The sequence below is a fragment of the Nostoc sp. ChiQUE02 genome, from assembly GCF_034531305.2.
In the GTDB taxonomy this organism is placed as follows: Bacteria; Cyanobacteriota; Cyanobacteriia; order Cyanobacteriales; family Nostocaceae; genus Nostoc.
Map to the genome: position 1 here is coordinate 57,672 of NZ_JAVRBN020000024.1, position 56,756 is coordinate 114,427.

Consider the following 56,756-nt stretch of genomic DNA (forward strand, 5'->3'; position numbering starts at 1 on the left):
GTCGAGATAATTTAGGCGACTGGTCAGTATAGATCCAAGCATAACTTAAAGGTGGTATTTGGGAAATAGAGGCTACTTCTTGGGCATGAATAGGAAGATAGAAATCAATCAGTACTTGGGTTTTCTGGTCTATTTGTACATAGTAGGTAGGATGAGATTGGAGAATTGAGGCGATCGCACTTTGTTGTAAAAAAGTTTTCAAAACAGGATTATAGTCACTTAACAGACCGATGCTACCCATCGCCGCCAAAGCCAGCCAACAGGGAATTAACCAACCTGCAATCCAATAACGCGCTGTGAGAAACTTTTTGTCAAAGTGGTAACGACCAATCCACACCATAGGTAAAATTAACCAACCCAAGCCCATAGCCAAGCCAATACTTGCATACTTGCGGATATCAGAACCACCCCAACTAAGAACGCCAATACTCGCTATCACAAGTAAAACACCTAACCCACCAAAGCTATAACTGAGATTTCGGGGAAGATTCTTCTTTGCAAAAAGGTTTAATACCTTAATTTTACCTTTTTCAAGAGGTAATTTTGGAGTAATTCCTATTTGGTAAATATTGCCTAGCCAGTTTAAACCCACAGATGCAAACAAAGCTATGAACGGATAAAGGCAAAGACTATAGTGAGAGAAACGAGTGCTAAAAAGACTAAGTTCTACAAATAAGACAAGTGGAAAGCCAACTAATATTAACTGGTAACGAGGAATCGGACGACGGACAATCAAAAACAAACCTAAAAGTCCGAAAAAAGTCCAAGGAAATGCTTTTAAAGGAAGATTCCATAAATAAAACAGCCGATCGTTTTGAGAATTATTTTTAGAACCCTGATTCACAACAAAGTTAAGCAACTCTGCAAAACTCTGATTCCCGTAGTGCAGCCAGCTTAACCACAGCCAAACACAGGTAGGTATTAAACCTACGAAAAAGCCTAAATATAAAATTGGGTTAGTAAGATGACGATGACGGCGATGTTCCCAAATTAAATAAGGGAATAGAGCTACAATTGGCAAAAAAATCATAAAGCTTCTGACCAAGAAGCCTAAACCTAAACTTAAACCAGCTATAAAACTCCAAAAATTGCGATATTTAGGATTTAATTCCGTTTTTATTAAAGACAAAATAGCTAAAAGTACCAAGAGAACCATTGGTATATCAGGTGTACTTAAGCGAGAGTATTGCAGCCAGAGAAATTCCACACTTAAAATTGCAGCAGCTAGCCATCCTAATTTTTTGCATAGCATACTTTTGCCGATTTCATACACAAGCCATAAGCTAAAAATGCCAGCAATCATACTAGGAATACGTGCACTAGTATCACTCATCCCAAACAACTCGTAGAAACTGGCAATTATCCAATAAGGGCCAGGGGTTTTATGATGTGCTCTTTCCCAAGGAGTTATCCAATTAGCAGAATCAAACATCAGACGTGCACGCGATGCGTAAAGCGCTTCATCATGTGCCATCAGACTATTGTGTCCAGAAGTAAATAGTAATAAAGGCAGTATCCAAACTAACAAACTAAAATAGGGTAATGATGCTACTAGGCGGATTTGTCGCCAAATATGCCGCAAGAAGTGTAGTTTATATAACATTGAATCGATAAAAATTGAATGCTGCTATTTAGACTCGTTTATGTGTCCTACTGTTATTAAAATATGTTACATAGTCATTATTGAAAAATACTTGAAATTGTCGTAATTTTCCGAAAAAGTCCTCCAAAACAGAGATTTATGCAGTTAAAACCGAATCAACGCCTGAAATTAGATGATACAGACGATAAGCTGTTCTATGCCTATCCTCGCTTCGTTACCCATGTAGATGAAGGATTTATTCAACAGCTAACGGATTTATATCGCGATCGCCTCAAACCCAACACCCGCATTTTTGATATGATGAGCAGCTGGGTGTCTCATCTGCCAGAAGAGATGGAGTTTGACCATGTGGAAGGACACGGACTCAATGGTGAGGAATTAGCACGAAATTCCCGCTTAAATCATTACTTTGTCCAAAATCTTAACGAAAATCCGCAGCTACCTTTACCAGATGAAGATTTTGATGCTGTTCTCAATTGCGTATCTGTGCAGTATGTGCAATATCCAGAAGCAGTATTTTCCGAAATTTACCGCATCCTGAAACCCGGCGGTGTCGCAATTATCAGCTTTTCTAACCGCATGTTTTTTGAAAAGGCAATTCAAGCCTGGCGGGAGGCTTCAGAAGCACAACGAGTAGAATTAGTCAAAGCCTACTTCGCCTCAGTTCCAGGATTTACAACCGCAGAAGTTATAGCTCATAAGTCAACATTACCGAATTTATTACAGTGGTTGGGTGCAGCGGGAGGAGACCCGTTTTATGCCGTTATAGCTTACCGCAATTAAGCCAAATAGTTATGGGATTTCCAGAAATTAAATTATCCAATTTTTAGAGCGATGATGATGATCATATTCTTCCTCCTCTGCTCCCCCTGCTTACACAGCGATGGGACATTTTTTTAGTTGGAAGTCCCTACTATGGGAATCCGCTGTAATGCTGAACATCATGGTCTAAGATAAATCGGTTACAGTCGGACACAAAGCCGAAATCGAAAGTGAGTTTGCCTTCGAGTTGACAGTTTAAGATGGCTTAATCCTTCGTTATCGGCTGTTTTAAAATAGCTTTGCGGTAGCTCAAGTGGCCCAGAACTGAGGCGGTAATCTACAGGAGGCTTTATGACAACCACTAATAACTTGCTTTTCGCATTGAAGCTGTTCTCGGCGCTAGGCTGCGGACTGGTGGCTGGCGTCTTCTTTGCCTTTTCGACTTTTGTGATCAATGCCCTTACACGACTCCAACCGAAGGAGGGTATTGCCGCTATGCAATCCATTAATATCACGGCGATCAATCCGTTGTTCATGTTAGCGCTCTTCGGAACGGCTGCGGCTTGTATGTTTCTAGCGGTTTCCTCGGTGTTAAAGTGGCATCAACATGGTGCTGCCTACTTGCTTGTCGGCAGTCTGATCTATCTCATTGGCACCATTCTAGTGACGATCGCGTTCAATGTGCCACTGAATGATGCGCTGGCGATCGCCAAACCAGACAGCACTGAAGGCGCGAACCTATGGGCTAAATACCTGACCAACTGGACAATCTGGAACCACGTTCGCACAATATCAGCACTGGCGGCAGCAGCAGTGCTGACGATCGCGCTCTGCGATCGAGCGGTGAAATAGGAATGATGAATACGTGTGATAGTCTTATGAGCAGCAAAATAAAACTATATGAGTGTTCAAGCAGCACTAACTTGCAATCCGCTGTAGTTTAAACCCATTGCACAGGATCTAATTGATAGTAACGCTGCAATTGCTTATAAAGTGCCGGATGCTTGGATAACAATTGGTGCGGTTTCTCAAAGAATGTCTCAGTCGCTACGGCAAAAAATTCTGCGGGATTCGTTGCACCATAGCTATCCATTACCGTCTTTGCACCTTGTAGAACATCATTGCAAAGTTGCTGATATGCTTCTGTCATCACCTTCGCCCAAATAGCATAGTCTAAGTTACGTTGCAGTATCGGAACTCCTTCAGCTTTACCATCTTCTTGATCCAACTGATGGGCGAATTCATGAAGCACAACGTTATGTCCATCCCTCCAGTTATTAGTGTCTTGTTTCACTTGTTCCCAAGACACTACCACTTGGTCATTTGTCCATGATTCCCCCAGTCTTGCCACACGCTTTTCTTCAACAACATATTTTCCGATGGAAGTCGTTTCCTGAACAAAATAAGCATTAGGATAGACCAGAATTGAACGAAGTCTAAGGAAGTACTGTCCACGTTCATTTAGTAGGAGTAAACAGGCGACAGCAGCAAGGGTCAGTTTCATTTCCTCCGTCACCTGTAATCCTCTACAGCCAATAAATTGCTTTTCTGCTAAGAATACTTGAATATGTCCCTGAAGTCGTCTGAGTTCATCGGGAGAGAGACACAGATAAATAGGAATATTATTTTCAATAATGGCATTCCACAGTGGAGGAAAAGGACGGTGTTTGAGACGGTTTCTTCGCCTTTTGACGAGAATGGGATTGACTAAAATCCCAGTTATAATCAGCCCAATGATGAGAAAAACAACTATTGTTTGAATCATTGACTTTGAGCAGTTTACATATTTAATACCAATTCTGTGTTGAGATGCGCCAAACCATATGAGTAACTTTAATCCTGGCTCAGGGGAGTAAGTATTCAAAACACTTACTCCCCTACACTTAGCGTTAAATAACTATGACGATCGGTTAGCCTGAACTATGAAAGTTTTTCGCCGTTAAACAAGGCTTCAACTTTCTTATTAGGATAAGTCTTTTTGTTCCATTCTAGGTTAGCGATCGCTTGTTCTCTTGTCCAAGATGGTTCAAAGCCAATACGTACCCCATCCCAAATCAACTCATAGCCGACTTTTTGACCGTTAAACAAACCTTCGATTTTCTTATTGGGATAACCTTTCTTATTGTCCTCCAAATTAGCGATCGCTTGTTCTCTTGTCCAAGATGGTTCAAAGCCAACGCGTACCCCATCCCAAATCAACTCATAGCCGACTTTTTGACCGTTAAACAAACCTTCGATTTTCTTATTGGGATAACCTTTCTTATTGTCCTCCAAGTTAGCGATCGCTTGTTCTCTTGTCCAAGATGGTTCAAAGCCAACGCGTACCCCATCCCAAATCAACTCATAGCCGACTTTTTGACCGTTAAACAAACCTTCGATTTTCTTATTAGGATAAGTTTTTTTGTTCCATTCTAGGGTAGCGATCGCTTGTTCTCTTGTCCAACTGGGTTCTGTACCGACACGTACACCATCCCATAACAATTCAAACTTGCCAATCTCGGCTGGGGCTTTAACAGGAGCTTGAGAGGGATTCGTGGGACTACCTGTACCTGATGGTAAATTCAGAGCAAAATCTTTACTCTTACATTTGCTAACTCCACACGCTTCAGCTTTACCTTCAAAACGCACTGGACTACCCTTAATGCAACCTTTTACCTGAGCATGAGAACCAGCAACACTAATTGTACCGAAAGTTGCACAACCCCCATCACGACCAATGTATTGTTTTTGACTAGTGAGTGGCCCAAACTGTGCATATAATTCGTAGCCTGCGCCTTTCTCTTCCGCACAAACCCCCACATTTGCCACATCTATACAATGACGGTTGCTTGCTGACTCTGCCATTGCAGGTTTCCCAAAAGTCATAGTGAGTAGAGGAAGACTTGTGCTAATGAGTGCAACTACTTGTAACAGGGACTTGTTGAGTTTGGTGTTTTTGATAGTAGACATGATGGAAACTCCTAATTGTTTATCGAGTAAAAATTAATTTGTGTAAACACGCATCCGCCAAGATGATGTGCAGTAATTGCAACCATCGGCGTTAGCAAACGGAAAGATTGAGTCTGACTAAAATTTTTTGGGAGAGCAAAAGTATATTTGACTTTTACTAAACCCTGTTAGACTTATCTCTAGCGATTGAGGTTGGTTGGTTAACTCACCAACCGTTGTCCTCGTTTCGATAGCTTTAAGATATCCGGCAATCAAGGTTGCCCACATCGAATAAATGTCATGTACCTGGCATGACATTTGTCATCGAGAATTAGGTTGGGGCATTGATAAGAGGCAGAGGGGCAGGGAGAAGAGTGCAGAGGAGAGGAATTTTCCCACTGTTCGCTACTTTTCTAACCAAGACATAAACGAATTCGCAACTATAGCTGCTTGGGTGCGATCGCGTAAATTTAGCCGCGCTAAGATATTGCTGATGTGATTTCTCACTGTCCCTTCAGAAAGAAAGACTGCTTGGGCAATTTCGCGGTTACTAGCACCATTGGCAATCATCCTTAAAATTTCTCGTTCTCTCACAGTCAGTTCTGTCATTCCTGGGGGTAACTCCTGCGGCTTGTCTGTTTCGATAACTGACACATTCGCCATCATCTTTTCGACAATTCCCGGCCCAAATTGGGTGTAACCTTTATGAATTGAGCGAATGGCTTCTGCTAATTCCTCCGCAGGTGTATCTTTTAATAAGTAGCCCTTAGCACCAAAGCGCAACGCCTCAGCCACATACTTAGCATCATCAAAGGTGGTGAGGATTAAAATCTTCGTACCGGGAAACTTTTGGCAAATTAGCCTTGTGGCTTCCACTCCATCCATCACCGGCATCCGAATATCCATGAGTACCACATCCGGCGGGAGAAATTGCGCTTGTAAACCCTCTATTAGTTGAATTGCCCTTTCGCCGTTCTCTGCTTCGCCAACAACCTGTAAATCTGGCTTAGTCGTTAACAAGGTTTTCAAACCTCGCCGAACAATCTCTTGATCTTCTGCAATTAATACTCGAATCATGCTACCAGCCTCGGAAATCTTGCGGTAATTCGCCAACCAGCCCCAGGTTGACTGTGAATTTCTAATTGCCCACCTACAGCCGTTGTCCGTTCCCGCATTCCTTGCAGTCCAAAACCGTCAGCAGACATATCAATTGACATTCCTGTGCCATTATCTTGGAGAACTAACAATAAACCTTCAGCAGTAGTGTGAATCTGAATCTGCACATGAGTTGCACTTGCATATTTGCAGATATTTGTCAAGCCTTCTTGGATAATTCTGTAGACGACTGTATTGACTTGATTGGATAAGGGGTAAGATAAATCTATTTGACATTGGGGGAGGATGCCAGTGGTGCGATAGAATTCTTGGGTGAGAGTAGCGATCGCATTTTCCAAAAGCTTCCCTTGCAATGGATCGGAACGAATTTCCGATACCGACTGACGCACAGCTTTCAGGGCATCAGAACCGAGTTTTTTCGCCTCTTTTAAAAATTCGTAGGCTTGTGTTGGGTCAGTTTGCCATAAAGTCAGGGCAGTTTCCATTTGAATGTTGAGTGCTACTAGAGCGTGTCCTAGAGAATCATGAATATCACGGGCGATGCGATTGCGTTCTTCCACCGTCGCCATTGCTTCTATGCGTTGGTTGAGTTCCTTTTCCTGTGCCAAAGCTTTGAGTAACTGTCCTTGCAATCTACAAATCGTTAACTGATTCTCCACCCGCGCCAAAACTTCCTCAACTTGAAATGGCTTAGTAATATAATCTACTCCCCCAGCCGTAAACGCTTTCACCTTATCAAACACTTCATTTAAAGCACTAATAAAAATTACTGGTATTCTTTCAGTCTGGGGATTAGCTTTTAATCGCTGACAAACCTCATAGCCATTCATCCCCGGCATCTGAATATCCAGCAAAATCAGGTCAGGAGGTTGGGCTTGTATCCCCATCAATGCTGTTTGCCCATTAGTCACGCTGCGAACTTCATACCCCTGCTGCATCAACATTGTTGATAACAGGCGCAAATTATCCAATGTGTCATCAACAATCAGGATGTCACCTTTAGGGGAATAATTACTATTCATAGGAGACAGGGGACAGAGGTGTAGGGAAAATACATTTTTTCGTAAACAAATGTCTTGAACTAGGAGACTTCTTGTAAAAGTCTCAATTTTCAACTCTTTACTTTACACCTCTGCGTGAGGCAAAAATCTACACCCAAAAAACATAGTTCAAATTATATACTTTTGAACACACGTACATGAGCCAAGGGGTGAAAATGCTCAGAAAGCTAAAACTGGGAACAAAGTTTACCTTACTACTAACACTAGTATTTCTGGGTGGGATTTGCTTAAGTGGGATGATTCTGGCTTCAGCAATGCAACACTTAGCAGAAGAAGATGTCAGTACTAAGGCAGAAATTTTAGTCCAGACGATGAATTCTGTGAGGAACTACACCGATAACAGCGTCGATCCCCTTTTAGCAAATCAACTACTAACTGCGCCAGCATTTATCCCCGAAACCGTTCCTGGGTATGCAGCCAGACAAGTGTTTGAACAATTTCGCACCCACCCCGAATATAAAAGCTTCCTCTATAAAGAAGCGACACTCAACCCAACAAATCCCCGTGACCAAGCGGATAACTTTGAAATCAACTTGGTGGAACAATTTCGCCAACAACCACAGACGACTAAACTTTCTGGTTATCGGCCTATTTATGGAGAAACCCTGTTTTACATTGCCCAACCGCTAAAAGTAACTCAGCAAAACTGTTTAGTGTGTCATGGCCAGCCAGCATCAGCCCCCAAAAGCATGATTCAAACCTACGGAAGACAAGGCGGGTTTGGTTGGAAGTTGAATGAAATAGTCGCAGCACAAACAATTTATGTCCCAGCTGATGAAGTCTTTATGCGTGTGCGTCATACCCTGACGTTAGTGATGAGTATCGTTGTGGCTGTGTTTGCGTTGGGTGTGTGGTTAATCAATCGGTTTTTGAAGGGGACAGTCATTCAACCACTCAAGCAACTAACTGCGATCGCGCAAAAAGTTGGTGCTGGTACAATCACAGTTGAGCAAGTAGAAGGCTTTGACTCCCCGGAAATTATCAAAGTCGCGCAACGGGCTGACGAACCAGGACAACTAGCACGCACGTTTCAGTACATGGCGCATGAAGTAGCCGCCCGTGAACAAAACCTCACACAAGTAGTCAAACTCCGCACCGCCGAATTAGCAGCAAGTATTAAAGAAGCGGAAACAGCCAGGGCGAAAGCGGAAGCTGCTAACAAAACCAAAAGCCTGTTTCTTTCTAACATGAGTCATGAACTGCGAACTCCCCTAAATGTGATGTCGGGTTTTGTCCAGTTGATGATGCGTAGTGGTTCTCTCAATTCCCAACAGCAAAATTATTTAGATACTATCAGGCGCAGTGGTGAACACCTGCTGACTTTAATTAATGATGTGTTGGAAATGTCCAAAATTGAAGCTGGTCGCACCACTCTGAACGAAACTAACTTTAATCTTGCGGCTCTATTGGACTGGCTACAACAAGTATTTCAATTTAAAGCCCAATCAAAAAATATAGAGCTAATTTTTGCTTTAGCAGCTAATTTACCCCAATATATTTACACAGACGAAAGTAAGTTACGTCAAATTTTAGTTAATCTGTTAGGAAATGCGATTAAGTTCACACCCAAAGGTAAGGTAACGTTGCGGGTGTCAGTAGTGAATCAAGAACCACTTACACTAAATTTCGCGGTAGAAGATACTGGTCTTGGCATTTCACCAGCCGAACTAGAAAACCTATTTGAACCTTTTGTACAAAGCGAGAGCGGTCGCAAATCCCAAGAAGGTACAGGACTAGGATTAGCAATTAGTCGTAGTTTTGTACAGTTGATGGGTGGAGATATTACTGTTAGCAGTCAAGTGGGAGTTGGCTCAATTTTTAAATTCACTATTCAGACTCATGCAGTTGTCACTGCACAAATTGAGATACCAACACCCAGCCAGCAAGTTATGGGATTAATAGCTGGACAACCAACCTATCGAATTCTTGTAGCTGAGGACAAACCAGAAAATCGGCAATTACTAATAGAGTTGTTGACACCTGTAGGCTTTGAAGTGCGTTGTGCCACCAATGGACAAGAAGCAATTAACTTATGGCAAAGTTGGCAGCCGCATTTAATTTGGATGGATATGAGAATGCCTGTACTCAATGGCTATGAAGCGACCAAACAAATCAAAGCATCCGGAAATCCCGCAACAATTGTAATTGCACTAAGTGGCAGTGCTTTTGAAGAAGACCGCCAAACAGCATTATCAACTGGTTGTGATGACTTTGTGCGTAAACCTTTCCGCACAGAAGAAGTTTTTGCAAAAATGGCACTGTATTTAGGAGTACGTTATCTTTATGCAGCCGAATCAATTAGCAGCGCCAACAATCACCGCCTTACACCCCAAGATTTAGCAGTTATGCCAGCTGCATGGATAGCACAATTACGTGACTGTGCAACTAAAGTTCAGAGTCAGCAAATTCTCCAATTAATTAATCAAATTCCCGTATCCCATACCCATTTAGCGAATGGTTTAACGCAGTTAGTAAATAACTTTGATTTTGAGAAAATTTTGGAATTAACAATTTAAAATACTTAGGCAATGCGCTCAGAATTTATAAAAAGTATATTTGCTGGCATACATCACCCCTATTGAATCAGAATTATGCAAGATTGAACTTTGGTGGCAAGGGTTTTTTGAAGCCCTTGCTCAACTTTGTCAATCAGTTTATCAAAAGCCTCTTGATCTGCTGTCAATTGTTCTTGAAGAACTTTCTCTAACTCCGGCTTTATTTGCTCACACATATCCTCGATTTTTTTGTCGCTCAAAAAACTAGAACGAACCCAACTAGGTACATCGACATTTGTTTTGATTACTTCTTGGACACTCTTACGATTTAGCTCCATTCCTGCCGCCATCACCGAAGCCCCATATACTAATGCAATAGGCCAGGTTAAATGTCCAGTTAGTATGAGAGTGATGATGCTAGCTACAGTGCCTCCACCAATTACTACATTGACGATAAAGCCTACTGTTTCAGCCAGGATAGCATCTCCAATTCGTAGCTCTGGGTTAACAAAATTTGGGTCAATGCTATCCTGGAACCTTAAGCTGCTTCTAGGTATCTGAAACTTTCGACAGATTGGATCGGTTTGTGCGGCTAAATCGGGTTGGATTTTATTGCTAAACCAAGAAGCGCATTGATGATTAATTATCTGCACAGCGCGGTCGCTTTTGAGCCACTGTTCTGCCCGACCGATCAAAGATGTTTCCAAATCTGCTAAAGTCCGTATTTTGTTTTTTTGCCAATCTTTTAAACCTGGTTTAACTGCATTGACAATCAAGCCATCTGTCAAAGGCTTAGTTAGTGATTCGATTAACTCCGGGATATGCCTTTCAATCAAACCTTTAAGCTTGTTCGAGGTAAATAGTTTGTTGACTTCTTCTTTAAAAGCAGCAGCACGCAGATCCCATCTTCCTACTCGTGCTAAACCCAGTGCAATGCACCGTTCCGGTTCTGGATCGGGGCGAAGCAGCGTTTCTGGTTCGGGAAACATTTCTTGACAAAGAACGTGCGTAAACTTCATGCGAGATGCACCGCCAGTCATCAGCAGAAGTTTCGGCACGATTCCAAGTTTTTCTAGCTTTTCTTTCGCCTCGGTTAAAGAGTCGCTAAACGATCGCACCCAACTATGATCCCCCAATTCCGGTAAGGGCTGGTTTAAAATTTCCTCCATCATCAATTTATTGACTTGGGGAATAAAATAAATCTGTTCGTTAATTGACTCGAAGCCACGCGCAAAGGATTCAGGATCGCTGTATAGCTGTTCATTAGAAAAGTAATCTTCTTTAGCTTTGCGACAAGCAAGTTCACAACGAGCTTGGTGATGCGGATATTCCTTAAATACTTTTTCGAGTAATGTTTTTTGTTCGTGGTTGGCAAGAGTCCGGGCAAAAATAGCTTTGTCAATTAGAGATGCACCTAAAGTATTACTCCCGAAATCTATGGGTATCTCTTCTAAGCTCTTAACCAGAGTAAAATCTGTGGTTGAAGAACCAATATCGACAATTAGCACCGATGCTACAAGTTTGTCATACTCCAACTTCCCGGCTTCTTTGGCTTGCATGAAAGCAGCCCGCGATTCAGGTACAACATTTAGTTGGGGAATGCCAGCTTCTTGAAGTAGCTTTTGGTATTCGGTGCGATCGCTAACTGACCATCCTGAAGGGCAACCTATGTAAAAATAGCTACCTTCTCCACCTTCAAGTTGTTTGCTTTCTTTCAAAAGGCGGTAGTAAGTTGCCACAAAAGTGCTAATTGTTTCCCGATATTTGGGATCGTTGTTGGGTTTTTGCTTGAAAGAGATTGTCAGTTGGGTAACGCCAGCTTGAATTAATGCTTGTTCGCCGACAAGATAACCGAGTTTAGGATGCCAGCCAAGGGCTGTAATTTGGTTCTTCCTGTTGTTAACCTCCAACATCTGGGGGGGTTCGATGCTTTCCACGATCGCTTTAGCTACAGCCGTTTCACCGTGCCCCAAATCAAAACCGATTGTTTCTAAAATTTCCATACCCATTATTGTCTATTATTCTCTAGAAGCGGAATAAGCTGGCTCAATTACCCTACCGCGCCGAATCAAGCGATCGCCTTTCAACAAAGCCGGAGTTAGAGTCACGTGATCTTTGGTATCGGGGTCGATACTTGGCTCGAAGTCAAAAAATTTGCGATCGCTGTGAGGGTCATTTGGTCGATAAATTTGAGCGTTAATTCCCTGAGACATTAAAATCTGTGGCAGAAGTTTTGCAAGTTCATAAGCCATTTGGGGTTTATCAAGTTTTGATGCGCCCATTAGCCTTTGCAGAAAATTTAATAGCTCTGGCAGTTCTTCTATTGCTAGGTCGCCTTCATGTTTATTCCATTCTTCTACTCTAGCTACTGCTAGGTCGATAGTGTTGAGAGCATCGCCAAGATGATCTAAAAATACTTTGCTATCAACCCGGAGCATAGGTTTGGGTAATTCCAATAGCTCTGAAGACATAGAATTTTGCTGATTCTTTAAGTCGAGTTGAAGCACAACTTCTACTCCTAGAAGTAGAGAGGTTAGCAAGATAGCCATCCATGCACCTGGGGTAGTTTTAGTTAAAGAGAACAACGAACCTAAGATGCCTATATAAATTAGTCCCTTTAGCAGTTTCAGAATTAATCTGCTGGAAAAAAACTTTGTACTTGGGTTAGTAAATTGCTTTTGCTCTGTTGGAGCAACTTGAGAATAGTTAGCCGCAGCAAGAGTGGCGATGGACTGCCGCAGCGTATCTAGGAAAAAAGAAGCCAGACAAACTTGAGCCAGATTAAGTTTTTCAATGTAAATTCTTTCGAGATTATCAAGTCGATTCTGAACCAACTTAACTATCTCCTCAATGTTGGTTGTGTTATCAATATCTGTCTGGAGTTGGTTGCGTTCTTCGCTAAAAAGTGAAGTGATTGTTTTCATTGCGCTCAGTAAGACTTTAACGTTATTAATAGGAGTGAAATGAGCAGACAACTGCTTATTTCAACCTGTAAGGGACTTGCAGTTAAAAAACATCCGATTATAGGGGGGTAAGGCTTTGCGCCACTACAAATTTACAAATAATTTATTTTTTGTCAGTCCCTAATCACATAATGACCGAATATTTCATAATTATGTTACATCGGGGATTTAATTATGAATTATGAATTAGATTGATTGCAAATTACTACCCATCAGAAGGAGGAGCAAAATGTTTATCTGCGTCATTGCAGACTACGGTACGGGAGATCCGGCATTTACAGAAGTCACACAACGTCTGCTGATGGCTTTTCCCCATGCCCAAATTCATTTGCTTTCGGTGCCAGCATTCAGTACATTGGCAACGGGATTCTGGATTGCTCAACTGGGACTCAACCCAGGCCCTAGCGATCGCCTAATTTATCACAACTGTGCCCCTCGTCAGGATGATCCTGAAGCCCGTCGAGACAATGAAGGTGAAGGACTAACTTATGCCCTTTTATCTAATGGTGTAAAAGTAGTGGGTGTGAATGCAGGCTATACCCTCTCCTTTATCAAAGACCATACAAAGGAGTTACGAGTGGTCAACGTTTCTCGTGGTGGATCGCAGTTTCGCTCACGGGATGTGTTTCCTCCGGCTGCGGCTGCCATTATGAGTGAAGATTTTAACCTTCTGGGAAATAATCTTATTCGTGAGCAAATCCCAGATGTTCCACCAGATCGAATTGCCTGGATTGATGGCTACGGCAACATCAAAACAACTATTGGAGCACATACACTTAACTTGCAGCCTCAAACCAAGATCGTAATCCGGATTGGAGATGTGGTCAGTGATGCAGTTTATTCTGATGGCAGTTTTAAGGTATCTGAAGGAACTTTAGCCTTTGCTCCTGGTAGTTCTGGTTGGTCAAGAGGCGATTCAGGAGAACCATTGCGCTTCCTAGAGCTATTTTTGCGAGGAGGGAGTGCTTGGGAGCGCTTTGGTCGTCCCCGTGTGAATCAGCAAGTAACTCGAATTGCCTAGAATCGGGTAGTTGACTTCTGTCTGTGGCTGAGTGCGGGCTGGCTTTATCGAGTTGTCCTGACAAAAAGCGATTAGATTTGTGCCGTGCCGCCATCAACGAAGAGTTCAATGCCAGTGATGTAGCTGCTATCGTCGGAGGCAAGGAAAGAGACTGCTTTAGCGATTTCGTCGGGTGTACCTGGACGACCTAAAGGTGTGGTGGTAGCGGTATCCGCTTTCATTTGCTCAATTTGCTCGTCGCTCATACCGAGTTCAGTTTTGTAGCCAGGTGTGATCACCGTCCCCGGACTGACAACATTGACTCGAATTTGGCGGTCTTTGAGATCGACTGACCAGGTGCGTGCGAACGAGCGCAGAGCAGCCTTGGTGGCAGCATAGACGCTGAAAGCTGGTATGCCCTTGATCGATACCATCGACCCGTTGATGACGATCGACCCACCAGCAGGCATCAGTGGCAGCGCCTTCTGCACGGTGAAAAGCGTACCCTTGACGTTGATGCCAAAATACTTGTCGAAGTGCGCCTCGGTGATTTGTTCGAGCGGCACAAACTCGCCGCCACCTGCGTTAGCAAAGAGGATATCGAGGCGTCCTTTCTGCTCTTTGATCGTGGCGTAAAGGCGATCGAGATCGGCGAGATTCGACACGTCACCTTGAACAGCAGTGACATTTTCGCCGATCTCCTTGACCGCAGCATCGAGTCCGTCTTGACGACGACCTGTAATAAAGACGTACGCCCCCTCTGCAACGAACCGCTTTGCTGTGGCGAGTCCGATGCCACTGTTGCCGCCGGTAACAAGTGCGATTTTTCCTGTGAGTTTCTGTGACATGGTAATGCCTCCCTTGAATGAGTTGAGTATGAGTTTTGATAGTACTTATACTTAAGGGCTGTAGCCACCTTCGACATCAGGCATTGTCCCGATGACGTTGGAAGCGGCAGTACTAGCAGTAAATGATTTATTTACCAATCGGTATAAAAGCAATATCACCTTTTAACTCATGTTGTCAAGTGAGTTTTATACTAGAAGGTATGAAAATAGAAAAATCTAATAGCGATCGCTCTGATCTGCTGTGTCACAACCGTTAACATTGGCATAACAGTCCAAGCTGCGGGCATGGATGAATTGCGAGGGGTTTTCAAGATAGCCTTGCTGGACTGCCCGAAGTCGGACGACACCTATTTGGATCTAATGTGGAAATTGTCAGATATCCATTGATTCATCCGCCAGATGTACAGAATTTATGCTGAATTCTGACTTCTGCTCCTGACTCCTTTCTTATTCAAGCAGTAATTATTACTAATTATTTGTTGAGGCTTTATAGCTTCTTAATAATATTTCAGAAAATATATCGATGTAATTAATATCTGCAATTAGCAAAATGGCAAAGGGAGAATGGTTTGTCAGTTTGAAGTTTCCTTTACTAATTAGGCTGAAAAATCAAACTGAATTTTAAGTTAATGATTTATGGATTATGCTCTTGTCCTTAAATCATCCAATCTCTTATCTCTTGTTCAAGAGTTTTACTAACAATTAGATATCTAAACTTTAGCGGATAATTCCAAGAACATGAATATTCAGAATACAGGCATACTTTTCCTTGACTCCTCCGTTAAGAACTATAAAATATTGCTGAAAAGTGTTGTATCAGGAATTGAGGTAATAGTCCTTGACTCGAACCAAGATGGGGTAGAGAAAATTACTCAAACACTTTTACAACGCCCTAGAGTTGAAAGTGTCCACATTGTTTCTCATGGTTCTCCCGGTTGCCTCTACCTGGGTAATACGCAACTCAGTCTCAGCAGTTTAGAACGCTATACCCAAGAGCTACAAACTTGGTTCTCTCCATCTCTAATACTCTACGGCTGTAACGTCGCCGCTGGGGACGCAGGAGAGGAATTTTTACATAAATTGCACCAATTGACGGGAGCAAATATTGCTGCTTCTACTACACCAACAGGGAATGCGGCGTTGGGAGGAGATTGGAATTTACAGGTTCAAGTCGGCAAAGATTTTCCCATCCCACATCCTATAGCTTTGGTATTCCGACAAGAGACTCTTTCTAGTTATACGGGAATACTTGCTCCTGGAAACCTCGATACTACCTTTGGCGTTGGTGGTAAAGTCATTACAAATATTGGTGGTAGTGACACAGCTTATGCTGTTGCGATTCAAGCGGATGGCAAGATTGTAGTAGTAGGAGAAACCTACAATAGCAATGGTGACTTTGCGGTGGCTCGCTATAATCTAGATGGTAGCCTCGATAGCAGCTTTGAGAATAGCGGCAAGGCGATCGCAGATTTTGCTAACCAAACCGATAGAGCTTACAGCGTTACCATTCAGTCAGATGGCAAAATTTTAATCGGCGGAATTACCTACAATGGCAACCAAGTTGATGCTGGTCTTGTACGCTACAACTCTAATGGCAGCTTAGATAGCAGCTTTGGCAATGGCGGAAAAGTTGTTACAAACTTTGAGGGTAAAAACGAATGGATAAAAAGCGTTGCCGTCCAATCAGACGGCAAAATTATTGTGGGGGGATATCTTACCCAAAATGACCCTTACCTGAATACTGACTTTATCCTGATACGTTACAACTCAGATGGCAGTCTGGATACTAGCTTTGGTAATGGGGGTAGGGTTCTTACTCCCATGAGCGACGGCCAAGACGCTATTGCAAGTATCTTGATTCAGCCAGACGGTAAGGTTGTAGTCACTGGCAGTGGCATGAATAGTAATGGCAGCAATAACTTTATCTTGGCACGTTACAACTCCAATGGCAGTATAGATACTAATTTTGGTAGTAACGGTAAAGTAATCACAGACTTTCCTGGCACAGATGACTTTGCAGATAGTGTTGCTCTCCAATCTGATGGCAAAATTGTTGTGGCCGGATCTACTGGAAACATTGGTGCTAATGGAGATTTTGCTCTAGCACGGTATAACTCTGATGGCACTCTGGACGCTAATTTTGGTAATGGCGGTAAGGTTGTTACAGACTTAGGCAGCAGCCTTGATGTTGGCCAAAGTTTGGCTATTTTGCAGAATGGCAAAATTGTTGTGTCCGGGTTTGCTCAAAACAGCGATCGCCGTGATTTTGCTTTAGCTGTCTACAACTCCAATGGCAGCTTAGATACCAGCTTTGGCAATAGCGGTAAAGTTATAACTCCTGTTAGCAGTAGTTATTTTCAAAACACGGCGGTTGCCGTTCAGTCCGACGGTAAAATTGTGGTTACAGGAAGTGACAACGGGAATTTTGTTGTAACACGTTACGAGGCACCCTCTAGCAATCTTCCTAGTCCTTTGAATTTACCTTATTACCAACTAGCAACAAGCGACTTTCTCCAAGACTGGTCAAATACTAATTTGATTAATACGGATGATGATTGGAGTAATTTACCCAACATTAGGGGTTTTCGAGGTGATGGTTTAGTTAGTAGCACGGGTATTAACCCACAAACAGTACTAGCTGATGCTTCTGCAACTCCTGTTGATGTGAATGCTAATCAAACTAATCCAAGTACTTATACGAATAGTGGAATTGCGGAATTCGCATTGAGCAACCCAACTGTTGCCCTCAGAGGCTCATCAACCGCTACAGCGCCGAATTTAGTTATTTATTTAGATGCTACTGGACGGCAGAATGTTCTACTTTACTTCACCCTACGTGACATAGATACCTCAACACGCAATGCCATTCAATCTGTTGCTGTACAATACCGCATTGGGGATACAGGAGATTTCATCAATCTGCCATCAGCTTTTGTACCCGATGCTTCTAATAATGCCTCAAGTTTAGTGTCTTCTGACGCACGGGAAGCACGCCTAATTGTTTTATTGCCACCCGAAGTTACCAATCAGGCAAAAGTCCAAGTTCGCTTTATTACTACTGATGCGAATGGAGAAGATGAGTGGATTGGGGTTGATGATATCAAGGTTAGCAGTGCGGCTATTGGCACTAATCAGCCACCAATAGTTAAAAACGATACTTATTTTGTAGCGGCAAACACACAATTACAGACTGCTGCGGCGATCACATCGCTGACTTTAGATAGCGATCGCGGTAACTATATCGGTCAGAGTGATTACTATACCTATAGTCCCACTTCAAATAAGATTAGCGCTGTCCGTGCCTACCCCACAAATCCCAGTAAGAATAATGCTATCCGAATTAGTTTCTCTGGTATTAGCGATTGGTGGGATCTTTCATTTGCAGCTCCATTTAATGCTCCACTGACAGCAGGCACTACATACACAGGTGCGGCACGTTTCCCATTCCAAGCCTCTAATCAGCCTGGTTTAGATGTCAGTGGTAATGGACGAGGCTATAACAGTCTCACAGGCGAGTTTACAGTCAACCAAATCACCTACGGTTCTGGCGACGAAATTCTCAATTTTGATGCCACCTTCCAAGAATACGGTGATGGCGACCCTGCTAGCGAAAGCTTCAAAGGCCGCATTCAATACCGCGCTACTCCTAACAATTTAGTTGCTGGTGTATTAACGAATGACTCAGATAGTGAAAATACGCCACTGAAAACAACTTTAGTGTCTGGACCAAACAACGGTAGCCTCGTTTTCAATTCTGATGGGTCTTTTACTTACACTCCTAATGCAGGCTTTCAAGGTGTTGATACATTCAGCTATAAAGCTAATGATGCAATCGCAGATTCTAATATTGCCACAGTAACTTTAAATGTTGGTAATCAAGCGCCTACAGTCACCTTGCCCAGCACAAACCCCACTTACTTTGAAAATGCACCTGGCATCTTCATTGACCCTAATGCAACTGTCACAGACTTTGATTCCCAAAACTTCGATTTAGGTAAATTAACTGTTCGCTTGAGTAATGGTGGTACTCCTGATGACCGTATTGCTATTCAAAACAGCCCGACAAATAAAATTGAATACTTTGGTACAAATGTTTTTTACAATACTAGTTTGATTGGTAATTACACTGGTGGAATCGGCATCCAAGATTTAGTAATCAACCTCAACTATAATGCTACGCCTACTGCTGTCCAAGCCTTGATACGCAGTATTAATTACGCCAATGTCTCTGACAATCCCTCCACTACTCCCCGTCTTGTCAGCTTTGTATTGACTGATGGTGATGGCGGTACTAGTGCCACAGTTTCCAAGACGATTAATCTTACCGCTATCAATGATTCTCCTACAATCAGTTTGCCAGGAACTAATCCCACCTACACTGAAAATGACCTTGGTATCTTCATTGACCCTGGTGCAACCGTCCTAGACCCTGATTCCCAAGACTTCGATTTAGGTAAATTGACTGTTCAATTCAGTAATGGTGGAACTACTGACGATCGCCTCATCATTCAAAGCAACACAACAAATAAAATTGAAGTCAACGATACAACCATTTCATACAATAGTAGCTTCATCGCTACTTTCAGTGGCGGTATTGGCGCTCAAAACTTGGTAATCAACTTTAACTCTAAAGCTACGCCTACTGCCGTACAAGCTGTATTACGTAGTATTAATTACGCCAACGTTTCTGAGAATCCCTCCACTACTCCCCGTACCGTCAGCTTTGTATTAACTGATGGTGATGGCGGTACTAGTACCATAGTTTCCAAAACGATTAACGTTATTGCTATCAACGATTCTCCGACAATCAGTTTGCCAGGAACTAATCCCACCTACACTGAAAACGACTCTGCTATCTTCATTGACCCTGATGCAACTGTCACAGACTTTGATTCCCAAGACTTCGATTCAGGTAAATTGACTGTTCGCTTCAGTAATGGTGGAAGTGCTGACGATCGCCTCATCATCCAAAGCAACACAACAAATAAAATTGCAGTCAACGACACAAGCATTTTATACGATACTAGCTTCATTGCTACTTTCAGTGACGGTATTGGCACTCAAGATTTAGTAATCAGCTTTAACTCTAAAGCTTCGCCTACTGCTGTTCAAGCTGTGCTACGCAGTATTAGTTACACCAACGTCTCTGACAATCCCTCCACTACTCCCCGTACTGTCAACTTTGTGTTAACTGATGGTGATGGCGGTACTAGTGCTACTGTCTTGAAGACGATTAATGTTACTGCTATCAACGATTCTCCGATAATCAGTTTTCCAGGAACTAATCCCACATACACTGAAAATGACCCTGCTATTTTCATCGATCCTAGTGCAACTGTCCTAGACTCTGATTCCCAAGACTTCGATTCAGGTAAATTGACTGTTAACTTCAGTAATGGTGGAAGTGCTGACGATCGCCTCATCATCCAAAGCAACACAACAAATAAAATTGCAGTCAACGATACAAGCATTTTGTACGATACCAGCTTCATCGCTACTTTCAGTGGCGGTATTGGGACTCAAAACTTGGTAATCAACTTTAATTCTAAAGCTACACCTGCTGCCGTCCAAGCCTTGATACGCAGTATTAGTTACGCCAATCTCTCTGAGAATCCCGCTACTACTCCCCGTACTGTTAGCTTTGTGTTGAGTGATGGTGATGGTGGTACTAGTGCCATAGTTTCTAAGACGATTAACGTTACTGCTGTCAACAATGCCCCGATTGTTACTGCAAATCAAAGCTTCAACATTAATGAAAACAGCAGTAATAACACGGTGGTTGGTACTGTAGTTGCTACCGATATCGAGGGAACTACCTCATTTTCCAACTGGACAATTCTTGATGGTAACCTTGACCTCGATGGAGATGGGAAAACTGCTTTTAGCATCAACTCTAATTCTGGACAAATTACTGTTAGCGATCGCGATGACCTTGACTTTGAGAGCAATCCTAAGTTTCAATTACAAGTGACTGTCAGTGATAGCACTGATACGAGTACCAAACAAGCGATCGCTGTCAATCTTAATGATGTCAGCGAAAAGACTATCTATGGTACGTCTTCAGGCAATAGGCTAAATGGCAGTACAACTGATGATACTATCTACGGCTATGAAGGAAATGACTACCTTTACGGTCAGGATGGTAACGATAATCTCATAGGTGGTACTGGCAATGACTACCTTTACGGTCAGAATGGTAGCGATAATCTGATTGGTGATGCTGGCAATGACTACCTTTACGGTCAGGATGGTAGCGATAATCTGATTGGTGGTGCTGGCAATGACATCCTTTCTGGCAGTGGAGGTGATGATATTTTCGACGGTGGTGATGGCATTGATTCACTTAAGGAATCAGGTGATGTCAACTTTACCTTAACTGACACTCAACTAGTTGGTTTAGGTAATGATAGCCTCATCAATATTGAACGAGTAACGCTGACAGGCGGCATTAGTAACAATATTTTAAATGGTTCATCATTCACGATTGCTAGTGTCTATCTTTATGGTGGTAATGGTAATGATAGCCTCTTAGGCGGCAGTAATAATGATTACCTGTACGGTCAGAATGACAGCGATCGCCTGATTGGCAATGCTGGCAATGACTACCTTTATGGTGGTGCAGGTGACGACATCCTGATTGGTGGTGCTGGCAATGATTTACTCTATGGACAAACGGGTGCGGATATTTTTGTTCTCGCATCAGGAAACGGCAGTGATAGCATCTCTGATTTTAAGGATGGCATCGACAAACTTGGCTTATTAGGTAGTTTAACCTATGGGGCTTTAACTATCTCTGCAAGTAGTAATAAGACTTCTATTCGGATTACTTCCACAAATGAGACGTTAGCTATTTTGAGCAACATCAATCCCAGCTTGATTACAGAGAGTGATTTTATACCAGTTTTCTAAAATCTGCATCATCATCTGTTACCTACTTTTGGACTGGAGTTTATGCGATCGCCTCAGAAATTTTAGAAGAAAACTGATAAACTACCAAATCAAATCCGATCTGGGGAAGGGGGAAAGGGTAAAGGATGTATTCAAAACCTTTTCCCTTTCCCCTTTTCTCTTTAATCGAACCGTATTGCCCCACGTCTTACAAATAGGGAGCATCCCACTTTTTTGCATGTCATTGCGAGACGCACTCGCGTTCGCAATGACAGTTATTCTCTCATTGAAAAATAAAAACTGGGATGTACCCTTACAGATAAACATAGATAGTGTTTATCTGTAGATATGGGTATTAGTGGTAGTAACAATGACAATTGGAGTTTGGATCTTAGGCGACCAACTTTCGGTAAAACAAGCAGCTTTAGAAAGTTGTTTTCATCAAGAGAACCTACCTGTAATTTTTATTGAGTCGCTGCGTCATGTTCAAGTAAGACCTTACCATCGACAAAAATTAGTTTTACTTTGGTCGGCAATGAGGCATTTTGCCCAAGAGTTGCAACAACTAAAATATTCGGTCACATACAAAATAGCTGAAGATTTTGAAACACCACTCCAAGAATGGATTAAGGCAAATCAAATTACTCAGTTGCAGGTGATGACACCGAATGATCTACCGTTCACTCAAATGATTCGAGGTTTAGAACTCTTCTGCAAAATCACTTTGATTCCTAACAATCATTTTTTGTGGAGTACAGAAGAATTCAATAATTGGGCGTCAAGTCGTAAGCGTCTATTAATGGAAGACTTTTATCGGGAAGGAAGGCGACGTTTCCAAATTTTAATCGAGAAAGATAAACCAGTCGGCGGACAGTGGAATTTAGATAAAGAAAATCGTCAACCACCCAAAGGGAAATTAAATACACCACCTGCACAATGGTTTGAACCAGATGAAATTACTCTCGATGTCATTGCTCAAGTTAATTCTCTCACTTGCCCAACTTATGGGGAAATAAAACCTTTTCGCTGGGGAATAAATCACCAACAGGCACTTCAAGTATTAGATTGGTTTATTCAAAATCGTCTACCGCATTTTGGCCCCTACCAAGATGCAATGGTAACGGGAGAAGAAACAATGTGGCACGCGCTAATTTCTCCTTATTTGAATATTGGATTACTCCAACCAATGGAGGTAATTCAGGCTGTACAACAAGCATATTTCCAACACCAATTGCCTTTAAATAGTGTAGAAGGTTTCATTCGTCAAATATTGGGCTGGCGAGAATATATGCACGGCATCTATCGCTATGTAGATGCAGATTACTCAGATAAAAATTGGTTTAATCACACACAACCGCTCCCGGATTTTTTCTGGACAAGTAGAACCGAGATGAATTGTCTACACCAGACTCTCACGCAAGTGGAACGCACTGGCTACGCTCATCATATTCAACGGCTAATGGTGTTGAGTAATTTTGCTTTAATTGCCGGACTTTCACCACAATCTGTAGAAAACTGGTTTCATGCGGTGTTTATTGATGCTTATGACTGGGTAATGCAGACGAATGTTATTGGTATGGGTTTATTTGCTGATGGAGGTGTGTTGGCATCAAAACCTTATGCTGCTTCTGCTAACTATATAAATAAAATGAGTGACTATTGCAAAAGTTGTGTTTATAACCATAAGGAACGTGTTGGTAAAAACGCTTGTCCGTTCAACTTCTTCTATTGGGATTTTCTTAACCGACACCGTCAACAACTAGAGTCTCAAGGAAGGATGAGTTTTATTTTAAAGAATTTAGATAAAATGTCTTCTGAAGAATTACAGTCTATCCGCCAACAAGCCGAAGATTGGCACACCCAGTCATAGTATATCGCCAGGTATTTAAAGCCAGTCACTTATCAATGCAGGAGAGATACCTAAATGACAAAAGCAACGGAGAACACATTTGGTTCAGGGATGACTAATGAAGATTGGTTTAACTTAGGAAAATCTGATGCTTGGGCTGGAAAAGCCAAGGTGCCACCAGAACAAGATTCTCAAGCTGCTAGTATGTACGAACTGGGTTACTGCGAGGGAGAAATTAGACATCCGCCAACTGAAATTAGTCAGTACCCTACAGCCCATATTCGGCACTTCAATTAGTGTATAAAGAGTATCTTCGGTGTTGTTGAGTATTGTACAACAATACTTCAGATAATATTATGTCCGCTTAATTGCTTATTAAATAGTCGGAAAATCTCATCCACATTGACTTGAATCTGGTAGGGTGCGTTATGGACATTAGTCCTAACGCACCGTAATGGCGTGTCTAGACTAAAATAGTGTATTAGATTTTGTAGGTTAGGTCGTTCACGTCAGCGTCGCGTAGCGAAGTATCAGACCCAACACCCAGATGAATATTGGGTTTCGCGTTGCTCAACCCAACCTACACTTAATGCATAATTTTAGGCTTGTCACGCCAATACAAAAGTATCCTAAAGCCCGATTCTCTCATCGCTAAATAAACGGTAAAGAATAAGGGTTTCTGAGAGTTTTCGCCTAAGTGATGGCAAAGTTTAAGGGAATTTAGTGTGATTTCATTCAACCAATGTTGCGGAAGCCCCTTCATTTGATGGAGGTATACTGGGTAATTCAAGACAGTATCCAGCACCATACACTGTCTTGATATAGCGAGGGTGGCGAGGATCTGGTTCTAGTTTGGTTCTCAAGTGGCGAATATGGACTCGAATGGTTTCAATGTCGTCATCAGGATCGTAGCCCCAAACTTCTCTGAGGATTTCGCTGGGAGAAACCGTTTGACCGTGGCGTTGCAGCAAGCAGTGAAGTAACTCAAATTCCAAGTGAGTCAATTTCACTGTTTCATTGAACCATATTGCCTCAAATCTTTCGGGAACAAGGGTGAGTGAGCCATAGTTGAGAATCTCACTATGCTTTGCGGCTTGGGGAATGCGGTCAGTTCGCCGCAAAAGTGCCCGCACCCGCGCCAGCAGTTCTTCAACTTCAAAAGGTTTCGTGAGGTAGTCATCTGCGCCAGCATTGAAGCCCTCCACCTTGTCCTGAGTTTGGCTCAAAGCCGTCAACATTAACACCGGAATCTCAGAGGTGCGATCGTCGCGGCGCAGGCGTTGGCAAACGGTAAACCCATCTACCCTGGGCAACATCAAATCAAGCATGATCAAGTCTGGTTGTAGCTGGAGAGCCAGCGCTTGACCTTTGATGCCGTCTTCAGCTTGACTAACATCGTAGCCAGCCATTTCCAAGTTGACGGCAACTAGTTCTGAAATCGCTGGGTCATCGTCTATGACAAGAATCCTCGGCATTCTTAAAAAATTATTACTACTTATTAAGGATAAATAACAACCTTTGATAGATACAAAGATTTTTGAATCGATTCTAAAAAAGTTTTTAAATCTTACATAAATATTAAGATTAAATGACTGTGAAATCAAGACTCAATTACATGAAATCTTATAGTCTATGATGTGTTATACTCCCCCCTACAATCCGTCTTGGTTTTTACAAAACGGTGTGATAATGACTGTATACACCGCTTTGTGGGGAAAACGTTACTGGGAAAGTACTACTCTCTTACCAGAACCGTCTTATCACGAGAAAATCTTTGTTGGTGGCCAAGGTGTGCCAATTTTTGGCTTGGTTGCCATTCCTGAAAATGCTCATAGCACCATTATCGGTACTTATGGCATTACTGGAGAGTTAGAGACGGAATGGTTTTTGAGAGTGCTAGGACGTAAAGCCTATGCTCAAGGATACGCTGTGGTGTTATTTGATTGGCGGGCCCACGGCAAAACTGCCCAATTTTCGTCGACTCTAACTTCTGATGGTTTGTATGAGGGGGAAGATTTTGTTCGCATCGCCGCCGCTGCTAAGGCAATGGGATGTCCGGGTAAATTTTGGTTTACAGGGTACTCTTTAGGAGGGCAATTGGCGCTGTGGGCGGTGAAGGTCGCTCTTGAGGTGATTAGGGAGCATGGAGATTTAGGACTAGAAGATAGCGATATTGGCGGTGGTATGGTGATTTGTCCGAGTTTGGATTCGGAGCGATCGCTATCTTATCTAGTTACAAAGCCCTTCGGCAGATATTTGGAAGCGGGGATTGCCCAGAATTTAAAAAAACTGGCATGGCGGATACATGATGCTCATCCTGGAAGTCTTGACCCAGCAGCGATTGAACGGGCAAACAGTATTTGGGGTTTTGATAATGAACTGGTAATTAACCGACTTGGTTTTTCTTCTGTGGAAGCATATTACCAAGCTAGTAGTGCTTTACAAATATTGCCGCAAATCTCAAAACCGACTTTGATTTTATATGCTGCTGATGACCCACTTTTTGACCCAGCTATCATACCGGAATTACAAGATGCGTGCGATCGCAATTCCGCAATAGATTTGTTACTCACTCAATACGGCGGTCATGTTGGCTATTTGAGTAGTAAAGAGTGCCAGCGTCAAGTACAAGATTCTGATCCTTGGTGGGCATGGAATCGGGTTTTACAATGGTTGCAGGAAAAGCGAATAGGGTAGTAGGCGAGAAAATATTCTAGTTGCTAGGATACTCGACGGATGAAGTCGCATTGTTTGGAAGCCCAAAATAGAGAGGATGGCATTGACCCAGAAGCTACCACAATATCATTGGTAAACCAGCAATAACAGAAGCAATACCCGTCCAGAGAGTAAAACGCGCAATATCTAACTCATCCAAAGCAACGCTCATTTGCCTAATTGCTAATAGCAGCGCTGCTAGTAGCAGTATAAAGAAGGCAAAGTACTCCAAATTAAGAATCATTCATCCTCACTATGTTCTACAAAAAAGTAGTTGTAATAGGTTTTTAACAAGCATTGGCAAGGTTTTTTTGTTCCCGATCTAACACTTTCTGAGAAAAATATTTACGACTGAAGAGATATCTACTTCAGAACACTTGTAGACATTGGTCGTAGTTCCTTTGAGTAATGCTGTAATAGCTAATGTTGTAGCCAAAATAAAATATGCGATTCTCTCTCAGGGGATTTAACGTGGAGTTGAGGAGCGTACATCTAGAGTAATAAATTATAATATTTAGCTGGCAAAAGCAATCGCGGCTACCTGTATTTATGTTTACAGCTAGACTTAATATCTAACAACACCTATGGCAGATTATAGGAAAAACACGCGCAGTTGTATATAGTAATGCTAAAGCGTCAAACCAGATCCACGCATAATATCGTCGTAATTAAACAAACTATTAAAGTACAACTCCCTTGACTTTTTGATTCAATGACCGCTTCTAATGATATTTGGCTACCTGCACCTACAGATTTCACTCTATTACCAGACGAGATTCATGTTTGGCGCATAGACCTTGACCAACCGGAACCACAACTACAAAATTTAGCAACAACCCTTTCCAGTGACGAAACGGCTCGTGCTGAAAGGTTCTATTTTCAAGAACATCGACAGCGTTTCATCGCTGGTCGTGGTATTCTCCGAAGTATATTAGGTCGCTATTTGGATGTCCAACCCCGACAAGTGCAGTTTAATTATCAACAGCGTGGCAAACCAGTATTAGCAGATACATTTGCCGATAGTGGACTGGCATTTAACTTGTCTCATTCCCAAGGGTTGGGTTTGTGTGCGGTAAATTGTACCCACCCAATTGGTGTAGACCTAGAATATATTCGCCCGATGTCTGATATTGAAGCTCTTGCCAAACGGTTCTTTTTACCGAGAGAATATGAGATGTTGCGATCGCTATCTCCCAATCAACAGCAAGAAGTATTTTTTCGTTACTGGACTTGTAAGGAAGCTTATTTAAAAGCAACTGGAGACGGACTATCCCAGTTAGAGCAAGTTGAAGTGTCGTTGACTCCTACAGAACCAGCCAAGTTACAGATATTAGAAGACTGGAGTCTTTTTGAACTAGTACCTACTAACAATTATGTTGCTGCCGTTGCCATAGCAAATTATGGCTGGAACTTAAAATGCTGGCAATATTAATCTTGATTAAGCTCATCTTTGGCTGAAACAAGAGAGATATTGCGGACAAATGACTAATGACTAATGACTAATGACAACCAGCTTACTTATCCTCCTGCATATTTCTCACAATTTTTGTCACCAGGTTTCTGGGTACAAATCTGACACATTTTGCGAGTAGTTTATTCATAAAACCAGGAATGACAATGGTTTGGCCCTTCATTAAGCCGTGAAAACCAATTTCGGCTACAGTTTGTGCATCCATCATTCTCTTACCCTTGAGCAACTTCGAGTCAGCCATCCCGGTTCTTTCATGAAAGCCAGATTCTGTTGAGCCTGGGCAAAGAACTGTCACAGTGACACCAGTACCTTCTAATTCATTAGCGATCGCTTCCGAAAAAGATAAGATATAAGCTTTAGTAGCAAAATAAACCGCCATCAAAGGCCCTGGTTGAAAAGCAGCAGCCGAAGAAACATTCAATATTTTTCCTTCACCTTGCTTTACCATGTGCTTCACAAATAGCTTGGTTAAATGGGTGAGGCACACCAAATTTACCTGTAGCATTTCCAATTCAGTAGCTAGGTCTGTTTCGTGAAATAATCCATAGATACCAAATCCAGCATTATTTACCAGCACATCAACATTAATATTGGCGAGTTGCAACTCCGTGAAAATTTCTTCAGGAGCAGTTGATATAGATAAATCCTTAACAATAGTTTTGACAAGATTTCCAAATTTTTTTTGGAATTTAGCTGCAATTTCTACTAACTTTAGCCCGTTTCTGTCTACTAAGACTAGATTGTAATCATGAGTGGCAAAAATACAGGCTAATTCGTAGCCAATTCCACCGGCTGCCCCAGTAATAAGAGCAGTTCTTTTGCTCTGACCTTGATGTGTTTTGTTCATGTAAAAATATTGGTGAATTCAACTTGATGAAGCTGCCTTGCATTTACAGTGGTTCTCGTTCTACAATTAAGTACACGTAATATTTGAACCTACAATAACTGTCTTGAGTTATTATCCTTTCAAATGCTTTTGTGATGCCTTGGATAGATGTAACAGTCCAAACGTAAATTTAGGACTTATGCATCAAAGAAGTGGGGCATTAAAGAAGTTTGATTATTTCAAGCTACTAGCACTGGCTTTTGATTACTCACAAAAGTCAGCAGGCAAAATCAAACTTTTATGCCCGACACTAACCATTCTATCCTCAATTGCTTCTGTCAAGTCGTGAATCCTAAAAAATTACATTATTGAGCATAAAAAAACAGGGCAATTATATTGCCACTGTTGGTATATAAGTTGTTACTGGCATCTGAAATATTAACTATTCAGTAGTACTGAATTTTAAAAAACATCGACTAAATAAACTTGTTTTGTTGTAGTTGTAGGGTGTGTTACGGCTTCCGTAACGCACCGAAAGTATTCGGGATAGTGCGTTACGTTCCTAACACATCCTACGCAAGTTGTGAACTCCTAAGCGAGATTCAAGAAACCGCTTTGAATCAAGTAGGCGGTATAAGTCATAAACAATTGAGAGTCAATTGGGGGACAAGCAATAGAACTACCTGCCAATGCGTGAAGAGTATCTTGGCAGCTAATATGGGGTCTTCTAGCTTGTAAATACAAATCAGGAATAGTCAGTTGTTCATCAGACCAACGTTCCAGTAAAAATGGTCGCAGAGTGTACAAAGGATTGTCAGCAGAAGTCACATTATTGATTAACTCTGATTGCCATTTTTCGTAAGGAATCATTTCAACTGAATAACCAAATGAGCGTATCCACTCAACTAGCATTTTTAAAGCAGCGGGTTGGGGATGTTGTAAATTGAAAGCCTTACCTATGGATTCTTCCTGCCGTGATAGATAAACGATCGCTTTACTTACATAGTCCACAGGTGACATATCCAACATATAATCTACATCAGGGAAATATCCCATTTGTAGACAGCCCTTGGTCATCAAATTGATAAAGTCATGTGTGTTACAAATGCCTGTTTTGCTATCACCTGAAATCAGTGGGGGTCTATGGATAGTTACAGGTAGTCCACGGTCACGAGCAATTTTGACTAACTTTTCAGCTACCCATTTAGTTTGTGAGTAACCGAGATAAATACCTTCCCAATGATTGAATTCATCCTGTTCTTTAACAACCTTGCCAGCGTAAGCAGTAGATTCAAAAACAGCAACACTAGAAACGTAATGTACAGGCTTGACTTTAACTTGACAAGCTAATCTTAAAACTTCTTGAGTGCCTAAAACATTGGCTGCTTTCAGTGCTGAGTATGGGAAAACATAATTCAATAAAGCAGCACTATGATAGATGGTATCAATATTTGCAGCTAAGACTTGAAACTGTTCGGAACCAATACCTAACAATGGTTGAGATAAATCGCCGACAATCGGAATAATTCTGAAGGCAAATTCTTCCTGCCAAATAGCATACTGTTCCAGATTCTTTTGGAGTTTGCTTTTGCCTTCTTCAGCATTAGCAGCACGCACTAAGCAATAGATATCAGCGTTGGTTTCTTGTAGCAATTCCCGGATGATAAAAGCTCCTAAAAAGCCTGTTCCTCCAGTTAAAAAGATGTTCTTGGGTTCACCTATAGCTACATTAGATGCAGCGCCGGGATGGATAGTGGGGTCAAGAACAGCCTCAGCACCTAAATCTAGAACAGAGGGTGCAGCATTGGCATTAGAGGCTGTCACCTTTGTATCTTGAATTGGTGAACCTTCTTGTACTTCTTCAGCTAAACGCTGTGAAAGAGCCTCAATATTTGGGTAATGCCACAGCAGCAATGGAGAGGGTTGAAATCCTAGTAACTTTTCTAAGTTGCTTACTAGAATCATTGCTTGGGCTGAATCCAACCCATAGTTTTCTAAATGTTCTTTGATATCTATTTCATCAGTTGCTACTCCTAGCAACTTAGCTAAGTTAGATACCAAAAATATTTGAATATCGTCTGCGGTGAAAGACTGTTTTATAGTCATTTTTAAATCTCCAACAATGATGTAGAACGAATAGGGTGATACTGACTGTAATAATCGGAAGCTTGTAGTCCTTGAATTTTTAAATTTTGGACACGGTACAAAAAGGCTGCACCAGTCATAATTTGATTGGCTACATCAACTACCCGACGATTATTTGGTTCAGATAAGTAAGAACCGCGTACCCAGTCATTGAAACCGCCCATTGCCGGGCCACACCAAATTTGATAATCGACTTCTCTACCTTTTTCACCAGAACTAGACCAGCGAGAAGATAATCCTAGATACCAACGGAAAATCAACGCCATTTTCAATTTAGGATTATTGACTGCTTTCCCAAGTTTTTCAGGATTCTTTTGGGATAAATAAGCCGCAGTTCCTTCCCATACTTCGGCAATAGTTTTGCGAAAAACTTGTTTTTCTAATTTCTGCCTTTCTGCCAAAGGAATCTCTTCAATGGAATCATAAGCGCGGTAGAGTTCAAATAATTTCTGCGCTCGCATGGGGAACATTGTACCCCGTTTGAGAACTTGCAATTTGACTCCCATTTCAAACATATCTGCTGCTGGGGCCATTATCATATCAGCCATTTCTGCTTGAGCTAATAACTTTTTGGTATGTTCACAAGCCCCAGATTCAACACAAGACTGATTAATGGAACCGGTCATTATATAAGCAGCACCCATCATAAAGGCTGCTAATGCTGATTGTGGTGTCCCAATTCCCCCTGCAACACCGATTCTAATGGGTGTTTGATAATGATATTGTGCTTGAATTTCATCCCGCAAGGCAATAATAGAAGGTAGCACACAAACCAGAGGACGGTTATCTGTATGACCTCCAGAATCAGCTTCGACGGTAATATCATCAGCCATTGGAACTTTGGCTGCAAGGGTTGCTTGTAACTCAGTAATTAGCCCTTGTTCCAGGAGTTCTTTGATGATTCTGGCTGGTGCTGGTTGCAGAAATTTAGTCGCAACTTCTCGGCGAGAAATTTTGGCAATGATTTTATTTTTGATTTCAATCTGATTGGCGCTATTCAACCCCAATCCAGCAACACGGTAATAAACAATATTGGGAGTCAAGTCGAGAAATGCAGAGGCTTCTACTGTTCTCACTTGATATTTGAGGTATAAATCTACAGCGCGGCGTTCAATTGCAGGTTCGTTGGGGCTGTGGATCAGATTAAATGCGTAGGGCCCTTGAGGTAAAGCTTGCTGAATGCGATTTATGGCTGCTTCCAAACGTTCTGGAGTTAAACCACCTGCACCAAAGGAACTCAAAATTTGCTCTTTTCCGAGTGCAATGACCATTTCTTCGGAAGCAATTCCGCCAGCCATTGCGCCGGTAACGTAGGCATATTTTACTCCATGAGAGGAGAGGAAATTGGGATCTCCAAATTGTTGAATGCGGATTGGGGCTGCAAATGTTAGCAGTTCTACTTGTGCTGTTGTGCCATTATCACCAGGGGATAAATAACCCTCATTAGTGACACCGATTTTTCCGGCGACTTTCACGATGTAGCAGGGTTTATTTAACACCATCAATTTATCTTTGATGGTTTGTTTCTCAAAAGATACAGTTTCTAAAGAACCTTTCCAAACCTGGTTTTTGTTATGAGACCAAGCGGAGAAGTTAAGACCATTATCGTGTTTACTTAGTACCGTATCTACGGTTGTCACGGTAGTTATCCCTCGGATTATACAAACAATGGATGATTAAAGTTGAAGGGTGTAGACTCTGTTAACGAACCGCAGAGGCGCAGAGGGCACAGAGTAAAAGAGTAATACCAATTCTCTGGGAGATGCACGTAATAATTTTTAAACGAACCGCAAAGGACGCAAAGGGCGCGTTCGCGCAGCGTCTCGAAGAGAAGGAAGAGAAGGTTTAGAGAGAATTGGTATGAGATATTAAGATTCGTCGTTAAGCAAATTTTGGGCGCAAGCTAGTTGCAATTGAATGATTTCGCTCATTTGTTGACTGTAATCTTGTCTAGCTTGTAAGAAGGCGGTGTGTGCTTTAGTTATCTTTGAATTATTAGCATTGAGCTTTTGATACTGGGTTTTATTTAAATCGAACATGCTGATGATGCTACTAATTTTTTGAGTTCTGACGGGTGGGAAAGAAACAGGAATTGGCTGTTTAATTGCGCTTGACTCAGAAGATTGTAATTGTTCTCTCGGTTGAAAAACGTTATCAATGATATTTTTCGGTTTTACTTCTTCTGGCTGAGGCAAGATGTTAGGGAAATAATTTTCTTGTTGGGTTATTTGGTTGGAAGTGTTAAGAGAATCTGTAATTTCAGATTGTTGGACATTAGGTATATCTGGATGCTGTATTTTGAAGCGATCGCACTTAATATCCTCAACCAAATTTTCAACCAGTTTGCGATTTTCATCACTCAAAATTGTAGCGGCAATCGCTTTTCCACCCAAGGTAACTGTTCTTAATGTTGCTTTATTTGAATTAGCACTTTCTTGGGCTTTGTTGTACAACGGTGATAAATCCACATTCACCTGATGACTGAGTAGTTTTGCTAATGCTTTGACCATTGAAGCATGGTCATCCATTCCCCTACGATTTAGAGAAACTGTGATATGTTCTTTGTTTCCGAGGATTTTATCAATCCATCGTGAACAAACACTACCAGCACCCGCTTCTAAAAATATTTTGACCCCATCGCCGTAGACACGATTAACTAATTGCGGAAAATCAAGTTCTTGGCACAATCCTTTGGCGATGTTATGCGCGATCGCATCACTATCAAGTACAATCGGTTGATAATCGGCGGCTGAGTAAAAAACGATACCGGGAAGATTTTGTGATGGTAAGCTGTTTACCTTCTTGATTTCCTCGAACTGCGATCGCATCGCCTCACAATGTATCACATGGTCGAAGGGAGCGGGGAAAGCGTTGCAACCTAAAGTTGCAATCACTCGCTTACAGGCTGCATCTTCACCAGCAATTAATACTTCTTCTGGTGTGTTGATTTGAGTTAAGTAGACGTGATCCTCATGTTTCAGGCATTCTCTTACTTGAGATGGAGTAGCCATGAGAACATAGGTATTCCAAAAATTGTTGTTTGGTGAATCTGTTAATCCCCAATACTCACGCACCGCATTTTTAGGACCAGATAACTTATCGCCAAATAGAGGTGATGAGTTTAAGGTGTTACTTCCACCCTCAAAATCACTCCAAACCCCTTGGGCAACCATCATACTAGTTTCACCCAAGCTATACCCAAATACAGATTGCGGCTTGACTTTAAAATCATCTCGGAAAATTGCCGTCATATATCTAGCAAAGGCGATTTCGCTTTCAAACATTGCTAGTGAATCATCTAACAATTGCTTTTCGAGAGTTTCTAGTTGCCTGGTTGTCAATTTAGGTAAGCTTCTGGGATAAACCAGCTTTTCAACATCAGCAGCCCGGTTGTAGAGATTGTTACTTTTTAAGTCCTCGAAAACTTTAGGAAATAAGCGAAAAACAGTCCGACCAATGCCAATATAAGAATTGACTGCTGCGGGGTAAACATAAGCAACTGCTCCAGTTTTACCCAATGGTTTTGCTGTGAAATAACTACCTAGCGGCGTTTGCCAATCTGTGCCGTTTTCAAAGGCATTATTTACACCTTTACGGGCAGATTCAATTTCTTTGAGTAAATCTTTTGTGTTACGTCCTGTAATTGATAAGACGTATTTTGCATCAGATTGCTGTTGAAAGGTAGCGAATGTTTGGCTGGCAGTAGCTGATAAAGAGGAACTGGCTTCAATGGATTTTTGAAGATGGTTTAGGATATCGGGTATAGTGGAGCGATCGCTAACTGCGATAGGAAACAGATGAAAAGGCATTTGTTGCAAATATCTGTTGTCGCGCTCCTCTTGGCTGGGTTCCTCCGATAAGATTAAATGGGCGTAGCTGCCATCTATACCCATGCTATTAATTGCTGCTATTCTGCGTGTGCCGCCTTTATCGACAAACCAAGGTCTTGATTCCATCGCCACATAGAAGGGGCTACCTTCCCATACTTGCGGTGTTTTGACACCAGACCATTTGGGGGTGGCGGGAATATACCTGTAATAAAGACAGAGAGCGGTTTTGATCAAGCTAGCAATTCCCGATGCTGTATAGGTGTGGCCGATATTGGCTTTGACGCTGCCCAATGCACAGTGTAGACCATTGCCCACTTTCGGATAAGCTTGCAGTAAACCTGTGATTTCGGCTTCATCCTCCTGGGGAACGCCACTACCGAAGACTTCCACATAGTTAACTTCTGTGGGTTGAATCTCCGCCATCTGGAAAGCTTGTTTGCAGACATTGCTGATAGCTGAAGCATCAGGTTTTACCAAAGCGTCACTCAAAGTAGAATTACCTTGTGCGAAACTCATGGCATCAATTACTGCATAGATGCGTTCATTGTCTTCCTTAGCAGCTTCGTAGCGCTTGAGGACAACAGCACCCGCACCTTCGCCAACCGTCCAGCCATTGGCTTGTTGGTCATAACCCAACGTGTTGACACCCGTATTAATTGGCGCAAATTGGCTGCGGAACAAGACGTTTTCCACACCACCTGCTAAATCTACCGCACCCACAACCACCGCGTCTACTTCTCCCGTAGCGAGTAGCATTTGGGCAACTTCCAACGCTTTGAGGGCAGAATTTTCGCCAGCGCTAACGGTGAATGCAGGGCCAGTGAAATTCCACAAAGCAGAAATCCGACTCGCCATGATGTTGGCGATGTGACTCACATATTCGCCGATTTCTACTGGTTGATGAATACTATCTTTAACAATGGTTTCCAGTTGGGAAAGCTGTTCAGCAGGTAGAGAAATTCCTTGGTTGAGTAAGCCATCCTTAACTTGCCAAGATAGATTCCATCTTTGCTGTAGCTGATGCACAGAGAATTCTGTCTCTGCGGCAACAATTACAGCCACATTCCCACCCTCCTGTAGTTTCGCATCTTTGACGGCGCGATCGCTAACTTTCAGGAGCAACAATTGTTGTGGGTTTAACTTCTCGATTTCATTTGGTGGGATTTTACACGATAAAGTATCGATTTCAAAATCTTTGATATATGCCCCTACTGGTGCTTTCCCGTCTGTTAAACCGTACTCTTTCAGGACACTTTCTTGATTTTCTATACCATGCCATCTTTGAGGCGGTAGGGAAGTAAAATGCTGTGTTCCATCATAAATACTGCGTTCAAAAGCATCCAAACCATTGCAGTTACCAAAAAAGGCATCCATGCCGACAATGGCAATTTTGGTAGGTGGAACAGGTGGAATTGATTCAACTGATTCTGTTGTATTTCCTTGTTCTAAAATCAGATGAGAATTAGTGCCGCCAAAACCAAAAGCACTGATAGCCGCTCGTTTAATTGGTGCGTTATTATTCGGCCATGCTGTAGCTTTTCTAACAATCTTGTCGGCAGAAATTGTACCTTTTTCTGAAGTTAAAGGTTCCGAAACATTCATGGTTGCTGGAATTACACCATGAGACATGCTCAAAATCACTTTAGTCAAGCCAACCATGCCAGCAGCAGTTAGCAAGTGACCAGTATTTGCCTTAGCAGAACCCACCAGAGGCGCAGCTTTATTTTGACCAAAGAATGTTTCAATGGAGTTAAATTCGGTTGTATCTCCTAGTAATGTGCCAGTGGCGTGACACTCTAAATAATCGATGGTTTTGGGACTAAAATTCGCCTCATTATAGGCTCGTTCAAAAGCTAGGACTTGTCCTTTAGGATTCGGACTCAGTAAGTGCTTACCTTTGCCATCATTCGAGAGTCCATTACCGCAGATGGTAGCGAGAATATTATCGCCATCTCTGACGGCATCAGAATATCTCTTCAGCACCACCATCCCAACACCATCGGCGGGGATTAATCCTCTAGAGGACTTATCTAAGGGACGGCTGATACCGTTTTCTGCATATCCTTGAACACCGGAAAACAACATCCGCACGAATAAGGAATCGGCACAACTGATGGCTCCAGCTAACATGACATCAGCTTTGTGTGACCATAAGTAATGAGATGCTAGTTTAATCGCATAAAATGATGAAGAACAAGCAGCATCCAGACATAAATTAATTTGAGATAGCGATAGAGCTTGAGCAACGATAGATGCTGGTAAGCCAGATATCATCGCATTGTATAAAGATGCTTTGGTTGCACTTGGTAAAGCAGCTAAATCAAAGTCTTTATCCTGCAAAAGTTCTCTGACAGCAGGATTAATAGCTTGCTGGTAAATTGGAGAGAATAATTGATTAGATAATTTTGTCGGGAATGACAAATTACCTAAAATTACGCCACATTTTGCTAGGACAGTTTGATTACCCCAATAACCACTTTGCTCAATTGCTTGTTTAGCGGCATACAATGACCATTTGAAGGTATTATCTAAACCAGCAACAAATTCTGATGGTAGATTGTATTCAGATGGATTAAACTGGAAGTCGCGGATGTATCCGCCTTTGAGGGAATAGGTTTTGTCTGGTGTACCTTTAACTGGATTGTGAAATATTGTCGGATCTACTCCGATTTCTTCGACGGTTGCAGAGGATGTGGAATCTTTTTGATTAACGATGTTCTGCCAGTATTCTTCAGGATTCTTTGCATCGGGGAATAGGCATGATAATGCGATGATGGCTATTTTTTCCACGATTTATATGCTCCGAGTTTGGGTATTTAGCAAGAGATAATTAAAAGGCAGGATTTACGCTGTTCCCCAAACTTTGAAGTGGCAAGTTATAGCAATCCTATCTGAGTTATGAAAATTACTTTTTTTAGCGAACCGCAAAGGGCACGAAGAAAAGAAAGAATTTTACAGAGATTTTAGGACTGCTATAGGTGTTGAGTGGTAAAGAAAGATTATTAGCTTCTGAGCATTTTCATTGACCAAATAATGGCATGAGCGCCGAGCATTCGTGAGTATATTTTACCTTGGCGATCGTGTATGATGAAGTTTGCGATCGCACTACTTGGTGTCTTAGATAGTACTTCACAAGAAACGTAGAATGTTTCGTTATGCGGTATCATCGCAAATTGTTCAAATTTTTCTACTTTTCCAGGTAAACAACCTTCCTCATGAAAGTGTTGTGTCCAAACCCATAAGGCGTGCATACTCAAGTCAGTGGTGTAAGGATTTACCCATTGAACAGGGAATTGTCCTTGTTGCTGTGGTGTGAGTTCTGGCCAAAGACATTCTGTAGTGATTTTTTCAGGACTGATGTTTAAGACTCTTTTGATTTCTTGAAAAGCCGGGCCATGAAATAATGTAGCCCCACCATTTTGATAAAAATCTTTTCCTGTAGCGGTGATAATATTATCTTCTTCGAGATTGAGAGATTCATAAGTGGGTACATCTGGGATTTCTCGCTGGAGATTGAGTTGGGCGCTAAAATGAAAATGGATTCTGCCCTGTGGATTTTTGCTCGAAATTTTGGCTTTAAGTTCGATTCTTTCAAGATTAACTTTAGAAATTTCTTCTATTTCTAAAATATGTTCCTCTGCTAATGTCTCATTGAAAGTAATCCCCTTTAAAACTTTGAAATCTTGGTAGTTAAACAACCGATAACCGGGATATAATTGTTCAGAAGCATTGATAATCCAGGTCATTGCACAAGTTGCTGGTAAAACTGGAGAACCAGCAATCGTATGATCGTGCAAAAATGGATTGGCCTCCAATGTCATTTGGCGACGAATACGATAGGTTCGTAGTTCTGAATCTAACTCCGCCGCCAGGGGAACGAGTGGGCTACCAATGACAACTTGTGAGGTTGCATGGTTGGTATTATCCATTTCTTTCACGAGCATTTGTGCCCCAACTGCAATCGGAATTATTTCAATTTTTCGCTCTTGAAAAATCTTCTTTAATTCTGCTGTCACCATCCCACTGTCCCAAGCGCCCCAGTTGATAGCGACTACATGACACAAGGGATAAGTTTGCTTAAATATATGGGCTGATTTGTTCAGAATTTCATTTGCGATCGCATAATCAGATTGTCCAGGATTTCCGTAAAAGCCTGTGACTGAAGAAAACAAAACTAAATGCTGAAGTTGATTAGGGTTGACGCAAGTTAGCAGGTTTTCTAAACCTTGAACTTTTGCGGTGTAAACTTTTTCAAAATCCTCTTCTGTTTTCTTTTCAATTAATTTATCAGCTAAGTTTCCCGCGCCGTGGATAATTCCGGTAATTGGGCCGAGATGTTGCACAGCAGTAGCAAGTTTTTCTTGTAAAGCTGGCGTATCTGTAACATCAACGCTGATATATTCTGCTTTAGCTCCGGTTTTTTCAATTGCTGCTAGAGTCTTTTTAATTTCGCGGCTAGAGGTAATTTTGTTATATATTTTTTGCACATTCATGGGTGTGGGCTTCTCTCCTTGAGAAAGAAGATTTTCCATGATGCATTTTTTCAATGCGGAGTCATCAGAATTTTGAGCATAATCTGGCTCGGTTTCTAATAGTTCGGAGCGACCGAGGAGGATGAATTTACAGGGTTGCTGTTGGGCTAATCTGATAGTACACTCAGCCGTAATCCCTTTTGCACCGCCGCTCACGACAAAGACAGATGATGGACTAAGCTGGGCTGTTTGTGTCATAAATCCTCGTGAATACCTGTATAAATTGGGTTTGATGTGTAACTTATTTTTGAAACCCCACCTCCATTCCTCTCCCCCACAGGGCTACGGTTTACACGCAAGTCTGAAGTAGCTGATTAACCAGGGTTTTACCCCACCCTAACCCTCCCCTTGTAACGGGGAGGGAACTGGATTTCTTATTTCCCCCCTTACCAAGGGGGGATTAAGGGGGGTAATTCGACTTGTGTGTACACCGACACCGAGGCTTTGATTCTTACTCCCCTTCCCTACAAGGGAAGGGGTTGGGGGTTAGGTTCGAGAGAAAGTTGCACACGGCGTTAATCAACTTTTTAATCGGCGATAATGGTGACTCGTCCTTGTGAGCCGTAGCCAACTTCAGTTATATAAAGGTTGGGGTCGTGAAGTTCGGCGATGATGTTTTGTACTGACTGTTTAGCATCAAGTCTGGGGCTTAGGTCGATCGCACGAGTAAATATCTTTGGCCATTCCCATCTCAGAGTTTTGGTTAAGCCGAATAGTCCAGCGCCGATCGCACCGAAGTTGACTTTGTACTCTAAACCGAAGGCTCCATCAAGGTGAGCTACTGTGCAGAAACAACTACGTCCATGTTTTGCGGCTTCGTTTAGAGAGGGTTTGAGGTGTTTCGCCATCAAAAATACGTGCTTGACGATCGCCTTTTCTGATTCGTTATAGGAAATACTTCCGGTGTGATTTCCTACAAACATCGGATGGAGATGGATGAAGGCCCCAATCGTTCCGCAGTGAGATGCGATCGCTTGCAATTGTTGTTGAAGATGTTCTTCACTTAAGTTTGCTAAGGTGACGCGGGTTACTCCTGTGGGTAAAGGCGCTTGTTGGGCGATGAGCGATTGAGGGAAGCTGATAACTACTACCTTCCAGCCTTTCTCGATTAGGGATTCAGTTAATTTATAGGTGGTGAGGGAACCATCATCGGTGATTAAACCGATGTGTCCCTCTGGTAACTTGAAATCCAAATAATCGGGTTGTGCTAGGCTTCTGAGTTTGACAGTATAGCGCGGGATATTATGCTCTAATTCCGGTGGCTGCTGTTGGACAAACTCAGGCTCAGACTTTTTTTTTTCACCTCCAGCCAACTGCTGTAGGTAATCAACTATTTGACCGATGGTGCGGAGGTCGCCGAGTTCTTCGATATTCGGCTTGGGTAAGTTGGGGTACATTTCTTGCATCGCCCCTAAGATTTCTACCCGTTTGATGGAATCAATTCCTAAGTCGGCTTCCATGTCCATTTCCAGTTCCAGCATCTCGACTGGATAGCCGGTTTTATCGCTGGTGATGGCTAACAGAGTTTCACCTAAGTTTGCAAATTCATGACTTGTAGAAGGAGCAACTTCTGGCTCTGGAGTGAATGCAACAACTACGCTTGGTTCAGGCGCAACGACTACTTCAACTACTGGTGCAGCCTCTACTGCAATCTCAGTTGTTTGTTGTACTTCGTGAATTGCAATTTCTACAGAAACACTTCTGGAAGCGTGGGATTGCAGATACTCGACAACTTGACCAATGGTGCGTTTTTCTGACAGTTCTTCTAAATTGGGCTTGGGTAGGTTGGGGTACATTTCTTGTAGTGCCCCCAAGATTTCCACCCGTTTGATGGAGTCAATTCCTAAATCAGCCTCCATGTCCATGTCCATTTCCAGCATTTCGACTGGGTAGCCGGTCTTGTCGCTGGTGATGGCTAAGAGGTTTTTATCCAAGTCAACAATATCGATGGTTGCGCCAGATACAGGTGCAGCAGTTGTAGGTGCTGGTTCTGGGGTGAAGGCAACAACTTCCTCGACTGGAGGTGCGCTAATTTTGACTACAACCTCGGCTTGGGGTTCTACAACTGGGACAGGTGGCGCGACTACAGGCTCTACTGTCTCGACAGTGGCGAAGTGGGGAGTAGGAAGTGGGGAGTAGGAAGTTTCAACTACAGGCTCTACAGCAGCCGGAAGAGGTTCTTGGGTAACATTGAAGCCATTTTTAGCTACAGGCTCAGTTACAGGCAAAGGCTGGCTTTCTACTATCTTGGTCGGTGCATCAGTAATAATTGTTTCTGTGGTGAACGGAGTGAAATTGCTGAGTTTCTCTGTTAGTTGAGTTGCTCCCTCACCTGAGATGATTTGAGAATACTCTTGCTGGATGAGTTGGAAAAAGCTCTTAGTATATTCCAGCTGCTCTTGGAGATATTGCTCATGGATGCGTAGGGTTTCACCTTGTTGGGAATGAAACTGCATCATGCTGCGCTCTAAGCTTTCCATGACAACTAGCTTCATTTTGGCAGTTTCGGCTGTTGATTTACTTTCACTCAACAAAGAATTCTGCTGCTGCATCAGTTGGAAAAACGCTTTGGCGTATTCCATTTGATGGTTGAGATAAGTACCGTGAACTTGTAAATTCTCGGCTTGATTTTCCTGGAACTGTGTCAGGAGATATTCTAAACTTGCTAAAAGTTGTTCGTAATTTGTAAGTTTTTCTGGTGTTGGTTGCATCTTAGATTCCTGGACTGGTTGTGACAGGGTAACAGGATTCATCTGTTGCTCTGGCTGGGTGATGATACTAGCAGTCACACCGTTCATTGCTGGGGTAAGTTTTTTATGTCCGTTAGTTTCTATCACTGCTACAGGTGGAGTTACACCTGGGCTGCTAAATAAAGGAGCCGCTTCAGAATATTCGGGCGCGGGTAATGTAACTTTATGCCCATCTTGTAAAGCTAGAGCGAAGGCATTTTTCGTTTTTTCGGATCTGTAGTTTATCCCGTTTAAACGTACATTTAATGTCTTCTTCGTCTCAATTGGGGGGATGGTTTGGGGAAGTTGGTAAGGATCGAGGTTATTCAAAGCCAAGCCAATTACCCGTAACTGCACAACTGCTTCTCGCAAGGAGCGATCGCTATTCTTTTGAGTGCTGGGGTTCAAAGATACGGTAATATGTGGGCGATCGCCAAGAATCTCTTTCACCAAGTTGCTAAGAATTCTCCGAGGCCCAAATTCCACAAAGCAAGTACCACCCGCCGCATAGATATTTTCAATTTCCTGCTTAAACAGCACTGAGTTGGAAAGGTGGCTTTCAAGGATTTTTTGAATACCTTGGGCTTCCTTGGGATACTGCTTACTGGTAACGTTGCTGTAAACAGGGATTTTGGGACTTTGGAATTTGACAGACTTGGTAGCGATCGCAAAGGATTTTTGAGCAAAGGCGATTAGCGGTGTATGGAACGCTGCTGAAACAGGTAGCAATACAGCCGTATATCCTTTCTCGTGTAAAGCGTCTTTGACTCTGGCTATTTCTGCGGTCGGCCCAGCCAAAACAAATTGAGTCGGAGAATTTTGATTAGCGATCGCAACTTGGGGAAAATGTCTCAGCACTGCTTCCACTTTGCTGATGTCTTCTTTAACAGCCAGCATACTACCCGCATCATGATCTGGGTCTTCGGGTGCAGCCATTGCTTGACCCCTAGCTTTCACTAAGAACAAGTAATCTTCTGTACTCAAAACCCCCGCAGCCCATAGCGCTGTTAGTTCACCAAAGCTATGACCGGCAACAAAATCTGACTTAAATCCAGCTTGTTGCAGTATGCTGTACATACCTGCACTCAACACCCCGATAGCTGGTTGAGCGTATTCTGTGCGTTGCAAGGCAGCAATTTGGACATTCTTTTCTGCCTCTCCAAACACAGGATGAGGGAAAACGATTTCTGACAACGGTTGCAAATTATCTTTGAGCAACAGGCTATCCATATAACCATGAAGACGACGCATCAAAGGGAAATTCATCACCAGTTCGCGTCCCATCTCCAGGTATTGCGAACCTTGACCAGAAAATAGAGAGACAACTTTTCCGCCCAACTCCATACCAGAGGAACGGTAATAAATCCCTTGGGGATGCTCCCAAGATGCTGCTGACCCTTTGAGTTTCAGCCAGTCAATGCTAGTTTGCAGTAACTTGCAAGCTTCTTCGAGATTTTCAGCGACAAACCCAAATCTGGCAGCAGAAAGGGGTATTTGTTGTGATTTGCACTCATTGACTAATTGTGCATAGTATGCATTTGCTTCAGGTGATACTCCTGCGGAGTCACTTCGTGAACGCAACTTACCTAAAATCTCTTCCGACTTGCTCAACAATTGCTCTACTGTGGGAGCAAACAACAGCACTTCACTAGCGCCACTGTGTAAGCGGTAAGCGGCGTTTTGGTCGGCTTCATATTCTTCCAAAACGACGTGATAGTTGGTTCCCCCAAAGCCAAAGGAACTTACACCTGCGCGTCTGGGTGCTTCCCCTTCTGGACGAATCCAAGGTCTGGTTTCGGTATTCAAATAAAAGGATGAATTTTTAATGTTGAGTTTGGGGTTTGGCTCGGTGATGTTAATTGTGGGTGGTAATACTTTGTGATGTAAAGCCAAAGCAGTTTTAATCAAACTCGCTGCACCCGCAGCCGCTTTTGTGTGTCCAATTTGTGATTTCACACTACCCAAAGCGATGTGCTGCTTTTTATCATCATGTACATCAAAGAAGTCTTTTAAAGAACCGAATTCTGTCGGATCTCCAGCCATAGTCCCGGTGCCATGTGCTTCCATTAAACCAACAGTAGCGGGAGAGAAGCCGGCATCTTCATAAGCACGTTCTAAGGCTTTAACTTGACCTTCTTTGCGGGGAGCATAAATGCTCTTGTAACGCCCATCGCTGGAAGTACCAATACCTTTAATTACGGCATATATTTTATCGTTGTCCCGTTCAGCATCTTCTAACCGTTTGAGGACAATCATCCCGATACCTTCACCCAGCATCATCCCATCCGACTTAGCGTCGAAAGGTTTGACATTTTCACTAGGAGAAACCGCCGGTGTTTTGCTGAACGAAATGTAAGCCATGATGGTGTTGTCGGTATCAACACCACCAGTTAGCATCATGTCAGACCGATGCTCAACTAGCTCACTAATTGCCATTTTTAAAGCACCAAAGGAACTAGCGCAAGCGGCATCAACTACGCAATTCATTCCGCCAAAATTTAGGCGATTGGCAATCCTACCCGCGACGACGTTAGCTAACATTCCAGGGAAAGCGTTCTCATCCCATTTCACATAAGCACTTTTGATTTTATCAACGATTTTTTTGGTATCCTCGTCAGATAAACCACTGCTTTTAAGTGCTTTTTCCCAAATTGGATATTCCAATCTCGCCGAAAGTGGCATTCCTAATTGCTTGGCCATAGCCACGCCTAAGATTACCCCAACCATCTCGCGGTTAAACTCACGTTTTTCGCCATACCCTGCATCTTCCATTGCCTCTTTCGCAACCACTAAACTTAATAGTTGCGATACATCTGTGACTTCCAAAATGCTAGGTGGTATACCAAATTCCATCGGGTTAAAATCTACCTCTGGAAGAAACCCACCTCTTTTACAGTAGGTTTTATCTTCAGTAGTTCTGGGATTTGGATCGTAATAATCTTCGACACTCCAGTGAGTGGAAGGAACATCAGTAATACAGTCAATTTTATTTACTATATTTTGCCAGTATTCCCGCAAATTTCTGGCTTGAGGCAATAGAGAAGCCATCCCAACGATGGCGATAGGATTGTGTTGTAATTGTCTGTTAATTCTGTTGATTGACACTGATTTATCTGATTTGTCTGATTTCATGTTTTTTTCCTCTATAGACCTCATCACAGCCTTTTCACAATTATTGATAAGGCTTTCTAACTCCGCTAAGGCAGTATCAATTGAATAAGCAGACATAGGGCATAGTGAGTACTGTGGATTGTGTAGCTACAGTAATTTCTGTTGCCTACTAATTAATGAAAAACTCTCGTTTTGTAAGCAGTTAGCTATTCTGTCTCTGCTAAATGCTTTTTTCTAAATCGACACCACACGACACATACTGCCCTGAGAAAGCCTTAAATTTATAGGCGATTTTGGCACGCTGCGTAGGCGTAGCCCGTCGTAGACATCGCACAAAAATGTTATACAACGCTAGACTCTTGATATTGTGGCAATAGGTCGATGACGTTGTTAAAACTGGTAAAATAGTCTTGGAGTGTAATAGTTGCTTGACCAGTGAATTCAATCCATTTGTAATAGTAGAGATTTTGAGCAATGGTATCCTACTGGAGCAATGAAAACTGAGGAGTAGCTAATGGAACAGAAACGCTTTTTTCACCCGAAACTATTTGATGATCTCGCCTAACTACAGCAACAAAGCTGGTATTAATGACAACGTTCTGTATCTTGATAAATGTCATAGCCAGTTTCAACGTCCGGGATAATGTATTTTATGGGATTTAACCCAGGAAAGTTGACAAGTTCGTTACAGAAAAGACACCGCCTTTAATCCGAGTTTATGCAAGTTGGAAAAGTAATTAAACGATCGCAAGGTGATGACAAAGCAGTTATCTTTAGTTATTTTTAATTTCAAAATCTCAATTAAATAACTAGTTTGTCTAACCACTTTAAAGCATTGAATTAATAAAAACACTAACATACTTTACAGAAACTAAATCATTTCTTTAAAGTTATTTTATAAATAACCCTATACTTTTACTGATGTGAATTTTGAATAGAATTCAGCATTAAAGTATAATTTGTAACTATATAAATATGTGAAATATTTTTTTACCTACGGGATAAACATAAATTTTCTCTTGATTAAGTTAACAGTACCAATCTGTTGTCTAGTAAGTAACAATTCCATGAATACATAGATAAATTGAATAACCATAAGTATTTTATCTCAGAGAAACATCATAATTGAGTCAAAGTTTTTGGTTATTTTTCAATATAAGTCAAGTTAAGAAGCAAAGCAGTTATTTATAAAGCAAATGTTAATTTTCAGTATGTTACTTGATAAACATAATCATGATTGCATTAGTGGTTATAAACCTCAACTACACAGACAAAACCTACCAATCTGGTTTAAACAATAGGCTTAAGCTGTTTATCTTAAAACTAGGTAAACTTGCATCACCGTGTACTAATGTATTTTAAGATGTGCGTTGGCATAACGCACCAAAGGTATCGCTTCATGCCTTTAATTACTAGAGTCAAAACTGATAATAATGTCTTATAGTACACAACCTTGCTAACAACTATCTGTTAGTAATATCAAATCTGCTTTAAAACTAATCATCTCTTGAGATTCAATTGGCAGATGAGAGATTAGTAATGAGTAGATTTATTCAGTCTCTAATCTTACTGTGAGGAAATATTTTAGTGATAAGATCAGGACTTATGGCAAGAAAAATACTTGACAAATTACAACTTTATTGCGATGATTAAGGACAAGTTTATCCAAGTTTTTAGTTCATTTTTACTGGCGCTTCGTTGTTCTTGAGAGTTAAGTTTTCTGGTCAGCGCTATTGTATTTTACGCTACTGGATTAGATGTCAAATTAGGATATAACTTAGGAAGCTTTGAAGTAACACGCCATTAATTTTCACGCCACAATAGTAAGTTTGGGCGGTAAAAGCGTACAACAATTCATATAAAACCAATTTAGACCCATCCACTTGATTAAGGTAGAAAACCTAGAGGAAAAGCCCTCTTGATAATTTGCGGATGAGTCTATTCTAATCGACTAAATATAACCAGGCTATCTCCTAGAAAAACAGAATTGGAATGAAAATATGGCAGTAAATAAAGAAAGCCGATTATTCACAAAACCCGTAGGCCGATCGCAAGTAATTTTAGCAGCTTCTCTAACTTTAGCGGCGGGATTAATCACTTTCTATAGCTTGGCCCCGTTTTGGTCTAAACCGAAAGTTGTGACACCATCGGCGAATCCTCCAAAAGCTGCCACGCCTGCGAAAGTTGCTGTGACTGCCTTGGGACGTTTGGAGCCAGAAGGCGAAGTGACTTCTTTGACTGCTCCCGCTTCCAGTAATGGAGTGCGAGTAGACAGACTGTTGGTGAAAGAAGGAGATACGGTTAAAGCAGGGCAATTATTGGCGTATCTAGAAAATTATGGTCGTTCTAGAACCGCATTGCAACAGGCTTTAGACCAACTGCAAGTTGCCAAAGCTAAACTAGCGCAGGTGAAATCTGGAGCTAAAACTGGAGATGTCGATGCTCAAAAGGCAGCGATCGCCCGTTTAGAGCCACAATATAAAGGGGATGTTGCAACTCAAGAGGCGACAATAGCCCGCATCCAGGCGGAAGTAGACAATGCTCAAGCTGAGAACGATCGCTATCAGCAATTATATAAACAAGGTGCGATCGCAGCTTCTATAGCAGATACCAAAGCTTTGCAACTAAAGACTACACAACAGCAGCTAGCAGAAGCTCAAGCCACCCTCAAGCGGACTCAAGACACATTCCAAGAACAACGCAAGCAAGCACAAGCACAACTCACGAGTATTAGTGAAGTGCGTAGTGTAGATGTTCAAGTTGCCCAAACCGAAGTTAACAGTGCAACAACTTCTGTTCAACAAGCAAAAGCCGACTTGGATTTAAGTTACATCAAATCTCCCATAAATGGCAAAATTTTGAAAATTAACGCCAAAACCGGAGAAGTCATCAGCACCAGCAGAGGATTTGCTGAGATAGGTAAGACATCTCAAATGTATGTGATTGCAGAGGTGTATCAAACCGATGTTCAAAAAGTGCGTGTAGGACAAAAAGCCACCATTACCAGCACTGCATTTACTGGAACATTAAAGGGAACTGTGAAAGAGATTGGTTGGCAAGTTGATAAGCAAAGCATCTTCAGCCTCAACCCTGGTTCAGATACAGACCGCAGAATAATTGAGGTAAAAATCTCTATCGATAATCCCGCAGATAGTCAGCGGGTGGCTCGTTTAACCAACTTACAGGTGGATGTTGCCATTCAGATTTAGTCATTGGTCATTTGTGAATGACAAATGACAAATAACAACTAACAAATAAATTCATGATTTTCAAAATTCCTTTAGCATGGCTACAGCTAGCCCAGCAAAAAGTTCGTTTACTAGTAGCTGTAGCCGGGATTGGTTTTATTGTGCTGCTAATGTTTGTGCAACTTGGTTTTCAAGATGCTCTATATTCAAGTGCAACCGCAGTGCATCAGAATCTCAAGGGAGATTTATTTTTAGTTAGTTCGCAATATAAATCTTTGACCTCAAATCAGAGCTTTTCGCGGACTCGTTTATATCAATCTCTGGGGTTTGATGGCGTAGAGTCAGTTAGCCCCATGTATTTGCAATTTGCCAAACTTAAAAATCCAGCAACTGGTGAGAAATATTCAATATACGTTATTGGTTTCGATCCAGGTAGACCTGTGATGAACATCCCAGAAGTTGAGAAAAATTTAGATAAACTCAAAACTCCCGATGTTATGCTTTTTGACCGAAGTTCTCGCCCAGAGTTTGGCCCAATAGCTGAAAAATTTAATGCGGGAGAAACTACACAAACAATTGAAATATTTCCCTTCAATTCATTAATTGGTTATAGAGTGAGAATTGGCGGTTTATTCAGCTTAGGACCTTCCTTTGGGGTAGACGGAAATTTACTTGTTAGTGATTCAACTTTCCTCAGAATAAATCCCAATACTCGTCCGGCAGATATGATCGATATCGGTTTGATTTCCCTCAAACCTGGAGCTAATGCAGAAACAGTCCTGAAAAATTTGCAGGCAAGTTTGCCTAATGATGTCCAAGTTTTTACACGCAAAGGCTTCATTGATTTTGAGAAAAAGTATTGGGCTGTTAGAACACCCATTGGTTTTATTCTTAACTTGATGTTGACAATGGCTGCGGTTGTTGGTGTGGTTATTGTTTATCAAATTCTTTACAGCAACATTGCTACACAGTTCGTTGCTTACGCCACTTTAAAAGCCATAGGTTATGCCAATAGTTACTTATTAAATGTGGTATTTCAGCAAGCTTTGATTTTGGCAATTTTAGGTTATATTCCAGGATTTATTACTTCTGTGTTGTTATACAGCTTTGCAGCAGAAGCAACTAAATTACCAATATTTATGACCTCGAATAACGCACTAATTGTCTTCACATCAACAGTATTAATGTGTATCACATCAGGAGCGCTTGCTATCAACAAACTTCGCTCCGCAGATCCAGGAGAGATTTTCTAGCTGATTCATAGCAGCAAAATAACCAAGCTTTTGCCATGATATAGACTCATGACTATAGATTGGTAAGCCTCTCCACAGAAAATTTTCTCTTTATATCGTTTTTAGATAAAAGATTTAAAAGTCTTTAGCAAAATTCCAATTTTGTATAAGTTTTAAGTTTTTTACCTAATAACTCAAATTCACCTATTTAACAATAATTACGACTTTATGAACCTCAAAAACAAAACCCTCCTAATTACTGGGATTGATGAACTTGTCGGTTTGCGTACAGCCGAGTTAGCTATAGCGCAAGGAATGAAAGTTCGTGGACTGCAAAGTTCTACAGAAAAGAACAAACAATTACAAAATTTAGATATTGAGGTAGTTATTGGTAGTATTACCGATCCTACCGCTGCCCAAAAGGCTTGTCAGGAAGTAGACATCGTTTTACATACAGATCAAATTGCCGAAGAAGCTGGCGCAATTAACCATTTCCGTGATGTCAATGTTGGGGGTACTGTCAACATAGCGAAAGCTGCTAAACAAGCTGGCATCAAAACATTTGTGCATCTATCCAGTGTGATGGTCTACGGTTTTAACTATCCTAATGGTGTTACAGAATCCGGGCCACTCTCTGGCGAAAATAATCCATACTGTCAAACGAAAATAGAAGCCGAAACAGCACTCTTAGAACTGAATAATCCTCCAGATTTCGGCATCATCATTATTCGAGCCGGAGATGTTTATGGCCCAGGAAGTATCCCCTGGATAGTCAGACCAATTCTGATGATGCGTCAAAAATTATTTGCCTGTGCTAACGATGGTAAAGGAGTAATCAATCATGTGTATATAGACAACCTGATTGATGGCATCTTTCTAGCGATAGAAAAAGAAACCTATGGTGAAATATTTAATATCACCGACGGACAAGAAACTTCCTGGAAAGAGTATTTTATGCGTTTAGCAGCAATCGAAGGTTTATCACCACCGCTTTCATTACCGAAAGATGAAATTAAGTTGTTTCTAAAGCTACGCGTTCAGGGACAAAAACTTTTTCGTAAAAAAGTTGATATCTTACCAGAGTCCATAGATTTTATGACTCGTCCCTACGCTTGTTCGATTGCCAAAGCACAAAATTTGTTAAATTATAAACCAACAATTGACCTAGAATCAGGAATGCAGCGAACACATGAATGGCTGCAAAAAACAGATATTCAAAGCTTGATGAAATAGTCCACAGATTTTTGGAATCATTGTTGCATTTTCAGGAGACGCGACGCCAGTCGCTACAACGGGGAGCCACTCCGTTGGGCGGCTTTGCCGACTTGAAGGAAGTGGCGTGGGAACCCCCGCAACGCGCTGGCTCATTAATCGCGTCTGTACAAGATGTGAGGTATCAAAGTATTCTAAATTCTGACGTTGCATCTGCCTAACAATTATCTGCAATTAAGCATAAAATAATCCACAGATTTTCCGAATACTTGTTTTCTATGAGTAGTAATCAGCCACGATTGAGCATCGGATTACCTGTATACAATGGTGAAAAATTTATCAAAGAAGCCATAGATTCACTCTTGGCTCAGACCTTTGAAGATTTTGAACTAATTATTTCAGATAATGCATCTACAGATAGAACTGAAGAAATTTGTAGAGCTTATGCCGAGAAAGACCAACGTATCTGTTACTACCGCAATGACAAGAATATCGGTTGCGCCCGTAACTTCAATCGCGTCTTTAAATTGTCTTCGGGTGAGTACTTTAAATGGGCAGCCTATGATGATCTACATTCTCCAGATTTTATCAAGAAGTGTGTTGATGTGCTTGACCAAGATCCTACCGTAATCTTGTGTCACTCCCAGGCATATTTCATTGATGAACAGGGAAATTTTATCCAAAATTACGATATCAAACTCAAGGCAGATGCACTAAAACCACAGGAACGTTTTCACGAATTGCTGACTAAACATTTATGTTATCAATGTTACGGAGTAATTCGCGCCAGTGCTCTGAGAATGATACCGCCTATGGGTGGTTATGGTAATGCAGATGGAATTCTCTTGTTAAGGCTTGGTCTTCTCGGTCGGTTTTATGAAATCCCCGAATACCTGTTTTTTGCCAGAAGCCATCCGCAACAATCAATGAGTATGTTTTTTCCCAATTACTTGTTGTTTTCGGACAAAAATCAAAAACCATTATTGAGTATGCTGCCTGATTATTATGCATACGCAGTGTGGTTTGATTCAGCAAATAAAGGACAAATTTTGTTGCCACATTGGAGAATAATCTGGGAGTATGTACTCTCCATTTGGCGTAGTCCCCTGAGTTTGGATGAGCGTCTATGTTGCCATAGAAGCCTACAACAGCAGCTAAAAGGGACAGAATATCTTTTGCTGAAAGATTTACTAAAAGTGCTGCAATCAATTTGGAAAGATTGGCAAGGTGCATTAGTTAAAAAACAGCAAGTCAGACTTTGAACGAATCATTTCAGAAAGATAAGCTGGCAGATACAGCTTTTTTTCAATCTAAAACTCACCTATTTTTCATTACAAAATTATGCTGAAACTATCTCATATATCTCATGTTTTGCTTGCTACTTTAGTGAGCATCAGCTTTGCTAAAACAGTGAATGCAGAGCCAACTGCAACATTAAGCGTTGTAGTAAATGGAATACATCACCAAAAAGGTGAGATTTGCTTCAGAGTTTACGCAAGCGAACAAGGATTTCCGATGAGTAATGCTAGTGAAGCTCAAAGTGGCTGCGCTAAGATTACTGGCAATTCTGTAAAAAAAGAATTCTCCGGTTTGAAGCCTGGAACTTATGCTGTCGCCGTAGTTGACGATCAGAATGGCGATCGCAAACTCAATAAAGACTTTTTTGGTATTCCCCAAGAAGGTTTTGGGATTTCCAAAAATCCAACTGTGTCTATACAAACAGGTACACCAAAATTTCGTGATGCCAGTTTTGTTGTAGACAAAAATACAACTGTCAACATCATCATGAAATATTCGCTGGATTCGTAAAAGCGACTGGGGACTAGGCACAAAGACATGGAGACACGGAGAGTACTTTCACCGTGTCACCGTGTCTCCCCGTTACCGCATTGTTCCGTCACCCCGTCACTGCGTCTTCCTAATCCCATTTCCTTATTCTGTCGGAGACTAAAAATTTAATGGAAGATTTGGCAATATTTCTGTCTAAGTCTTTGATGGGTTGGCTGGTTATTCAGGTGTGTTTTACGCTTGTCTTTATATGGTATCTGCGCTCATCCAAAAAAAACTTATTACCAGATGACCAGTTACCCAAAACCGCAGTGATTCTTTGCCTACGCGGAGCCGATCCGTTTTTGCCTAGATGTTTGCGATTGCTCCTAAATCAAAACTATCCACAGTATGATTTAAAGTTGATCGTTGATAGTCACGAAGATCCCGCTTGGAAAATTGCCAGTGAAACCATCACAGAGCAAGAAGCAACTAACGTTCAAATCAGCCCTTTGAGAATAGTACGCAACAATTGTAGTCTCAAATGCAGTTCTTTAATCCAAGCTGTCCGTGAGTTGGATGATTCCTACAAGGTGGTTGCCTTAGTAGATGCTGACACCATAGTCCATGTGAATTGGCTCAGAGAATTAGTCAGTCCTCTTGGGGATGCTAAAGTAGGGGCGACAACAGGTAATCGTTGGTACGTACCTACAGGTAAGTATTGGGGATCTTTAGTGCGCTACGCCGGCAATGTATCCACAGTAGTGCAAATGTTTATCTTCCAAATTCCTTGGGGTGGGAGTTTGGCGATAAAAACAGAAGTGCTTCGCCAAACAGAACTGCTAGATAAGTGGGGACAAGCTTTAGGCGAAGATTTTATGATGCACGACATCCTCAAAAAACAGGGGTTGCAGGTAAAGTTTGTGCCTTCGTTGCTGATAGTAAATCGTGAAGAAACTGATTTATTCAACTTAATAGACTATCTCAAGCGCCTCATCCTTTGTTCTCGACTGTACCACCCGCGTTGGTTAGCTTTAGTTAGTGAAGCTGTTTCTAGCATTTTGTTTCCGACTACAGTCATTATGTTAGTTCTAGAGTCCTTGTTAGAGGCAAAATGGGAAGCCGCGGCTCTCTTGCTAGTCTGCTATGGAGTCTATACCGTCGGATTACTCTTGATAATGCTCGTGTTGGAATTAGAGATACAGCGAGTGGTTCGCTCTAATGACCAGGCGATGCCTACCGGCAAGCCGTTGCACGTCTACGCCAAATTATCAGCTGCTACAATCATCAAAATGTTAATTGCAATTCCGTTGACACAGTGGGTTTATGGGTTAGCGATGCTATCGTCACTGTGGGTTTCAACAGTCACTTGGCGCGGTGTCAGCTATCGAGTTCAAGGGCCCTGGAATGTCCGCTTAGTGGAATATCGCCCTTATCAATGGTTAGATCAGCCTATTGATAGCAAGGTTTCTCTTTGAATTGAATTGCTAGATATGAACTAGGGTATGAAAGTTCTTACACTAAACATTCCCTAGTCTTCAAATTATATTATCTTATATTTAGTAAAACTATATTACCTATAACCCTCGTCAAAATACACGCTTTGTCTTGTTGATTAGCAAAATGTATTTGCATGAATGACAAGGGTTTAGACAAATATATTAAGGGGAATTTTGATTTAGTATTCTGGATGTTTTAATAGTTTCTAAACCAATTTTAGAAACATCCGCTTCACAATCGATAATTTCGGCTAATTGAAAATGCGTAAATCCTTAGTCTAACTGTATTAGTGGGAATTTCTGATTCAAATAATCAGAATGTTCATGAAACATTTGCTGCGTAAATCCTAAGTTCAAAACCAGCATTTTCGTGAAATATTCCCCTTTCTTATGACTAAGCAAAAACTTCGCATTGCACTGTTTACAGGGTTGTACGCTCCCTTCTTGACTGGAGTTTCCGTCGCCGTCCACCAACGGGTTCGTTGGTTGCTAGAGCAGGGACATGAGGTTTTTCTAATCCATCCCCAAATTAACGATCGCTACCCCAAAAATGTCGGCGATCGCCCCATGCCAGGATTGAATGAAATCCAGTCTTTCCCCAACTTCTCTGCTTACGCATTCCCCACACAACCACTGATATTCTACAAGTCTCTTCCTCAACCGTTGAGCTATCGGCATTGGAGCGATACTAAGTTGCTGGAGAAATTCCAGCCGGACATTATCGTGGTTGAAGAAGCCGCCCAAATGAGAGGTTTATACTCATTTTTCTTGCAAGGTTATGGTCGCCCAATCGGCACTCAATACGCAAGACGAACAGGCACGCCAACAATATCACTCTTCCACACTGATATCGTTGCATATATCAAATATTACTTTGGGGATAAATTCTTTAACTTGGTTCGTCCCATCATTCCGGCTGTGGTCAAGCAATTTAGTGAGTCTTATGACTTCAATTACTTTTCTTCTAAAGAACAACTCACTAAATACGAAGAACTGAAATGCCAACGCGCCGAATATGTTCCTTATCAAGGCATCGATTGCGAAAAATTCCACCCGCGAAACATTTGTTACAACCCAATTCCTAACGATAATCGACCGACTCTCCTGTTTGTCGGACGTATCACACCCGAAAAGAATGTCAATCAACTGCTTGATATATTCCCAGTCATAGCTGCCAAAATTCCTGATGTTCATCTGGTGATTATTGGTAGTGGCCCGCTAGATGAAGAGATCCGTGAGCGTGCTAAAAAGTTTGGATCGGGTATTACTGTATGGGGCGAGTCTCACGGTACAGAACTCTTGGGTTGGTTTGCTAGAGCAGATGTCTTTGTCAACCCCTCTGTGACTGAGAACTTCTGCACTACTAATAACGAGGCGTTAGCTTCCGGAACCCCTCTGGTTGCTGTTGTTGCACCGTCAACCTCAGAACAGGTATTTCCTGGTCGTAACGGCTTTCTTGCCCAACCTAACAACCCAACAGATTTTGCCCAAAAGGTGATTGCAATTCTAGAAAACCCCGATTTGAAAGCAGATATGACTCGGCACGCTCGCCCCTCTATACTCGAATTTGATTGGTCAGTATGTATGCAGAAATTTGAACACAAACTTTACCAAATCGTTGAAGGATCGCAGAAAGTGGAGGTAGGTACAGGCAGTATAAGACCATAGCGATAACAAACGCGATCGCTAGTATTTATGGTACTAGCGATCGCGTTTGTGACTTTGACTCAGGCTGTTAGTTAAAGGATGTGTAGGCATAGCCCGTCGTAGACATTGCATTAAAATGAAACCAGAGTTCAAAAGCTGGGATAACAATGGAAGTTTTTCAACTGACGACAACTGTTGATGCATCGGGACATTTGCATCTTGATATTCCAACACAGCTAGCGCCTGGCCAGGTAAATATTGTGGTTGTTCTGAATCAAGTTGCATCAGAAAAAATACAAAAATCTGATTATGATTTTTCCGATCTTGCAGGGAAATTGGTCTGGGAGGGAGATGCACTAGCGATGCAAAGAGTGCTGCGGGATGAGTGGTAGTCGCTACTTGTTGGATACAAATGCGATCGTAGCAGTGCTACAAGGTAATTCACAACTGCTGCAACTGTTGCAAAATGCTGATTGGATAGGGATTTCGATTATTAGTCAAATTGAATTTTTAGCATTTTCTGGGTTGAGTCAGGGAGATCGGCAAGTTTTTCAGCAATTTATCCAAAGAGTTGAAGTTGTTAGTTTAATAGCTGGTGATACAGTGTTAATTGAGCAAATTATCCAACTTCGTCAGCAATATCGGCTGAAACTACCCGACGCAATCATCGCTGCGATGGCGCTTCAGGCAACTGCGAACCTAGTAACGGCAGATCGGGAATTTGCGAAAGTATCAACATTAGCGGTTATTGGCTGGTAGCGTAGACGCGTAGCGGTGAGGGGGTCGCAGTCTTCTCCCAAGGGGAGACGCTAAAAGCGATGGCGGTTCCCGTCGTTAGCGCAGCGTTAGCGACGCAGGAGCGTCTTGCGACAGCGCAGCGTTAGCGACGTTAGGAGCGTCACCCCCGAACCCGTTGGCGCAGCCTCTCGTAGAGAAGGGCTTGTCGCCAGACTTTATGAGGCGTGATGTTTATATCCCCCGAATTCTATTCGGGGGATATAAGCGAATTGCTGAATTGATTCAGCATTCTTATGCTAATTGTGGTAAATAAGAATGTAGTTGGTTGGTCGAGCCTTCATGAGAATTTACGAGTTTAAAGTCAAGGGAAAAGATAAGCAGTATAGAGCAATAGATGATGCTATTCGTACATCTCAATTCATTCAAAACAAATGCTTGCGGCAATGGATGGATGTTAAGGGTTTAAGTAAATACGACTTGAATAAGTATTGCGCTGTGCTTGCTGATTTGTTCCCCTTTGCTAATGAACTCAACTCAATGGCTCGGCAGTCTGCGGCAGAACGTGCGTGGAGTGCTATAGCTAGGTTTTCTGAGAACTGTA

General features: G+C 41.9%; 36 protein-coding genes and 2 pseudogenes (1 of these 38 only partly in view). 20 read left to right on the forward strand and 18 right to left on the reverse strand.

The genetic code is table 11. The features are described from left to right. Positions 1–1,603, reverse strand: the 5' portion of a protein-coding gene (locus tag RM347_RS22850; RefSeq protein ID WP_322720120.1) for a glycosyltransferase family 39 protein. It extends 56 nt beyond the left edge of the window; only the first 1,603 of its 1,659 coding nucleotides appear in the window; the start codon lies at positions 1,601–1,603; the stop codon falls past the left edge of the window. A 138-nt stretch (positions 1,604–1,741) separates the two neighbouring features. Between RM347_RS22850 and RM347_RS22855 the strand changes: the two genes are divergently transcribed. Further along, positions 1,742–2,386 (forward strand): class I SAM-dependent methyltransferase, encoded by a 645-nt coding sequence (locus RM347_RS22855; protein WP_322720121.1) that lies wholly within the window; start codon positions 1,742–1,744, stop codon positions 2,384–2,386. A gap of 179 nt (positions 2,387–2,565) precedes the next feature. Here RM347_RS22855 and RM347_RS22860 read toward each other — a convergent pair whose 3' ends face one another. Next, entirely contained in the window at positions 2,566–2,901 is a 336-nt protein-coding gene (locus RM347_RS22860; RefSeq protein ID WP_322720122.1) for a hypothetical protein, read from the reverse strand. On the opposite strand from RM347_RS22860, the gene RM347_RS22865 reads away from it, so the two are divergent. Next, a complete protein-coding gene (locus RM347_RS22865) occupies positions 2,900–3,217 on the forward strand; it encodes a DUF1772 domain-containing protein (RefSeq protein ID WP_322720123.1) in 318 nt (105 codons plus the stop codon). The two genes, RM347_RS22860 and RM347_RS22865, sit on opposite strands and share 2 nt — an antisense overlap. A gap of 88 nt (positions 3,218–3,305) precedes the next feature. Here the strand turns inward: RM347_RS22865 and RM347_RS22870 are convergent, their stop codons facing one another. The 4 genes from RM347_RS22870 to RM347_RS22885 form a co-directional block, all read right to left on the reverse strand. Continuing rightward, a complete protein-coding gene (locus tag RM347_RS22870) occupies positions 3,306–4,130 on the reverse strand; it encodes a zinc-dependent peptidase (protein ID WP_322720124.1) in 825 nt (274 codons plus the stop codon). Between the two features lie 155 nt (positions 4,131–4,285). Continuing rightward, entirely contained in the window at positions 4,286–5,314 is a 1,029-nt protein-coding gene (locus RM347_RS22875; protein WP_322720125.1) for a hypothetical protein, read from the reverse strand. A gap of 384 nt (positions 5,315–5,698) precedes the next feature. Next, positions 5,699–6,370, reverse strand: a complete 672-nt coding sequence (locus tag RM347_RS22880) for a response regulator transcription factor (protein WP_322720126.1) — start codon at positions 6,368–6,370, stop codon at positions 5,699–5,701. Then, positions 6,367–7,431 (reverse strand): ATP-binding response regulator, encoded by a 1,065-nt coding sequence (locus RM347_RS22885; protein ID WP_322720127.1) that lies wholly within the window; start codon positions 7,429–7,431, stop codon positions 6,367–6,369. The genes RM347_RS22880 and RM347_RS22885 overlap by 4 nt, the downstream gene beginning before the upstream one ends. 194 nt (positions 7,432–7,625) lie before the next feature. Here RM347_RS22885 and RM347_RS22890 point away from each other — a divergent pair, with 194 nt between their 5' ends. After that, a complete protein-coding gene (locus tag RM347_RS22890; protein WP_322720128.1) occupies positions 7,626–9,986 on the forward strand; it encodes a c-type heme family protein in 2,361 nt (786 codons plus the stop codon). Positions 9,987–10,045: 59 nt separating this feature from the next. Here RM347_RS22890 and RM347_RS22895 read toward each other — a convergent pair whose 3' ends face one another. Together RM347_RS22895 and RM347_RS22900 are read right to left on the reverse strand one after the other, a co-directional pair. Beyond that, a complete protein-coding gene (locus RM347_RS22895; RefSeq protein WP_322720129.1) occupies positions 10,046–11,968 on the reverse strand; it encodes an Hsp70 family protein in 1,923 nt (640 codons plus the stop codon). Positions 11,969–11,983: 15 nt separating this feature from the next. Beyond that, a complete protein-coding gene (locus tag RM347_RS22900; RefSeq protein WP_322720130.1) occupies positions 11,984–12,889 on the reverse strand; it encodes a hypothetical protein in 906 nt (301 codons plus the stop codon). A gap of 268 nt (positions 12,890–13,157) precedes the next feature. On the opposite strand from RM347_RS22900, the gene RM347_RS22905 reads away from it, so the two are divergent. Further along, complete coding sequence (locus RM347_RS22905; RefSeq protein ID WP_322720131.1) at positions 13,158–13,949, forward strand: SAM hydrolase/SAM-dependent halogenase family protein; 792 nt, start codon at positions 13,158–13,160, stop codon at positions 13,947–13,949. Between the two features lie 71 nt (positions 13,950–14,020). Here RM347_RS22905 and RM347_RS22910 read toward each other — a convergent pair whose 3' ends face one another. Beyond that, positions 14,021–14,776 carry a glucose 1-dehydrogenase gene (locus tag RM347_RS22910; RefSeq protein WP_322720132.1) on the reverse strand — a complete coding sequence of 252 codons (756 nt, stop codon included), beginning with the start codon at positions 14,774–14,776 and terminating at the stop codon, positions 14,021–14,023. 738 nt (positions 14,777–15,514) lie between these two features. Here RM347_RS22910 and RM347_RS22915 point away from each other — a divergent pair. From RM347_RS22915 to RM347_RS22925, 3 genes are all read left to right on the forward strand, one after another. Beyond that, complete coding sequence (locus RM347_RS22915; RefSeq protein ID WP_322720133.1) at positions 15,515–21,685, forward strand: DUF4347 domain-containing protein; 6,171 nt, start codon at positions 15,515–15,517, stop codon at positions 21,683–21,685. A gap of 349 nt (positions 21,686–22,034) precedes the next feature. Beyond that, positions 22,035–23,534 (forward strand): cryptochrome/photolyase family protein, encoded by a 1,500-nt coding sequence (locus RM347_RS22920; RefSeq protein ID WP_322720134.1) that lies wholly within the window; start codon positions 22,035–22,037, stop codon positions 23,532–23,534. 54 nt (positions 23,535–23,588) lie between these two features. Next, positions 23,589–23,810, forward strand: a complete 222-nt coding sequence (locus RM347_RS22925; RefSeq protein WP_322720135.1) for a hypothetical protein — start codon at positions 23,589–23,591, stop codon at positions 23,808–23,810. Between the two features lie 434 nt (positions 23,811–24,244). On the opposite strand, the gene RM347_RS22930 is transcribed toward RM347_RS22925, so the two are convergent. Beyond that, the gene (locus RM347_RS22930) at positions 24,245–24,988 is read right to left on the reverse strand and encodes a response regulator transcription factor (RefSeq protein ID WP_322720136.1); all 744 of its coding nucleotides are present in this window, start codon (positions 24,986–24,988) and stop codon (positions 24,245–24,247) included. Between the two features lie 157 nt (positions 24,989–25,145). Here RM347_RS22930 and RM347_RS22935 point away from each other — a divergent pair, with 157 nt between their 5' ends. Further along, positions 25,146–26,210, forward strand: a complete 1,065-nt coding sequence (locus tag RM347_RS22935) for a YheT family hydrolase (RefSeq protein ID WP_322720137.1) — start codon at positions 25,146–25,148, stop codon at positions 26,208–26,210. Between the two features lie 94 nt (positions 26,211–26,304). On the opposite strand, the gene RM347_RS22940 is transcribed toward RM347_RS22935, so the two are convergent. Continuing rightward, on the reverse strand, positions 26,305–26,472 hold the full coding sequence (locus RM347_RS22940; protein ID WP_190893192.1) for a hypothetical protein: 168 nt from the start codon (positions 26,470–26,472) through the stop codon (positions 26,305–26,307). A gap of 468 nt (positions 26,473–26,940) precedes the next feature. Between RM347_RS22940 and hetI the strand changes: the two genes are divergently transcribed. Further along, positions 26,941–27,660 (forward strand): 4'-phosphopantetheinyl transferase HetI, encoded by a 720-nt coding sequence (gene hetI, locus RM347_RS22945; RefSeq protein WP_322720138.1) that lies wholly within the window; start codon positions 26,941–26,943, stop codon positions 27,658–27,660. A gap of 82 nt (positions 27,661–27,742) precedes the next feature. Here the strand turns inward: hetI and RM347_RS22950 are convergent, their stop codons facing one another. The 7 genes and pseudogenes from RM347_RS22950 to RM347_RS22980 all read right to left on the reverse strand — a co-directional run bounded on the left by RM347_RS22950 (position 27,743) and on the right by RM347_RS22980 (position 45,492). Beyond that, entirely contained in the window at positions 27,743–28,546 is an 804-nt protein-coding gene (locus RM347_RS22950; RefSeq protein WP_322720139.1) for an SDR family NAD(P)-dependent oxidoreductase, read from the reverse strand. Positions 28,547–29,116: 570 nt separating this feature from the next. Then, on the reverse strand, positions 29,117–30,631 hold the full coding sequence (locus tag RM347_RS22955) for a thioester reductase domain-containing protein (RefSeq protein WP_322720140.1): 1,515 nt from the start codon (positions 30,629–30,631) through the stop codon (positions 29,117–29,119). Positions 30,632–30,633: 2 nt separating this feature from the next. After that, positions 30,634–32,310, reverse strand: coding sequence for a PfaD family polyunsaturated fatty acid/polyketide biosynthesis protein (locus tag RM347_RS22960; RefSeq protein ID WP_322720141.1), 1,677 nt, complete (start codon positions 32,308–32,310; stop codon positions 30,634–30,636). 228 nt (positions 32,311–32,538) lie between these two features. Further along, positions 32,539–37,290 (reverse strand): PfaB family protein, encoded by a 4,752-nt coding sequence (locus RM347_RS22965; RefSeq protein WP_322720142.1) that lies wholly within the window; start codon positions 37,288–37,290, stop codon positions 32,539–32,541. Between the two features lie 212 nt (positions 37,291–37,502). Further along, positions 37,503–39,230 (reverse strand): SDR family NAD(P)-dependent oxidoreductase, encoded by a 1,728-nt coding sequence (locus RM347_RS22970; protein WP_322720143.1) that lies wholly within the window; start codon positions 39,228–39,230, stop codon positions 37,503–37,505. Positions 39,231–39,559: 329 nt separating this feature from the next. Then, positions 39,560–44,989 (reverse strand): polyketide synthase, encoded by a 5,430-nt coding sequence (locus RM347_RS22975; protein WP_322720144.1) that lies wholly within the window; start codon positions 44,987–44,989, stop codon positions 39,560–39,562. 224 nt (positions 44,990–45,213) lie between these two features. Next, positions 45,214–45,492 (reverse strand): annotated as a pseudogene (locus RM347_RS22980) (hypothetical protein). A gap of 1,380 nt (positions 45,493–46,872) precedes the next feature. On the opposite strand from RM347_RS22980, the gene RM347_RS22985 reads away from it, so the two are divergent. From RM347_RS22985 to RM347_RS23035, 11 genes and pseudogenes are all read left to right on the forward strand, one after another. Beyond that, positions 46,873–48,081: an ABC exporter membrane fusion protein gene (locus RM347_RS22985; protein ID WP_322720145.1), complete on the forward strand. Its 1,209-nt coding sequence runs from the start codon at positions 46,873–46,875 to the stop codon at positions 48,079–48,081. Positions 48,082–48,134: 53 nt separating this feature from the next. Continuing rightward, positions 48,135–49,313: an ABC transporter permease DevC gene (devC, locus tag RM347_RS22990; protein WP_322720146.1), complete on the forward strand. Its 1,179-nt coding sequence runs from the start codon at positions 48,135–48,137 to the stop codon at positions 49,311–49,313. Positions 49,314–49,520: 207 nt separating this feature from the next. Beyond that, complete coding sequence (locus tag RM347_RS22995) at positions 49,521–50,525, forward strand: NAD-dependent epimerase/dehydratase family protein (RefSeq protein WP_322720147.1); 1,005 nt, start codon at positions 49,521–49,523, stop codon at positions 50,523–50,525. 11 nt (positions 50,526–50,536) lie between these two features. Next, positions 50,537–50,725 carry a hypothetical protein gene (locus RM347_RS23000; RefSeq protein WP_322720148.1) on the forward strand — a complete coding sequence of 63 codons (189 nt, stop codon included), beginning with the start codon at positions 50,537–50,539 and terminating at the stop codon, positions 50,723–50,725. Between the two features lie 57 nt (positions 50,726–50,782). After that, positions 50,783–51,766, forward strand: a complete 984-nt coding sequence (locus RM347_RS23005; RefSeq protein ID WP_322720149.1) for a glycosyltransferase family 2 protein — start codon at positions 50,783–50,785, stop codon at positions 51,764–51,766. 79 nt (positions 51,767–51,845) lie between these two features. Next, positions 51,846–52,313: a DUF2141 domain-containing protein gene (locus RM347_RS23010; protein WP_322720150.1), complete on the forward strand. Its 468-nt coding sequence runs from the start codon at positions 51,846–51,848 to the stop codon at positions 52,311–52,313. Between the two features lie 149 nt (positions 52,314–52,462). Next, entirely contained in the window at positions 52,463–53,749 is a 1,287-nt protein-coding gene (locus tag RM347_RS23015) for a glycosyltransferase (protein WP_322720151.1), read from the forward strand. A 411-nt stretch (positions 53,750–54,160) separates the two neighbouring features. Beyond that, entirely contained in the window at positions 54,161–55,438 is a 1,278-nt protein-coding gene (locus tag RM347_RS23020) for a glycosyltransferase (protein ID WP_322720152.1), read from the forward strand. A gap of 146 nt (positions 55,439–55,584) precedes the next feature. Continuing rightward, the gene (locus RM347_RS23025) at positions 55,585–55,809 is read left to right on the forward strand and encodes a hypothetical protein (RefSeq protein ID WP_322720153.1); all 225 of its coding nucleotides are present in this window, start codon (positions 55,585–55,587) and stop codon (positions 55,807–55,809) included. Further along, positions 55,799–56,176, forward strand: a complete 378-nt coding sequence (locus tag RM347_RS23030) for a type II toxin-antitoxin system VapC family toxin (protein ID WP_322720154.1) — start codon at positions 55,799–55,801, stop codon at positions 56,174–56,176. The genes RM347_RS23025 and RM347_RS23030 overlap by 11 nt, the downstream gene beginning before the upstream one ends. Before the next feature lie 318 nt (positions 56,177–56,494). Next, a pseudogene (locus RM347_RS23035) lies at positions 56,495–56,756 on the forward strand (RNA-guided endonuclease TnpB family protein); the annotation flags it as partial.

Coding starts and splice junctions, on each gene's coding strand:
- RM347_RS22855 (WP_322720121.1), top strand. CDS start 1,742: ATGCAGTTAAAACCGAATCAACGCCTGAAATTAGATGATACAGACGAT.
- RM347_RS22865 (WP_322720123.1), top strand. CDS start 2,900: ATGTTAGCGCTCTTCGGAACGGCTGCGGCTTGTATGTTTCTAGCGGTT.
- RM347_RS22860 (WP_322720122.1), bottom strand. CDS start 2,901: ATGAACAACGGATTGATCGCCGTGATATTAATGGATTGCATAGCGGCA.
- RM347_RS22870 (WP_322720124.1), bottom strand. CDS start 4,130: ATGATTCAAACAATAGTTGTTTTTCTCATCATTGGGCTGATTATAACT.
- RM347_RS22875 (WP_322720125.1), bottom strand. CDS start 5,314: ATGTCTACTATCAAAAACACCAAACTCAACAAGTCCCTGTTACAAGTA.
- RM347_RS22880 (WP_322720126.1), bottom strand. CDS start 6,370: ATGATTCGAGTATTAATTGCAGAAGATCAAGAGATTGTTCGGCGAGGT.
- RM347_RS22885 (WP_322720127.1), bottom strand. CDS start 7,431: ATGAATAGTAATTATTCCCCTAAAGGTGACATCCTGATTGTTGATGAC.
- RM347_RS22890 (WP_322720128.1), top strand. CDS start 7,626: ATGCTCAGAAAGCTAAAACTGGGAACAAAGTTTACCTTACTACTAACA.
- RM347_RS22895 (WP_322720129.1), bottom strand. CDS start 11,968: ATGGAAATTTTAGAAACAATCGGTTTTGATTTGGGGCACGGTGAAACG.
- RM347_RS22900 (WP_322720130.1), bottom strand. CDS start 12,889: ATGAAAACAATCACTTCACTTTTTAGCGAAGAACGCAACCAACTCCAG.
- RM347_RS22905 (WP_322720131.1), top strand. CDS start 13,158: ATGTTTATCTGCGTCATTGCAGACTACGGTACGGGAGATCCGGCATTT.
- RM347_RS22910 (WP_322720132.1), bottom strand. CDS start 14,776: ATGTCACAGAAACTCACAGGAAAAATCGCACTTGTTACCGGCGGCAAC.
- RM347_RS22915 (WP_322720133.1), top strand. CDS start 15,515: ATGAATATTCAGAATACAGGCATACTTTTCCTTGACTCCTCCGTTAAG.
- RM347_RS22920 (WP_322720134.1), top strand. CDS start 22,035: ATGACAATTGGAGTTTGGATCTTAGGCGACCAACTTTCGGTAAAACAA.
- RM347_RS22925 (WP_322720135.1), top strand. CDS start 23,589: ATGACAAAAGCAACGGAGAACACATTTGGTTCAGGGATGACTAATGAA.
- RM347_RS22930 (WP_322720136.1), bottom strand. CDS start 24,988: ATGCCGAGGATTCTTGTCATAGACGATGACCCAGCGATTTCAGAACTA.
- RM347_RS22935 (WP_322720137.1), top strand. CDS start 25,146: ATGATGTGTTATACTCCCCCCTACAATCCGTCTTGGTTTTTACAAAAC.
- RM347_RS22940 (WP_190893192.1), bottom strand. CDS start 26,472: ATGATTCTTAATTTGGAGTACTTTGCCTTCTTTATACTGCTACTAGCA.
- hetI (WP_322720138.1), top strand. CDS start 26,941: ATGACCGCTTCTAATGATATTTGGCTACCTGCACCTACAGATTTCACT.
- RM347_RS22950 (WP_322720139.1), bottom strand. CDS start 28,546: ATGAACAAAACACATCAAGGTCAGAGCAAAAGAACTGCTCTTATTACT.
- RM347_RS22955 (WP_322720140.1), bottom strand. CDS start 30,631: ATGACTATAAAACAGTCTTTCACCGCAGACGATATTCAAATATTTTTG.
- RM347_RS22970 (WP_322720143.1), bottom strand. CDS start 39,230: ATGACACAAACAGCCCAGCTTAGTCCATCATCTGTCTTTGTCGTGAGC.
- RM347_RS22975 (WP_322720144.1), bottom strand. CDS start 44,989: ATGTCTGCTTATTCAATTGATACTGCCTTAGCGGAGTTAGAAAGCCTT.
- RM347_RS22985 (WP_322720145.1), top strand. CDS start 46,873: ATGGCAGTAAATAAAGAAAGCCGATTATTCACAAAACCCGTAGGCCGA.
- devC (WP_322720146.1), top strand. CDS start 48,135: ATGATTTTCAAAATTCCTTTAGCATGGCTACAGCTAGCCCAGCAAAAA.
- RM347_RS22995 (WP_322720147.1), top strand. CDS start 49,521: ATGAACCTCAAAAACAAAACCCTCCTAATTACTGGGATTGATGAACTT.
- RM347_RS23005 (WP_322720149.1), top strand. CDS start 50,783: ATGAGTAGTAATCAGCCACGATTGAGCATCGGATTACCTGTATACAAT.
- RM347_RS23010 (WP_322720150.1), top strand. CDS start 51,846: ATGCTGAAACTATCTCATATATCTCATGTTTTGCTTGCTACTTTAGTG.
- RM347_RS23015 (WP_322720151.1), top strand. CDS start 52,463: ATGGAAGATTTGGCAATATTTCTGTCTAAGTCTTTGATGGGTTGGCTG.
- RM347_RS23020 (WP_322720152.1), top strand. CDS start 54,161: ATGACTAAGCAAAAACTTCGCATTGCACTGTTTACAGGGTTGTACGCT.
- RM347_RS23025 (WP_322720153.1), top strand. CDS start 55,585: ATGGAAGTTTTTCAACTGACGACAACTGTTGATGCATCGGGACATTTG.
- RM347_RS23030 (WP_322720154.1), top strand. CDS start 55,799: ATGAGTGGTAGTCGCTACTTGTTGGATACAAATGCGATCGTAGCAGTG.